The 57,671-nt window shown below is 64.5% G+C and carries 45 protein-coding genes, 1 rRNA gene and 2 pseudogenes (2 of these 48 cut by a window edge); 19 read left to right on the forward strand and 29 right to left on the reverse strand.

The window, feature by feature from the left end:
• Both K5H97_RS25475 and K5H97_RS25480 read right to left on the reverse strand, forming a co-directional pair.
• Window positions 1–771: ribosomal RNA gene (locus K5H97_RS25475) — 16S ribosomal RNA — on the reverse strand (it extends 766 nt beyond the left edge of the window).
• A 489-nt stretch (window positions 772–1,260) separates the two neighbouring features.
• Complete coding sequence (locus K5H97_RS25480; protein WP_028692040.1) at window positions 1,261–2,817, reverse strand: MFS transporter; 1,557 nt, start codon at window positions 2,815–2,817, stop codon at window positions 1,261–1,263.
• A 149-nt stretch (window positions 2,818–2,966) separates the two neighbouring features.
• Between K5H97_RS25480 and K5H97_RS25485 the strand changes: the two genes are divergently transcribed.
• Genes K5H97_RS25485 through cysC form a run of 3 tightly spaced genes read left to right on the forward strand, consistent with a single transcriptional unit; the run spans window position 2,967 to window position 5,477 of the window.
• Window positions 2,967–3,839: a LysR family transcriptional regulator gene (locus K5H97_RS25485; RefSeq protein ID WP_028692041.1), complete on the forward strand. Its 873-nt coding sequence runs from the start codon at window positions 2,967–2,969 to the stop codon at window positions 3,837–3,839.
• Window positions 3,829–4,845: a hypothetical protein gene (locus K5H97_RS25490; RefSeq protein ID WP_069016248.1), complete on the forward strand. Its 1,017-nt coding sequence runs from the start codon at window positions 3,829–3,831 to the stop codon at window positions 4,843–4,845. The genes K5H97_RS25485 and K5H97_RS25490 overlap by 11 nt, the downstream gene beginning before the upstream one ends.
• Before the next feature lie 56 nt (window positions 4,846–4,901).
• Window positions 4,902–5,477 carry an adenylyl-sulfate kinase gene (gene cysC / locus K5H97_RS25495; protein ID WP_028692043.1) on the forward strand — a complete coding sequence of 192 codons (576 nt, stop codon included), beginning with the start codon at window positions 4,902–4,904 and terminating at the stop codon, window positions 5,475–5,477.
• A gap of 32 nt (window positions 5,478–5,509) precedes the next feature.
• On the opposite strand, the gene K5H97_RS25500 is transcribed toward cysC, so the two are convergent.
• The 13 genes from K5H97_RS25500 to K5H97_RS25560 form a co-directional block, all read right to left on the reverse strand.
• Window positions 5,510–7,006 carry a TolC family protein gene (locus K5H97_RS25500; protein ID WP_028692044.1) on the reverse strand — a complete coding sequence of 499 codons (1,497 nt, stop codon included), beginning with the start codon at window positions 7,004–7,006 and terminating at the stop codon, window positions 5,510–5,512.
• 62 nt (window positions 7,007–7,068) lie between these two features.
• Entirely contained in the window at window positions 7,069–14,457 is a 7,389-nt protein-coding gene (locus K5H97_RS25505; protein WP_248691161.1) for an Ig-like domain-containing protein, read from the reverse strand.
• A gap of 138 nt (window positions 14,458–14,595) precedes the next feature.
• Complete coding sequence (locus K5H97_RS25510; protein ID WP_028692046.1) at window positions 14,596–15,186, reverse strand: phage tail protein; 591 nt, start codon at window positions 15,184–15,186, stop codon at window positions 14,596–14,598.
• A gap of 75 nt (window positions 15,187–15,261) precedes the next feature.
• Complete coding sequence (locus K5H97_RS25515) at window positions 15,262–15,570, reverse strand: DUF6916 family protein (RefSeq protein ID WP_028692047.1); 309 nt, start codon at window positions 15,568–15,570, stop codon at window positions 15,262–15,264.
• A gap of 12 nt (window positions 15,571–15,582) precedes the next feature.
• On the reverse strand, window positions 15,583–16,077 hold the full coding sequence (locus K5H97_RS25520; RefSeq protein WP_023631507.1) for a GNAT family N-acetyltransferase: 495 nt from the start codon (window positions 16,075–16,077) through the stop codon (window positions 15,583–15,585).
• 175 nt (window positions 16,078–16,252) lie between these two features.
• Complete coding sequence (locus K5H97_RS25525; RefSeq protein ID WP_028692048.1) at window positions 16,253–17,236, reverse strand: sulfotransferase; 984 nt, start codon at window positions 17,234–17,236, stop codon at window positions 16,253–16,255.
• Window positions 17,224–18,024 (reverse strand): aspartyl/asparaginyl beta-hydroxylase domain-containing protein, encoded by an 801-nt coding sequence (locus K5H97_RS25530; RefSeq protein ID WP_028692049.1) that lies wholly within the window; start codon window positions 18,022–18,024, stop codon window positions 17,224–17,226. Before K5H97_RS25530 ends, K5H97_RS25525 begins: the two co-directional genes overlap by 13 nt.
• Window positions 18,025–18,049: 25 nt before the next feature.
• Entirely contained in the window at window positions 18,050–20,146 is a 2,097-nt protein-coding gene (locus tag K5H97_RS25535; protein ID WP_028692050.1) for an HlyD family efflux transporter periplasmic adaptor subunit, read from the reverse strand.
• Window positions 20,143–21,462 carry an efflux RND transporter periplasmic adaptor subunit gene (locus K5H97_RS25540; RefSeq protein WP_028692051.1) on the reverse strand — a complete coding sequence of 440 codons (1,320 nt, stop codon included), beginning with the start codon at window positions 21,460–21,462 and terminating at the stop codon, window positions 20,143–20,145. The genes K5H97_RS25535 and K5H97_RS25540 overlap by 4 nt, the downstream gene beginning before the upstream one ends.
• On the reverse strand, window positions 21,459–22,235 hold the full coding sequence (locus K5H97_RS25545) for an efflux RND transporter periplasmic adaptor subunit (RefSeq protein ID WP_051555734.1): 777 nt from the start codon (window positions 22,233–22,235) through the stop codon (window positions 21,459–21,461). Before K5H97_RS25545 ends, K5H97_RS25540 begins: the two co-directional genes overlap by 4 nt.
• A 141-nt stretch (window positions 22,236–22,376) precedes the next feature.
• Window positions 22,377–23,771, reverse strand: coding sequence for a GABA permease (gene gabP / locus K5H97_RS25550; RefSeq protein ID WP_028692053.1), 1,395 nt, complete (start codon window positions 23,769–23,771; stop codon window positions 22,377–22,379).
• Window positions 23,772–24,123: 352 nt separating this feature from the next.
• Complete coding sequence (locus tag K5H97_RS25555) at window positions 24,124–25,140, reverse strand: magnesium transporter CorA family protein (protein ID WP_028692054.1); 1,017 nt, start codon at window positions 25,138–25,140, stop codon at window positions 24,124–24,126.
• A gap of 12 nt (window positions 25,141–25,152) precedes the next feature.
• Window positions 25,153–26,739, reverse strand: coding sequence for a RimK family protein (locus K5H97_RS25560; protein ID WP_028692055.1), 1,587 nt, complete (start codon window positions 26,737–26,739; stop codon window positions 25,153–25,155).
• 92 nt (window positions 26,740–26,831) lie between these two features.
• On the opposite strand from K5H97_RS25560, the gene rimI reads away from it, so the two are divergent.
• Window positions 26,832–27,938 carry a ribosomal protein S18-alanine N-acetyltransferase gene (gene rimI / locus K5H97_RS25565; protein ID WP_028692056.1) on the forward strand — a complete coding sequence of 369 codons (1,107 nt, stop codon included), beginning with the start codon at window positions 26,832–26,834 and terminating at the stop codon, window positions 27,936–27,938.
• Window positions 27,939–28,078: 140 nt separating this feature from the next.
• A complete protein-coding gene (locus tag K5H97_RS25570) occupies window positions 28,079–28,972 on the forward strand; it encodes a GNAT family N-acetyltransferase (protein ID WP_028692057.1) in 894 nt (297 codons plus the stop codon).
• 89 nt (window positions 28,973–29,061) lie between these two features.
• On the opposite strand, the gene K5H97_RS25575 is transcribed toward K5H97_RS25570, so the two are convergent.
• The 4 genes from K5H97_RS25575 to K5H97_RS25590 form a co-directional block, all read right to left on the reverse strand.
• Window positions 29,062–30,072, reverse strand: coding sequence for a zinc-dependent alcohol dehydrogenase family protein (locus K5H97_RS25575; protein ID WP_028692058.1), 1,011 nt, complete (start codon window positions 30,070–30,072; stop codon window positions 29,062–29,064).
• Window positions 30,073–30,166: 94 nt separating this feature from the next.
• Window positions 30,167–30,757, reverse strand: coding sequence for an HAD family hydrolase (locus K5H97_RS25580; RefSeq protein WP_028692059.1), 591 nt, complete (start codon window positions 30,755–30,757; stop codon window positions 30,167–30,169).
• Window positions 30,754–31,623 (reverse strand): acyl-CoA thioesterase II, encoded by an 870-nt coding sequence (gene tesB / locus K5H97_RS25585; protein ID WP_028692060.1) that lies wholly within the window; start codon window positions 31,621–31,623, stop codon window positions 30,754–30,756. The genes K5H97_RS25580 and tesB overlap by 4 nt, the downstream gene beginning before the upstream one ends.
• Window positions 31,624–31,714: 91 nt before the next feature.
• Window positions 31,715–32,284, reverse strand: coding sequence for a GNAT family N-acetyltransferase (locus tag K5H97_RS25590; RefSeq protein WP_028692061.1), 570 nt, complete (start codon window positions 32,282–32,284; stop codon window positions 31,715–31,717).
• A 167-nt stretch (window positions 32,285–32,451) separates the two neighbouring features.
• Between K5H97_RS25590 and pmrG the strand changes: the two genes are divergently transcribed.
• From pmrG to K5H97_RS25605, 3 genes are all read left to right on the forward strand, one after another.
• Window positions 32,452–33,138, forward strand: coding sequence for a lipopolysaccharide core heptose(II)-phosphate phosphatase PmrG (gene pmrG, locus K5H97_RS25595; RefSeq protein WP_028692062.1), 687 nt, complete (start codon window positions 32,452–32,454; stop codon window positions 33,136–33,138).
• An 82-nt stretch (window positions 33,139–33,220) separates the two neighbouring features.
• On the forward strand, window positions 33,221–34,135 hold the full coding sequence (locus tag K5H97_RS25600) for a histone deacetylase family protein (protein WP_028692063.1): 915 nt from the start codon (window positions 33,221–33,223) through the stop codon (window positions 34,133–34,135).
• A 149-nt stretch (window positions 34,136–34,284) separates the two neighbouring features.
• Window positions 34,285–35,526 (forward strand): TIGR03862 family flavoprotein, encoded by a 1,242-nt coding sequence (locus K5H97_RS25605; RefSeq protein WP_028692064.1) that lies wholly within the window; start codon window positions 34,285–34,287, stop codon window positions 35,524–35,526.
• A gap of 34 nt (window positions 35,527–35,560) precedes the next feature.
• Here K5H97_RS25605 and K5H97_RS25610 read toward each other — a convergent pair whose 3' ends face one another.
• Together K5H97_RS25610 and yedA are read right to left on the reverse strand one after the other, a co-directional pair.
• On the reverse strand, window positions 35,561–36,892 hold the full coding sequence (locus K5H97_RS25610) for a DEAD/DEAH box helicase (protein WP_028692065.1): 1,332 nt from the start codon (window positions 36,890–36,892) through the stop codon (window positions 35,561–35,563).
• 64 nt (window positions 36,893–36,956) lie between these two features.
• On the reverse strand, window positions 36,957–37,877 hold the full coding sequence (gene yedA, locus K5H97_RS25615; RefSeq protein ID WP_028692066.1) for a drug/metabolite exporter YedA: 921 nt from the start codon (window positions 37,875–37,877) through the stop codon (window positions 36,957–36,959).
• A gap of 153 nt (window positions 37,878–38,030) precedes the next feature.
• On the opposite strand from yedA, the gene K5H97_RS25620 reads away from it, so the two are divergent.
• Window positions 38,031–38,489, forward strand: a complete 459-nt coding sequence (locus tag K5H97_RS25620; RefSeq protein ID WP_028692067.1) for an Lrp/AsnC family transcriptional regulator — start codon at window positions 38,031–38,033, stop codon at window positions 38,487–38,489.
• Window positions 38,490–38,530: 41 nt separating this feature from the next.
• Here the strand turns inward: K5H97_RS25620 and K5H97_RS25625 are convergent, their stop codons facing one another.
• Both K5H97_RS25625 and K5H97_RS25630 read right to left on the reverse strand, forming a co-directional pair.
• A complete protein-coding gene (locus K5H97_RS25625) occupies window positions 38,531–39,010 on the reverse strand; it encodes an NYN domain-containing protein (protein ID WP_028692068.1) in 480 nt (159 codons plus the stop codon).
• Between the two features lie 108 nt (window positions 39,011–39,118).
• Window positions 39,119–39,844 (reverse strand): DUF2076 domain-containing protein, encoded by a 726-nt coding sequence (locus K5H97_RS25630; RefSeq protein WP_028692069.1) that lies wholly within the window; start codon window positions 39,842–39,844, stop codon window positions 39,119–39,121.
• Between the two features lie 157 nt (window positions 39,845–40,001).
• Here K5H97_RS25630 and K5H97_RS25635 point away from each other — a divergent pair, with 157 nt between their 5' ends.
• Window positions 40,002–40,658, forward strand: coding sequence for a YciC family protein (locus K5H97_RS25635; RefSeq protein WP_028692070.1), 657 nt, complete (start codon window positions 40,002–40,004; stop codon window positions 40,656–40,658).
• A gap of 19 nt (window positions 40,659–40,677) precedes the next feature.
• Here K5H97_RS25635 and hrpB (K5H97_RS25640) read toward each other — a convergent pair.
• A pseudogene (hrpB, locus tag K5H97_RS25640) lies at window positions 40,678–42,375 on the reverse strand (ATP-dependent helicase HrpB); the annotation flags it as partial.
• Between the two features lie 538 nt (window positions 42,376–42,913).
• Between hrpB (K5H97_RS25640) and K5H97_RS25645 the strand changes: the two are divergent.
• The 5 genes and pseudogenes from K5H97_RS25645 to K5H97_RS25665 all read left to right on the forward strand — a co-directional run bounded on the left by K5H97_RS25645 (window position 42,914) and on the right by K5H97_RS25665 (window position 48,341).
• Window positions 42,914–44,284, forward strand: coding sequence for an AAA family ATPase (locus tag K5H97_RS25645; RefSeq protein WP_081791628.1), 1,371 nt, complete (start codon window positions 42,914–42,916; stop codon window positions 44,282–44,284).
• A 3-nt stretch (window positions 44,285–44,287) separates the two neighbouring features.
• Complete coding sequence (locus tag K5H97_RS25650) at window positions 44,288–45,043, forward strand: HNH endonuclease family protein (protein WP_155952719.1); 756 nt, start codon at window positions 44,288–44,290, stop codon at window positions 45,041–45,043.
• A 529-nt stretch (window positions 45,044–45,572) separates the two neighbouring features.
• Window positions 45,573–45,932 (forward strand): IS66 family insertion sequence element accessory protein TnpB, encoded by a 360-nt coding sequence (gene tnpB / locus K5H97_RS25655; protein ID WP_028692300.1) that lies wholly within the window; start codon window positions 45,573–45,575, stop codon window positions 45,930–45,932.
• A gap of 18 nt (window positions 45,933–45,950) precedes the next feature.
• A pseudogene (gene tnpC, locus K5H97_RS25660) lies at window positions 45,951–47,468 on the forward strand (IS66 family transposase).
• Window positions 47,469–47,615: 147 nt separating this feature from the next.
• Window positions 47,616–48,341 carry a hypothetical protein gene (locus tag K5H97_RS25665; RefSeq protein WP_028692301.1) on the forward strand — a complete coding sequence of 242 codons (726 nt, stop codon included), beginning with the start codon at window positions 47,616–47,618 and terminating at the stop codon, window positions 48,339–48,341.
• 182 nt (window positions 48,342–48,523) lie between these two features.
• Here the strand turns inward: K5H97_RS25665 and hrpB (K5H97_RS25670) are convergent, their stop codons facing one another.
• Window positions 48,524–51,052: an ATP-dependent helicase HrpB gene (gene hrpB / locus K5H97_RS25670; protein ID WP_222577999.1), complete on the reverse strand. Its 2,529-nt coding sequence runs from the start codon at window positions 51,050–51,052 to the stop codon at window positions 48,524–48,526.
• 119 nt (window positions 51,053–51,171) lie between these two features.
• Between hrpB (K5H97_RS25670) and K5H97_RS25675 the strand changes: the two genes are divergently transcribed.
• Together K5H97_RS25675 and K5H97_RS25680 are read left to right on the forward strand one after the other, a co-directional pair.
• Window positions 51,172–51,591 (forward strand): hypothetical protein, encoded by a 420-nt coding sequence (locus K5H97_RS25675; protein ID WP_028690416.1) that lies wholly within the window; start codon window positions 51,172–51,174, stop codon window positions 51,589–51,591.
• 24 nt (window positions 51,592–51,615) lie between these two features.
• Window positions 51,616–52,485 (forward strand): cation diffusion facilitator family transporter, encoded by an 870-nt coding sequence (locus tag K5H97_RS25680; protein ID WP_028690415.1) that lies wholly within the window; start codon window positions 51,616–51,618, stop codon window positions 52,483–52,485.
• Window positions 52,486–52,506: 21 nt separating this feature from the next.
• On the opposite strand, the gene K5H97_RS25685 is transcribed toward K5H97_RS25680, so the two are convergent.
• A complete protein-coding gene (locus K5H97_RS25685; protein ID WP_028690414.1) occupies window positions 52,507–53,343 on the reverse strand; it encodes a DUF6515 family protein in 837 nt (278 codons plus the stop codon).
• Between the two features lie 471 nt (window positions 53,344–53,814).
• Here K5H97_RS25685 and K5H97_RS25690 point away from each other — a divergent pair, with 471 nt between their 5' ends.
• Both K5H97_RS25690 and K5H97_RS25695 read left to right on the forward strand, forming a co-directional pair.
• On the forward strand, window positions 53,815–54,291 hold the full coding sequence (locus K5H97_RS25690) for an Lrp/AsnC family transcriptional regulator (RefSeq protein WP_011535815.1): 477 nt from the start codon (window positions 53,815–53,817) through the stop codon (window positions 54,289–54,291).
• A gap of 53 nt (window positions 54,292–54,344) precedes the next feature.
• Window positions 54,345–54,548: a DUF2788 domain-containing protein gene (locus K5H97_RS25695; RefSeq protein ID WP_028690413.1), complete on the forward strand. Its 204-nt coding sequence runs from the start codon at window positions 54,345–54,347 to the stop codon at window positions 54,546–54,548.
• 59 nt (window positions 54,549–54,607) lie between these two features.
• Here the strand turns inward: K5H97_RS25695 and K5H97_RS25700 are convergent, their stop codons facing one another.
• The 3 genes from K5H97_RS25700 to K5H97_RS25710 all read right to left on the reverse strand — a co-directional run.
• Entirely contained in the window at window positions 54,608–55,237 is a 630-nt protein-coding gene (locus tag K5H97_RS25700; RefSeq protein WP_028690412.1) for a pseudouridine synthase, read from the reverse strand.
• A 6-nt stretch (window positions 55,238–55,243) separates the two neighbouring features.
• Window positions 55,244–56,707 carry an AMP nucleosidase gene (gene amn / locus K5H97_RS25705; RefSeq protein WP_028690411.1) on the reverse strand — a complete coding sequence of 488 codons (1,464 nt, stop codon included), beginning with the start codon at window positions 56,705–56,707 and terminating at the stop codon, window positions 55,244–55,246.
• Window positions 56,708–56,784: 77 nt separating this feature from the next.
• Window positions 56,785–57,671 carry the 3' portion of an acyl-CoA dehydrogenase family protein gene (locus K5H97_RS25710; RefSeq protein ID WP_028690410.1) on the reverse strand. Its footprint extends 766 nt past the window's final position, so 887 of the gene's 1,653 nt are visible here — the last part of the coding sequence; the start codon falls outside the window, past its right edge — the gene reads right to left on this strand; its stop codon occupies window positions 56,785–56,787.

The following is a 57,671-nucleotide window of genomic DNA, read 5'->3' on the forward strand; positions in this document are numbered from 1 at the left end:
TCCCCACGCTTTCGCACCTCAGCGTCAGTATCAGTCCAGGAGGTCGCCTTCGCCACTGGTGTTCCTTCCTATATCTACGCATTTCACCGCTACACAGGAAATTCCACCCCCCTCTACCATACTCTAGCTCGCCAGTTTCGGATGCAGTTCCCAGGTTGAGCCCGGGGCTTTCACATCCGACTTAACGAACCGCCTACGCGCGCTTTACGCCCAGTAATTCCGATTAACGCTCGCACCCTCCGTATTACCGCGGCTGCTGGCACGGAGTTAGCCGGTGCTTATTCTGTCGGTAACGTCAAAACAGCAAGGTATTAACTTACTGCCCTTCCTCCCCACTGAAAGTGCTTTACAATCCGAAGACCTTCTTCACACACGCGGCATGGCTGGATCAGGCTTTCGCCCATTGTCCAATATTCCCCACTGCTGCCTCCCGTAGGAGTCTGGACCGTGTCTCAGTTCCAGTGTGACTGATCATCCTCTCAGACCAGTTACGGATCGTCGCCTAGGTGAGCCATTACCTCACCTACTAGCTAATCCGACCTAGGCTCATCTGATAGCGCAAGGCCCGAAGGTCCCCTGCTTTCTCCCGTAGGACGTATGCGGTATTAGCGTTCCTTTCGAAACGTTGTCCCCCACTACCAGGCAGATTCCTAGGCATTACTCACCCGTCCGCCGCTGAATCAAGGAGCAAGCTCCCGTCATCCGCTCGACTTGCATGTGTTAGGCCTGCCGCCAGCGTTCAATCTGAGCCATGATCAAACTCTTCAGTTCAATACTGCTTGGGTTTTTAAGAAACCCTAAACTTGGCTCAGCAATCTCAAATGACTATGTGATTTCTCGCATGGCCACTTGTGATGCTGATAATCTTGGCGACGATCAGTCCGTACTCACAAGCACCCACACGAATTGCTTGATTCAATTTGTTAAAGAGCGTTTGGCTAAGAGCGTTTCGTCTCAACCGAGGCGCGCATTCTACGCTTTCCTCATTTGCTGTCAAGCGTTTATTTTGAGGCTTTTAACGAAGAACTCGTTTCACTTCAAACACTTGACTCGCTGCGATCTCTCGTAGCGGGAGGCGAATCATACAGCGTTACAACCTGCTGTCAACTGCCTTTCTCACCGCTGCCGATCGTTAGACCGAAGCACCTCCGCCACCCTCTTCAACAATCAACTCATTGATATTCAAGGAGTTTTTCGTTCCAATGTCGCTGGAAGTGGGGCGCATTATAAGGGGATCTGAAAGCCCGTCAACCGTTTATTTCATATATTTGCAATGTCCGGCGCTGTCTGATGAGGAGCCTCCCCGATCGGCAAGGGCTTGTTCAGCAATACCCCCACCAGCACCGCAAAGATCAGCGCCGCGACACCAGCGCTGCACAGCACCGCCTCGAAGCCGCCGATGAACGCCTGACGCGCCAGTGGTGCCGCCACCTCTCTCAGCCTTGGGTCGAGCAACGCCAACGCGGCATGCAGATCCCCCGCTGCCACCCGCGTAGCCATCTCCCCCGCCACACCCAACGCCTCGGGTGCCTGGAGCGTCAGGGCATCGCGCAGCAGTTGCCCACTGCGCGCCGCAAGGATGCCGCCGAGAATGCCTATGGCAAGGACGATGGCCCCGAAGCGCGTGGTGGTGCTCAGCCCCGAAGCCATACCGGTGCGCTCACGCGGCACGCAGGCCATGATGTTCTTCTGCGTATCGCCATTGAGCAGCCCGGCTCCGGCGCCCAGCACGACACTGGCCAGGGCGAACGCGGCATAGCCACTCTGGCCGGTGGCCCAGGCGCAGGCCAGGTTGCCCACCCCGACCAGGACCAACCCCAATGCGAACACCTGGGCCGGCGACAGGCGCGCAGCCATGCGCATGCCCAGCCGAGGCGTGAGCAGCATGGCCACGGCGAACGGCAGCATGCCCGCGCCCGCGGCCAGGGCCGAGAGCTGCAAGCCGCTCTGCAGGTACAGCGGCAGCAAGGTCATCATCACCTGCGCACAGGCGGCATAGGCGAGCATCCCCAGCAAGGCCCCGATGAAACGCCCGCTGCGCATCAGGCCGAGGTCGACCATCGGCCGCGCCTGGCTGCGCTCGACCATCACGAACAAGCCAAGCAGGAACACGCCGATCAGCAGACGCTCCAACGTGGGGGCGCTATCCCAACCAACCCGATTGGCGTCGATCAAGGCCCAGGTCAGGTAGCCCAGGCCACCGGCGAAAGTCAGGCTGCCCAGTGGATCGAACCGCGCCGCCGAACCGTCGCGGGACTCCTCGATACTGCTTGCAACCATGAACGCCAGCACGATCACCAGCGGCAGGTTGATATAGAAGATCCAGCGCCAGCCCAAGGTACTGGCGATCAGCCCACCGAGCAGCGGTGCGAAGGTGATGGTCGCGCCCATGCAGGCGCCCCAGAAGGCCCAGGCCCGCATGCGTTCCTGCGGTGCGTGGAAACGGTGGCCGATGGCGGCCAGCGCGGCAGTCAGCAACAACGCGGCACCGATGCCCTTGGCTGCGCGGGCCAGATCAAGGAACAACAGGCTGGGCGCGGCGCCGCACGCCAGCGAGGCAGCGCCGAACAGCGCCAGGCCGAGCAGCAGCATGCGCCGCCTGCCGAAGCGGTCGGCCAGGCTGCCAGCGGGTAGCAGACAGGCAGCGAACGCCAGCAAATACGCACTGACCACCCATTCGATGTCGCTGAACGAGCCGGACAGATCACGGGCAATGCTGGGCAGGCTAACCGCGACGATGTTGGTGTCGAGGATGATCAAGGCGCACACCGCCGAGGCGGTGAACAGGGTGAAGCGTGGTGAGGCGGCGGCAGGCATGACGGCTCCGTTACAAAGAGCAGGCGGGTCGTCGCCGCTTTACCGCCACGACGCCAGCCTTGTAGTGTTGCCTTCACCATAACGCCGCCGGGCACCTGGCTTGTTAGCCAGCACGTCCCGCGTCATTAGCGCCTGGCTAACGAGGCCCCATGGAGATACGTCACTTCCGCTACTTCCTTGCCGTCGCCCGTCACGGCCACTTCACCCGCGCCGCCGAGCAACTGGGCATCGCCCCGCCGACCCTGAGCCGGCAGATCCAGGACATGGAGCGTGAGCTGGGAGTGCGGCTGTTCGAACGCAGCCAACGCGAGGTAAGCCTCACCGCCGCCGGCCATGCCTTGCTTACCGAGGCCGAACAGGCGGTGCAGCAGTTCGACGCAGCACAGTTGGGTGCGCAGCGTGCAGGTCGCGGCGACAGTGGGAGGATCGAACTCGGCTACGTTGCCTCGGCAGCTTACTCCGGTACCCTGCAGCAACAGGTCAGTCGGTTTGTCCAGGCCTATCCCGACGTACAGCTGAACATTCGCGAAGTGCCCATGCTCGAGCTCCCCTCTCTTGTCGACGAGGGGCAACTCGACCTCGCCTACTTGCGTTCACCGATGGAGCTGCCGCAGCCCCTGAAAGCCGTCGCCTTGCATCAGGAAGGTTTCGTCCTGGCGCTACCGGCCAGCTCGCGCCTCAACGAACTGAAGACCATCCCGGCCTCACGCCTGGCCGACGAAACCTTCATCTTGCCCGAGCAGATCTCCGGCACACTGGCAATTGCCACCCAGGGCAACTTCACCCCGCGCCTGGGGCCGCAACCGGGCAGCCTGGTGGCGGTACTCACCCTGGTGTCACTGGGCCAGGGCGTGGCCGTGGTACCGGCGTCGGTGGTCCAGCGTATCAGTTTGCCCCAGGTCAACTACCGGCCCATCGCCGACGCCCAGGCAAGTTCATGGCTGAGCCTGGTGCACCGCCGCTTCGAAAAGTCGCCCGCAGTGCTGCGCTATATAGAAGGAGTGCGCCAAGGTGCCAAATGATCAACTACGTACCGGTTATCGAGTGCTGCTGGCGTTGCTCGCCTGCCTGGCCTGGCCCGCGTGGGCCGGCGACGCCATGCAGACGATGGCGCTGGGCAAGCCTGCGCCCTACCCTTTCTTCACCTATGCCAATGTCAGGCTCGACATCCGCCTGCCGGTCCAACACGCAGTGATCGTGCTCCATGGCGTGCACCGTGATGCCGACCACTACTATCGCAACGGCCTGATCCTGCTCGGCAATGCGGGACTCACCCAGGACGACACGCTGCTGCTGGCCCCCCGCTTCTTCAGCGAAGACGATCCCCAGACAACGCCCACTGCGCCCTTGTGGGTAAAAAACCAATGGCTGCAGGGCCACGAGTCCGTGGCCGGACGCACCGGCATCTCAGCATTCGCGGTGCTCGACGACCTTCTCGCCTACCTTGGCGATCGTCATCGATTTCCACACCTTGAAGACATCACGTTGATCGGTCATTCCGCCGGCGGCCAACTGTTACAGCGCTACACGCTGCTCGGCACGGGCGACCAGGCGCTGCGAGCCCTTGGGATCCACGTGCGCTACATTGTCGCCAGCCCCTCCACCTACCTGTACCTGGATGCCAACCGCCCCCTTGGCGAAGGCTTCGCCCCTTTAGCTGCCGCGCAGTGCCCCGACTACGACCGTTACCGCTATGGCCTGCCGGGCGCACCGGACTACTTCGCCACGCAGCATCTCGATGCCCGCCAGGTGCTCAGCCGCTACGCCGCACGCGACGTAACCTACCTGGTCGGCGAGCGCGACCGTCACCCGCACAGCCGGATCATGGACCGCAGCTGTGCAGCCCAGGCCCAGGGCCGTGACCGGGTCGAGCGGCAACTCAACTACCTGCGCTACGAGGCTTTACTTTCCCAGCGCTGGTCGATAGCGCTCGCGCATCGCCAGTACGTACTGCCGGGCATTGGCCATGACCCCGCCCACCTGCTGACCGATCCAAGCGTTGCCCAACTGCTGTTTTCCGGCCACTGACATACCACCACGCCGCGCAGTACACTGGGCCCCTCCCCCTTTCGGAGACGCCCAAGGTGCATCACGCAGGAAGCGATGAACATCCACCGGCACGTGCCCGATCTGGCGCGGTCATCTGGCTTACCGGACTCTCAGGCGCGGGAAAGTCGACACTGGCCCAGGCCCTGGCCCGAGAGCTCCATGAGCTGGGACATGGCTGCTACGTGCTCGACGGTGATGTATTACGCACAGGGCTAAATGCCGACTTGGGTTTCTCACCCGAGGATCGCCATGAAAACATCCGCCGCACAGCCGAGGTGGCGGCGCTGTTCGCCGATGCCGGGCTGATATGCATCGCCGCGTTGATCTCACCTTATCGCGCGGGGCGCGCCGCCGCACGCCAGGCCTGCAAGGCGGGCTTTCATGAGGTGCACGTCAACGCTGATCTGGCCACCTGCGAGGCCCGCGATCCCAAAGGCCTGTATCGCCGCGCCCGAGCGGGAGAGCTGGCGGCCTTTACCGGGATCGATGCGCCCTACGAAGTGCCGGAGCGGCCGGAGCTGGTGGTGGAGACGGCACACGTGCCGCTGTCGATAGCAACGGCGCAACTGCTGGCGTACGTACAGCAGCGGGTACTGTACCAACCGCAGTAGGCGCGGGCTGGCCCCGCGCCTGCTGGTTGCGCTCAGCTGCCCGGGGCGATATCGCCGCGCTGCCAGCGCGCCTCATTGTTGCTCAAGGCCTGGGCAATATCGGCCAGCTCATTGGACGGCAGGCTCTGCGGCAACGGGTCGAGGCCGGCGCTGGCGAACAGCTGGCCATAACTGTTGCGCAGCTCGGCATAAGCCAAATCGCGACGCAGGTCGGCCTGCAGCGCGTTCAGCTCGCCCTGGATCAGCTCGAGCTCGCCGATCCCTTGTGCCTGGTGGCGGTTACGCAGTTGCTCGACGATCTGCTGGTCGAGGCTCACCAGTTGCTGGCTGGTGGTGAACTGGCGACGGGCTTCATTGTAGTTGGCGTTGGCCACGTACAACTGTGCCAGGATAGCCATGGACATGGCCTGGCGCCGTGCCTCGACCACCTGCTCGCCGGCCTTGGCCACATCTATGGAGGCTGGCCCCGACAGCACGTTGAACAGGTTCCAGGTGACCTTCACGCCATAATCGGCCCAATGCTGGTTGATCAGGAAGCTGTTGCTGTCGTAGTGACCGCCGGCCGAAAACTCCAACCCCGGCAACATGCGCAGCATCGACTTGCGCACCTCGGCGGCACTGATACGTGCCTGATAGTCCTGCTCACGCAGCTCGGGACGGGTCGCCAAGGCCTGCTGCTCCAGCGCTTCGAGGCCCACCTTGAGCTCCGGCACGCTGTAGTCATCGGTTGCGGCGAGGGTCAGCTCGGTGCCGGGCGGCAGGTTGATCAACGCGCCCAGCTCGGTCTTGGCCAGCGACAAGGCCCGACGTTGCTCTTCCAACTGGCGGGTGGCCTCGATCAGCGCGCGCTGGTAGCCAAGCGCCTGGATCGGATCGCCGATGCGTTGCTCGCCCAGACGCTGGCTGTTGTCCCTGGCTTGGTCGACGCGCACCATCAGCGCATCGATCTGCTTGAGCAGGCGTTCGGCAGCCACGGCCCGCCAATAGGCCGAGCGCACGTCCTGGATGATGGTCTGCACCACCTTGCGCCGACGCTCCTGCACGATCAGGCGCTGGTCGCCCTGCTGCTTGGCGCTGACGTAGCTGACGCCGAAGTCGAGAACGTTCCAGACCATGGTCAGGTCGGCCACGTCGCGGTCACGGTCCTGGGAGGTCGACGGCTCCAGGGACTGGGTGTTGGTCAGCACGCTACGGCTGCTCGACGCGCTGACGTTACTGCGCCCGGCATAACCGGCCGACAGGGCCATGCGTGGCAGCATGTCGAAGCTGGCCAGGTCAACCTGGCGCTGGGCCAGGGCCTCCTCCATGACTTTCAGGCGGGCTTCCAGGTTGTACTTGACCGCCCTGGCCATGGCCTGGTGCAACGTCAGCGGCCCGTGCAGCGCCTCCTGGCCTTTGAACATACTGGCCAGGTCGGCCTTTGCCCGCTGCTCGCTGACGCTGCGGTCAATGGGCTGGGTCTTGACCGCGCACCCCGTCACCGCCAACGCCAGCACGCTTACCGCAAAAATCCTCGATGCTCTGCTCATCCCTGTCCGCCCCCTTGGTACGGCACTGCTGTTCTTCTAATGGATAGCTTGCGTCCGCTGGCTCATGCCTGCGGCGCGGGTACCTCTACCTGCCCCAACGCCTGCGCCAGTTGCCTGGCCTGACGTTGCTCCCCCTCCCGGAAGGCCTGGAGTTGCTGCCCCAGGGTTGGAGCCCCGGTCAAACCCTTCTCTGCCTCCGCTCCCTGGCGGAACGGCTTGCCGCCGCTGAGCTCGAACTGGCCACCGTCATCCGGCAGCGTCTTGTCGAAGATGTTGGCCAGGCTGCTGGCCCCGAAGACATTGGCGTCCCCACCGCCAAAGCCGAGGAAGCCGGCCCCAGAACCATTGCCGATGGCACTGTCACCCTGGTGACCGGCGAATACCTGGGCCAGATAGCTCGGCGCCAGCGCGCCGTTGTGGATGAACAGGTTGCCCAAGGTTGGCAGCCCGCCACCCGATGTCGGAACCTCGAACAACGGTTGTGGCAACAGCGGTGACTGGTATGGCGCGGTCACCGGTAGGGGCGAGACCGACACAGGCATGCCCGGGCTGACCTGCACCGGCTGCGCGGGCGGATAGGCCCGGAACTCCGGATCACCATCGTTCGACTGCAGGGCCACGCCTTGCCCGATAAAGCCGCCGACCAGCGCGTTGCCCGCAGCATCGGTAATGCCGGTACCACTGGATCTGAGCGCCAGGGCCAGGCTGCCGGCGCCGGCCACACCGCCAACGTTGATTTGCCAGGTGCGACCGTCGAGACGCACCAGCGATTGCAGGGTGCCGCTGGCGTTGCCATTGCCCACCAGCTCGAAGTCTGCCAGGTCGACACCGCTGACATCCTCACTGAAGGTCACGGTAAACGACTGGCCACCTGGTGTCGGCGAGGGGTTGGCCACGATCGACACCACGGTGGGTGGCGTACCATCGACGACCACACCATGGGTGTCACCGACATTTTCAAGAGCCGGTGTCAGCGCGTTGCCGGCGGCGTCCCTCAGGCTCGCCCCGTTGGCCGACAGCCCCAGCACCTGGATGCCGTCGGCATCGTTGTCACCGGCCTGGACTTGATATTGGAACACCAGTGTCGGCGTGCCCGAGCCGGCCACGAAGTCGGCGTACACCGTGCGCCCGCCCACATCCAAGGCAAGACGGGGTACCCCGTCGACCACCACCGCTTCGCTGGTGTTGACCACGAAGGTGAGCACATCGCCGGTGTTGTAGAGGACGCCGACCGGCACACTGACACTGCCCACCGTGGGGGCATCGCGGTCGATGCTGTACACGGCACCGGTGAGCCCCCCGACCAACGCGTTGCCAGCCACGTCGGTGATGCCGGTCGCACTGCCATTGAGGTTCAGGCCCAAGGTACCGGTCCCGCTCACACCGCTGACGGTGATCACATAGACACCGCCGCCCAGCGCTTGCAGGCCACTGAGCGTGCCGGATGCCGAGCCACTGCCGACCAGCGTGAAATCGGCCAGGTCGACACCGCTGACTTGTTCACTGAAAGTCACCGTGAAACGCACACTCTGTGCATTGCTCGGCGACGGATCGAGGGTGACGATACCGACCGCTGTCGGCGCCTGGGTGTCGACCAGCACCTGATGGGTGTCGGACACACCATTGAGGGTCAGGTTCATGGCGTTGCCCGCGGCGTCGGTCAGGGTCGCGCCATTGGCGGTGAGACCGGTGACGGTGACACCATCGCTGTCGTTGTCGCCGGGCTGGATGGTGTACTGGAACACCAGGGTCGTGGTGCCTGCCCCAGCCACCAGGTCGGCGAACACCGTGTGGCCGCCGATGTCCAGGGCCAGGCGCGGCGAACCCGCCACCTGCACAGCTTCGCTGACGTTGACCACGAACACCAGGGCATCGCCTGCATTGTAGGAAACCCCGGCCGGGCCTCCGACGCTGGTCACGCTGGGGGCGCGGGTGTCGATGGCATAGTTGTTGGAGTCGGTGCTGCCTATACCGGCGTTGCCGGAGCTCGCACCCACGACGCCGGTATTGTCCAGGGTGATCAGGTTGCTGGTGTCTTCGACATTGCTGGTTGGGGTCAGGGTCGCGGTCCAGGTGATGCCGCCATCGCTGCTGCTCAACCCGCTCAAGGTACCGTTGGCCACGCTCAGGTCGGCCAGGGTAAAACCGCTGACCGCTTCGCTGAAGGTGATGGTCACCAGTGATGTCTCGCCAACGCGCAGGGCCGTGTCGGCGACCACGACGGTGGCCGTGGGGACGACGGTGTCGACTGTGTAGTTGGCCGACGAGGTAGTGCCGACACCGGCGTTGCCGGCCAGGTCGCTGACACCGGTATTGTTCAGGGTGATCACATTGCTGAGGTCCCTCACCCCATTGCTCGGGGTGAAGGTGGCAGTCCAGGTGATACCGCCGTCGCTGCTGCTCACGGCGCTCAGGGTGCCATTGGCCACCGAGAGGTCGGCGTTGGTGAAACCGGTCACCGCTTCGCTGAAGGTGAAGGTTACCGTGGTGGTCTCCCCCGCTGTCAGATTGGGGTCGGCGATCACGATAGTGGCTGTCGGGCGCTGGCTGTCGATGGCGTAGTTGTTCGAATCGGTGCTGCCGGTGCCGGCGTTGCCCGCGATATCCGTCACACCTGTGTTGTCCAGGGTGATCAGGTTGCTGGTGTCGGTGATACCGGCGGCCGGGGTCAGGGTCGCGGTCCAGGTCACGCCGCCGTCGCTGCTGCTCACCGCGCTCAGGGTGCCGTTGGCGATCGTCAGGTCGGCATTGGTGAAGCCGGTCACCGCCTCGCTGAAGGTGATGGTCACCAGTGACGTCTGGCCGATGGCCAGGTTGCTGTCGGCCACCACGATGGTGGCGGTCGGGCGCTGGGTGTCGATGGCGTAGTTGTTCGAGCTGGTGGTGCCGGAGCCAGCGTTGCCGCTGCTCGCACCGACCACGCCGCTGTTGTCGAGGACGATCAGGTTGGTGCTGTCGGTGATGTTGCCGGTCGGGGTGAAGGTGGCGGTCCACGTGATGCCGCCGTCGCTGCTGGACACCGCGCTCAAGGTGCCGTTGGCCACCGTCAGGTCGGCATTGGTGAAACCGGTCACCGCCTCGCTGAAGGTGAAGGTCACCTGGCTGGTGTCGCCCACGCGCAGGGCCGGGTTGCTCACCACCACCGTCGCCGTGGGCTGCAGGGTACTGACTGTGTAGTTGGCGGAGCTGGTGGTACCGGCACCGGTATTGCCGGCCAAGTCGGCCACCCCGGTGTTGTTCAAGGTGATGACGTTGGTGGTGTCCTGCACGTTGACCGTCGGGGTAAAGGTGGCCGTCCAGGTGATGCCGCCGTCGCTGCTGGACAGCCCGCTCAAGGTGCCGTTGGGCGCCGTCAGGTCGGCCAGGGTGAAGCCGCTCACCGCTTCGCTGAAGGTGATGGTCACCGTGGTGGTCTCACCCACGGTCAGGTTGCTGTCGGCCATCACGATGGTCGCGGTCGGGCGCTGGGTGTCGATGGCGTAGTTGTTCGAGTCGGTGGTCCCGGCGCCAGCGTTGCCGGCGGCATCGGTCACCCCAGTGTTGTCCAGGGTGATGACGTTGGTCGCGTCGGTGATGGCGCTGGTCGGGGTAAAGGTCGCCGTCCAGGTGATGCCACCATCGCTACTGGACACCGCGCTCAGGGTGCCGTTGGCCACGCTCAGGTCGGCATTGGTGAAGCCGGTCACCGCTTCGCTGAAGGTGATGGTTACCAGCGACGTCTGGCCGATGGCCAGGTTGCTGTCGGCCACCGCGATGGTCGCGGTCGGGCGCTGGGTGTCGATGGCGAAGTTGTTCGAGTCGGTGGTACCGGCCCCAGCGTTGCCGGCGGCATCGGTCACCCCAGTGTTGTCCAGGGTGATGACGTTGGTCGCGTCGGTGATGGCGCTGGTCGGGGTAAACGTCGCCGTCCAGGTGATGCCGCCATCACTGCTGGACACCGCGCTCAAGGTACCGTTGGCCACGGTCAGGTCGGCATTGGTGAAGCCGGTCACCGCTTCGCTGAAGGTGATGGTCACCAGCGAGGTTTCACCGATCCTCAGGCTGCTGTCGGCCACCACGATGGTCGCGGTCGGGCGCACGGTATCGATGGCGTAGTTGTTCGAGTTGGTGGTGCCGCTGCCGGCGTTACCCGCCAGGTCGGTCACGCCGGTGTTGTCCAGGGTGATGAGGTTGGTCGCGTCGGTGATGGCGCTGGTCGGGGTAAACGTCGCCGTCCAGGTGATGCCGCCATCACTGCTGGACACCGCGCTCAAGGTGCCGTTGGCCACGTTCAGGTCGGCATTGGTGAAGCCGGTCACCGCCTCGCTGAAGGTGATGGTCACCAGCGAAGTTTCACCGATGGTCAGGTTGCTGTCGCTGACCACGATGGTCGCGGTCGGGCGCACGGTATCGATGCTGTAGTTGGCCGAGCTGGTGGTGCCGGCGCCAGCATTGCCGGCCAGATCGGTGACGCCCGCGTTGTTCAGGGTAATGACGTTGCTGGCATTGGTGAGGTTGTTGGTCGGGGTGAAGGTGGCGGTCCAGGTCTTGCCGCCATCGCTGCTGGACACCGCGCTCAAGGTGCCGTTGGCCACCGTCAGGTCGGCATTGGTGAAGCCGGTCACCACCTCGCTGAAGGTGATCGTCACCGTCGCGGTCTCGCCCACTTTAAGGGCCGTGTCGCTGAGTGTGATGGTGGCGGTGGGCGGGACGGTCTCGTGGATGGCCACCGACACCGATGCCGCGCTCGAAGTGCCACCGTCGCCATCGTTGACCGTGACCGACAAGGTACGGGTGGCCTGGCCGATGCTGTTGGCGGCATTGCTGTTGTCGTAGGTGAGGTTGCGCACCACCGCCTGGACCGCCGCCGCCGTGGCATTGCCGTTGAATGTCAGCACCAGGTTTGCGCCCCCCGTGCCTCCGGTATAGGTGCCGATGGCCACGCCGCCGTAGCTGACCGTGTTGCCGCTGACGCCGATCTGCCCGACGCCATTGCCCTGGTTGCGAATGCCCAGCACATCTTCGCCGGCTACGCCGTTGGCGCTCACCGCCACGGTCAGGTTGCCGCCGGCGAAGTCGGCCGAGTCGCTGTCGGTGACGGTGGCATTGCCGCCGCTGTCGAGCAGCACCGAGCCTGCGCCTTGGGTGAAGGTCTGACTGTCGCCGTTGAGGTTGGCGATCACCGGGGCGGCATTGGGCGGCTGGACCACCACCGAAGCGGTGCGGGTTGTGCTGCCCATGTCGTCATTGACGCTGACCGTCACGCTGCGCGTGCCGCTGGTGTATGCCCCGGTGCTGTTGCCGTAGGCGACCACGGCGAGGATCGAGCGGTACTGGGCCAGGGTGGCCACACCGCTGAGCGACAGCACCGTGGTGCCGGAGCCGCTGATGGTGATGCCGTAGCTGGCCGCGGTGGCGATCTGCCCGGCGCTGAGCGACAAGGTTTCGTTGCCGCCGTCGAGCACGCCACCGAGGGTCAAGGTCGCACCGCTGACCTGGGTGTCGCCGTCGGTCTGGGTGAGGCTGATGTTCGGCACGATGGCCACCGGGCTGCCGGTGAAGTTGACCGTGCTGTCGTTGCCCCCGGTGCCGGTGTCCAGGTCGACCACCGGCGGCGCCGAATACAGCACCTCGTAGGCGCCGATATCAACGCCACCGCCACGGGGCCGGTCGAAGCCGCGCAGGTCGGTGAGCGGTGCGCCGACGAGGGTGCCCTGGTCGATGGCGTTGCTGGCGGTGCTGGCCAACCGGTAGTCACCGCTGGCGGTGTTGACGAAGTTGACCGCGGTACCGATCAAGTTGGTGGTGCTGGTGTAGCCGCCGCCAACACCACCATTGGTGGCCGCATCGAGCTGGGTGCCGTTCACGGTATTGCCGGTGAAAATGCTGTTCTGCACCGTCACCGTGCCGGCCTGGCCGCTGACCCAGCCGAGGCCGCCCGAGGCGATGCTACCGGTACTGGTGTTGAGGAACACGTTGTTGGCGATGGTGCTGTTGGTGATGCGCACCGTGCCCCCGCTGTTGCTCAGCACGATGATCGAGCCGGCCGCCACCGTGCCGGTGGCGCTGTAGGTGCCGGTGTTGTTGTAGATGGCGACGTTTTCCAGCACGTGGTTGTTGGCGCCGCCCAGGCGCACGAGCGTCGACATGGCGGTGCCGCCGACAATGCTGGCGCTGTTGTCGTGGATCGTCGTGTTGCGCACCACCACGGTGGATCCTGCGGTGGTCGCCGAGTTGATCACCGTGCCGGCGTTGCTCTCGAAGTTGGAGTCCTCGACGGTGATCGAGCCGCCGTTGGCGCGGATCGCGCCGCCAGCGATGTTGCTGGAGAAATGACGGAAATCCAGGTTGCGCACGGTCAGCACGCCCCCGCCGTTGCTTTGCAGGCCCGAGGCTTCGAGGGTATCGCGGGTACCGTTGTTGTTGACGTCACCGCTCAAGATGATGTCGCCCTTGCCGTCGCCGTCGACATCACCGTTGATGGTGATGTTGCTGGTCACCGCCAGTGCCGTGGCCGAGGACCAGCGGATGGTCTGCCCTTTCAGGTTCTGGTGGAACACGATGATGTCGCTGCCGCTGCCTGCGGCCGAGCCGTCCACCGAGGTGTCGGTGTTCGCGGCCTGGATGGCCTCGGCCAGGGACACCTGGCCATCGTTGGTGATGGCCGACGCATCGGTGGTGGTGACGGTGATGGTCGCAAGCGAAGTGTTGAAAGCCGACAGGTTGCCACGCTGCACGCCGACGTCCGTTGCAACCACCCCGGAGACGGTCTCCAGCGCCCAGTCCTCGCCGGCGCGGTTACCGGTGGCGTCGGACGAAGCGCCTACATCCGCACCGCTGAGCCGCGCCACTTCGTTGACGAACAGCTGGCCGTCGCTGCCGGCCCCGGTGTTGCAGGCAAAGAACCGGATGTCACCGCCCGGCGCCAGGCTGCTGCCAATACGCGCAAGGTCCGCGCCATGGCTGGCCAGCTGGTTGGCCCAGATGGCGTTGCCGGCCAGGTAGACATAGCCCTTGTCACCGTGGCTGATGATATCGATCGAGGTCACGTCGTTGCGGCCATCGAGGTAATCGGCGATCTGCTTGAAACCATCCTTGCCGTTCTCCAGCACCACCACTTCGACCCCGGCGGGCAGGCCGGCAATGAGCTTCTGGTAGTCGCTGACGGCGGAGTCGACGAACACGACTTCGTGGTTGCCCGAAGCTGCCGTGACCGGCGCGGTGGCGGGCGCCGCCTCGTGGACGGGCTCGTGGGTGGCGCTGTCGCGGGTGCTGGCCGCATCGCTCGCGGCGCTGGTGTCCTTGGCCACGCTGGCGGCTGCGACTGCTTCGACCGCCTGGGCGCCCTGGTCGGCGACCACGCCCACCGAGGCGTCGAACATCATGCGCGGCTCCAGGGCCTGGATGAGGCTCGGGCGGCTCGTGGAAACGTTGGGTGTGTGGGTGTCCTTGCCGCGTTTCCAGAATGCCATGATGCCCTCGCTCAGCCCTGGGGCTGGTTGTGCGTGCCGCCCTTGCGGGTGAGGACGGCCTGTCCTTGTTGGAAAATCCTGAACGGACGACGGGGCGCCGATGTGCGCCCCGCAGCCCTGCTTGTTGCCTACCCGGCCTCAGTTGCGGGACGGGAACAGCCCTTCCACTGCAATGATGAAGTTGATACCCAGGTAGGGGTTTCGGATCGAGAAGGGCTGGCTTTGCCCCGTGGTCGCACCGGTGCTGGCCGGAATGGTGAGGTTGAACGGTTTGAGCGTCGTGTCGCTGGCGGTCGAGGCATAGATGTCGATCGCAGCACCGGAGCCCGTGGTGTCCTTGGGCTTGGCCAGCACGCCACTGGTCGAAGGTGCGGGCAGGTCAGCATCGCCTTCCGCTGCGGGGATGGCGACCGACACCGTGCTGGCCGGGATGATCACGGGTTGCGAGGCCATGTTCAGTGACGTCAGGCTGGCCGTTGGGGCACCTGCCACCTCCCCTAGCACGACATTCGGCAACCCCGGCCCCGTCCCTTGCTGGATAGGCGCCCGGCCACGCAGGTCAGGCAGTGCGAAAGTGGTCTGGCCATTGCCACCGTAGGTCGTCCCGAGAATCGAGAACAACGCGGTGTTCTGGGCGATGCTCAGAAGCTGACCTTGGCAGAAGGCCCAGCCCCGAGGGGCGAAGTTGCCTGCGAACAAGGTGATCTGACCGAGGAACGGCTCACTCATTTGCTGCTCTCCTATGACAACACTGCGAAGACGGGCCCCATGGCCCGCCGGACATGACGCGTGTGGCGGACGCCCTCAGAGCGGCCGGTCTACGTGAAAAATCGCTTCCAGCACCGGGCGCCCATCGTCATCGGGGCTCACCGGCGTCATCAACAGCAGCCAACCTTGCTCGCCTGGCGGCGACAGGCGGAACACCGCCTGCGGCAGCTCGGTGCCGGCCGGCAGGGCGAATTCCGCCGCATAACGCTGGTGACGCGGCGACATGGCCTGGCCCTCGGTCACGGCCAGCAGCTGCGCCTCGAGCGCCTGCTCGTCGCTGACCCACAGCTGGAAGTGGCTGCCGGTGGCCTGTTGCAGTGCGTCGAACGTGGGCATGGCATGCATGGATCTGGTCCTTCAGGCACGAATGGCAGTGGTGAGCGCCGCTCGGCGCATCTTCAGGGACAGGCCGGTCTCACCGACCACCTCGAACCCGCAGCGCTGGTAAAGCCGCAAGGCCGGGTTATGAGGGGTGACATGCAGGCCGGCGCTGAGGCCGTCGGCATCGGCGTGTGCCAGCCACTGCCCGAGTAACCGGCTGCCGATGCCGCGCCCGCACCAGGCGGGCAGCAGGGCCATGTCGATGAACTGCACGTGGCTGTCGGTCCAGTGCAGGTAGACGCGGCCAATGGGCTCGCCCGCCACTTCGATGATGAAGAAGTCGGCGTCGGCGAACTGGGCTTGGTAATAGTCGTGCTGGGCTTGGAACTGCTGGTCGAGGAACACATCGATGGCGGCCTGGGGCCACGGCAGCAGGGCCATTTCGGCGGCACGGGTGGTGCCGTAGAGGGTGCGCAGGAACGCCCGGTCGACGTCCACGATGGGACGGAGGCTCACCTCGGAAATGGACATCGGGTATGGCTTCCCTGCATAAGGTTACCCCATGGTGAGGGGCGCACATCCAAGTGAATTGTCCTACACAATCTGCAGCAGCGTAGCCGAAGAGCAAGGCAAATAGCCACTACCCAAACAGGGTCTTTTCAACTTTTTTCTCAAACACCCGTTCGAGGTCGTTTGACGCCATTTCCTAGACGTTTCGCAACCGTATGGATTCCAACGCGTTGTAAGGCGCCTGGGCCCAACGGATGACCGCAGCCCGTATTTCGTCGTCGGCCTCCTCGCGCTTGCGCTGGCTGTCGGCGCTGAAGTTCATGGCCGGCTGCTTGGCGTCGAAGGCCGCGACGGCGCGCAGGTCAGCCACATCGCCTGGCTGGATGCCGAACAGTGGCCCGAGGCGTCCCCAGACGGCGTCGGGCAATTCGCTGTAGTTCACGGCGATGGCGCCGTGGCGTTCGCACAACGTTAGGCCAGCCGCGAGAATTTCGCCAATCATCCGGCAGGTGTATTCCACCGTGCCCATGGCTTGGGGGGCTGGCAGCAGGCTGTCGAGGCCCGAAGCACCAAGCAGCCCCGGCACCCGATGCATGCCCGCCTGGCGCAGTTGCGAGACAACGATTTCCAGTGGGTCGCGGTAGAGGAATACCCGGGCCGCATCGGGATACAGCGCCGTCAGCAGCGGTGCGTCGAAGATGTTCCAGGCATCGAGCTTGATCAGCAGTTGCTGCTCGTCACCCTGGCGGCGCTGGCCATAGGCCGAGCACAGTGCGCGCAGGGCCTCGGCTTGCCAGCTTGCAGCGGCTGGATCCTGGCGCGCGGCGCGCAGCAGGTTGTCCAGCGGCGCAGGTTCGGACAGCACGATGTTACGGGGCTGGCTGGCCAGCAACTGAGCGACCAGGGTCGAACCACAACGTGAAGCGTGGAACAGCAGGGCCGTGGGGCTCAGGCCCGGACTGCGTGCATACCCGTCGAGCAGCGCCTGGACATCGGTTTCACGGCGCATCGCCTGGTTGAACGGCAGGCGCAGCGCCAGGTCGACATCGTCGCGGAAGAATGGCCGGGTCAGGCGCCGCTCGCCAAACCAGCACCAGTCCACCCGCCAGCCGGCGTCGCCTTGCCAGAGGCGAATGGGCAGCCAGCCCTGGAAGTCCAGCGGAGTATTCATACGCGCCATTGATCGCTCCATGCCTGCTTGCCCCGGCGCATGGCGGCCAAGACCTCTGCGTCGGAAAAAAACTGCCCATGCTCGGCGCCCAATCGCACGGCCTCGGCGACGAATGCTCGAGGGTCCTCAAGTGCCTGCAGGCGTGCGGCCAACGCCGCAGACTCGGCCACCTGCTGACGGAACCGTTCGAATGCCTGCCCCGCCCTGCCCACCTGCAACGTTGGCGTGCGCGCCAGCCCCTCCTCGATCAGTGCCAGCAGCCAAGGGGCTGGCGTGCAGTCGAGCACCAGGTGGATGCGTTCGCCGGGCCCGGGGTTGTTGACTCGGTGAGGTCGCGACAGGTCGATGAACCAGCATTCGCCGGGGCACATCGGCACCTGCAGGTCGTCCACCAGAAATTCAACGCCGGGCGGGCTGATCAAAGGAATGTGCAGGCGCAGGCAGCCGCCGGGGCGCCCCAGGTCGGGGTCGCGGTGCTCGTGGATCCTGGCACCCTCCCCCAGGCGCAGCAGACGGGCGGCGCGCAGCGAGGACTGGAACGGCGCCAGCACTGCTTGCCAGGCTGCTTCGCCCTGCCACCAGATCAGGTCTTTGGGAGCGCCCAGGCCAGGAGCCAGTGGCACCGAGGCATCCTCGGCGGTGACCAAGGCCACACCACTCCAGTCCCCCTCGTGATACCCCCTGTTGAAATGCGCCTGCCAGGCCTCGGCCCGTACCCGGGCCAATGCCTGCAGCAATGCCGGCAAGTCCGTGGCCAAAGCCAGTCGGGAACAACGCGGCAACGTGACCTCACTCATGCAGCGCCCTCGCAGTGAATGCTTACTAGAAACCGCTCTCGCGCACGCCCAATGCCGCCAGCCGACGCCAGGCGCTGCCCAGCAGCGACTCCCGGGCCCCATCGAGCACCACCACCCCGCGCAGTGGCTGGTTCACGTCGGGCATCTCGGCCAGCGGGCTCAGGCGTACGCCGTATTGTGCCTGCACCGGCTCTGCGCGCTGCTGGGCATCGCGACGCACGGCCACCGGCCCATGGCGATCGGACGCCAGCGCCTCGAGCTCCAGCACCGCCACGCCGGTGGCATCGACCTGCTCGACGCGCACCGGCAACGCCGGCCGCCCCGGGTCATCGGCGATGAAGCGTCCCTCGCTGCCAACCGCCACGCGCCACAGGTCGGCCTCGGCCAGATAGCCCCGCAGGCGCAGGCCTGGCTCGACCAAACGGCCGAGTGTCTGTGCCGGGCTGACCCATTGTCCTGGGGCCAGATCGGCCGGCAGGTCACGCAGTACCCCCGCACGCGGCGCCCGCAGTTGCAGGCGTTCACGCTGGGCCGCCAGCCCCCGATATTCGGCCACGGCCTCGGCCAGCTGCTGCTCGAGCACACCGGTATCGCCCGCCGTCTCGCTGCGGCCGGCCTGACGCCGCAAGAGCAACTGCAGGATGTCGATCTCGCGACGCACAATGGACTGGCGCGAAGCCAGGTCGGGTGACTCCAGCTCCAGTAGTAACTCCCCCTGGGCGACCACCTGCCCTTCACGCACCGGCAGACGCTTCACCCGAGCCGCCACGGGCGCGTGCAAGGCGCTGACCCGGGACGCCTCGAGCATCGCCGGCACGTCCACCGCGCCGCGCCAGGGCACCACCAGCACGGCCAGCAGCAGCGCCAGCACGGCTGCGCCCCGCAATGCCTTGCCCGGCGCCGCCTGACCACGGCGCAGCCACCACTGCTGCAGCTCCTTCCACACTGGCAGGCCGATGAACCACACCAGTTCCACCAGCATCAGGAAGATGCCCAACACCTTGAAGAACAGGTGATACACCGCCAGGGCGATACCGAAGAACAAGACCGCGCGCCATAGCCAGGCGCCATACCCCCAGACCAGCAATCGCCGGCGCATCACCGGCGGCCAGGCTTCTGGAGCCGGCTCGCCATAGCCGAACAGGGCCTCGCGCAGACGCCAGCGACACAGGGCGAAGGCGCGCTGCTGCAGGTTCTCGACACCCCACAGGTCACTCACCAGGAAGTAGCCATCGAAGCGCATGAACGGGTTGAGGTTGACCAGCAAGGTGGTGATCCAGGTGGCACTGGCCAGCATGAATGCCGCCGTGCGCGCCGGGCCATCGGGCAACAGCGACCAGGCCAGCAGCGCCAAAACCGCCAGCACCAGCTCGGCGAACACCCCGCCGGCGTCGATCAGCAGCCGCGAACGGCGGTCACGCACCCGCCAGGCATCGCTGACATCGGTATAGAACATCGGCAGCAGCACCATGAACGCCAGCCCCATGCTCTGCACCCGGCAGCCGGCACGCTTGGCCATGAACGCATGGCCGAACTCGTGGCAGAGCTTGGCGAACCCCAGCGCCACGCCGAAGGCGAGGATGCCGCCCAGGCTGAACAGGTGCGGGAAGGTGGCGATGAAGCGCGACCAGTCGCGCGCCACCAGGAACACGCCCAACGCCAGCAGCAGCGGCAGGGCCACGCGCACCATCCAGCCGCCATGACGTTCCAGTACCGGCCAGGCACGATTGAGGAAAGCGTCCGGACGCCACAACGGAATCCGGAAGAACAGGTACTGGTGCAGCACGCGCGTCCACAGGCTCTGACGGCTCGCGGCGGCCTTGGTCGCATAGCTGTCGCGCTGGCGGGCGTCCTCGGCGCTGATCAGATCGTGCTGGCCGAGGAACAGCAACAGTTCTTCCAGCGCCTGCTGGTCGACGGCCAGGCCGGGTTCGGCATTGGCCGCCGCCAGCACATGCTGCGGGTCGCCCAGGCGCCAGTGTTGCAGCAAGCGCACGGCAATGGCACCGAGTTTGAAGTAGCGCCCGCGCAACGGGTCGGCGAGGGTCCACTGGGGCGCGCCATCGTGGCCAGGCGCCGCCGCGGACAGTTGCAGGTCGGCCCGCAGCGGCGGCAGGTTCATAGCCCTAGCCCCTGGCGCAATGCCGCCAGTGGTCGACGCAGCAGGTAGTAGACCAGCGGCGCGCGCTCGCCATACAGCTTGGCGGTCCCGCGCAGGCCGATCCGCGGCGGCGCCTCCTCGAAACCGGCATCAAGCCGGTAGGCGAGCTGCCCGGCGGCAGTCGCCTGGGCCTCGTAGGCGGCGCGCTGCAGACGAGCACCATGGCGATGCAGCGGATCGCTGTCGAGAAACAGCGCCACCTCGGCGCCAGGCTGCAAGGCGATGGCATCGCCCACCGGCAGTTCCAGGCGCAGCTCGGCCTGCTGCGGATCAGCCAGTTGCATCAGCCGCTCGCCGGTCTGCACCGGCTTGCCGGTCCAGCGCTCGGCATCGGCGAACACCGCGATCCCCGCGCGCTCGGCGCGGATCTCGCTGCGGCCGAGGAGCTGGCGGGCGTAATCCAGCTCGGCACGCTTCTGCTCCACACGAGCAGCCAGCAGATCAAGGCGTGCGTTGGACTCGGCGTCGCTGAAGGCGCGCTGGGTGCTGGCCTTGAGCTCAGCCTCGGCCACGCCAAGGGCGCGCCCGGCGACGTCGGCCTGGGCCTTGAGCGTGGTGGCATCGAAGCGCACCAGCACGTCGCCAACGGCGACCGTCTGGTTGGGCTTGACCAGAAATTCGGCGATCACCCCGTCCAGCGGCGCGGCGACCACCCGTCCCGCCCGTGGCACGACCTCGGCCGGTGCCAGCACCGACTGGCGCACCGGCACCAGCAATACCAGCAACAGTGCTGCGGCCACCGTCAGCAGACGCCGCCGTGGCCAGCGCAGGCGCCAGGGGCGGACCGGGTGCAGGGCCAGCCAGGCATGGGCGTAGGTATCGCCCAACTGGTTGAGCAGGGCCTGCTCGGCGGGGGTGAAGGCTTGATCACGGGCCAGCCACAGGCCACCGAACACGTCGCCGTTGCGGTCGAGCAGCGGCAACCAATAGGCATGAGCGGCCGACAATGATTGCCAGTCGGCCAGTGCCTGGTCATCCAGCCTGGCCGGGTCTACCACGGCGGCCTGAGCAGCCAATCCAGCCCTTTGCAAACGGTGAGCGGCGCGCTCGACGAACGCCACGAACGGCGCATGGGGCTCCACCACGCTGATGCCGGTCAGCGCCCGAACCTTGCCAGCGATCAGCAGCGCGGCATGACGAAAGCCGAACAACGCCTGGCCGTCATTGACCATGCTGTAAGCCAACTGCTCGGTGCTGGCGGCCTGGCGCGCCTGGCGCTGCAAACCGAGAAAGTGGGCGAAGGCATGCTCGGCCACACCTGCGGCAGCGGCGGTCATGGCTGTTGCGCGAAGTGGGCGGTACCGCTCATGCCGGCCAGCAGCCCTTGGCTGTCGCTGGGCAGTTCACCGATCAGTTGCAGGGTCTGGCTGCCTTCGTCGATCCGCGCGCCGACACGCTTGACCTGCGCCTGCAGCGGCCTGCCGGTTTCATCCGGAACGAATTCGAACGGCTGACCGGGCTTGAGCCGCCCCAACCAGCGTGAGGGTACCAGCAGGTGGATTTCCAGCGAGCGATTGTCCACCACCTCGATCAACGGCGCACCGCTGGGCACGCTTTCATGGGGCTGAGCTCGGCGCTGCACCACCCGCCCGTCGAACGGCGCGCTGACCACGCAGCGTTTGATCTGCACCTGGTACACCTGAGCTTCGGCCTGGGCCTGGGCCTGCTTGGCCTCGGCCAGCGACACTTCGAACTGGCCGACTGACTTCAGGGCAGCCAACTGGCGGTTGTGCCTGAGTTCCTCACTGGCGGCACGCACGGCGGCCTGGGCGGCGTTGAGCTGGGCTTGATAGGCGCTGCAATCGAAGCGGGCCAGGGTGCTGCCCTTTTTGAAGTCCTGGCCATCGGCGAAAGGCATTTCGACGATGCGCCCGGCCAGTTCACTGGACAACACGGCCTGGTCACGGGCCCGCAGCACGCCACGGGGATTCTGTTCGGCGCTGCTGCTGGAGGCGGTGTCGAGCAAGGGGTCGGCAGGCGACTCGTCGGCATGCGCCAGCGGCAGGTGCAACACACACAGGGTCAAAGCCAGACGGATACCGTGAAGCATGTTGCGCACTCCCTTGCGAGCTGGTTGCCGGGAGTGTAAGGCAAAAAATGATGGCACGGATACATCACCTGGATGAAGAATCGGGCGACTCGAAGGATCCGGCAAATCCTCCGAGTGGCGGTCAACGCCGTCGCAATGACCTCAACCCAGCGAACGCGCTCCCACGGCCCTGCGGGAATGTCCACGGGTGGTGACGATCCCCAGGAACGAGATCACGATCGCCAGGCTCAAGGTGGCGGTCACCTCGGCGCGGTGCTCCTCGGTGAACATCATCACGGCCAGGGCACCGCTGATGAACAGGATCACCGCCCAGGTCAGCCAGGGGAACAGCCACATGCGGAACTTGAGGTTGGCGTTCTCGCGCTCCAGCCGACCACGCATGCGCAGTTGTGAAATGGCGATCACCAGGTACACCAGCAGCGCGATGGCGCCGGAGCTGGCGAGCAGGAACTCGAACACGCCTTTGGGTGCAAAGTAGTTGAGGATGGCGATGGCTGCGCCGATCAGGGTGCTGCCGAATACCGCGGCGCGCGGTACACCCACCTTGGACGTGTGCTTCAGCAAGGCAGGGGCATCGCCACGCTTGGCCAGCGAGTACATCATCCGCGAAGCGATATAGATCGATGAGTTCATGCAGCTGGTCACCGCGATCAATACCACGATGTCGACCATCAGCGCCGCGTTCGGGATGTTCATGATTTCCAGCGCACGCTGGTAGGAACCCACTACCGCCAGTTGCGGGTCATTCCACGGCACCACCGAGATGATCACGAAGATCGACAATATATAGAACGTACTGATACGCCAGATCACCGAACGGGTGGCCTTGGCGATGTTGCGTGCCGGGTCGCTGGACTCGGAGGCGGCGATGGTCACCGCCTCGGTGCCGATGAAGCTGAACATCACGGTGATGAATGCACCGACCACCGCGGACCAGCCCTTGGGCGCGAAACCGCCGTGCTCGTCCATCAGCGTGCTCAGCCCACTGACCTCGCGCTCAGGCAACCAACCCAGCAGCGCGGCGAAGCCCAGGCCGATGAAGCCGAGAATGGCGGTGACCTTGAGAATGGCGAACCAGAACTCGAACTCACCGTACTTGGCCACGCTGAACAGGTTGGTGCAGGCCAGCAGCAGCACCGAGGCCAGGGCGAAGATCCAGCTGTCCACCTGGGGGAACCAGGCGTTGAGCACATGCCCGGCGGCCAGCGCCTCGATGGGGATCACCAGTACCCAGAACCACCAGTACAGCCAGCCGATGGTGTAGCCGGCCCAACGACCGATGGCCTGGTCGGCGTAGGTGGAAAACGAGCCGGTGTCGGGGTGGGCCACGGCCATTTCGCCGAGCATGCGCATGACCAGCACCACCAGGGTGCCGGCCACGAAATAGGAGAGGATGGTGGCCGGGCCGGCCGCCGCGATGGCGTGCCCGGAGCCGACGAAGAGCCCCGCGCCGATGATGCCGGCGATGGACAGCATCGTTACGTGACGTGGCTTGAAACCTTGAGCAAGGTTGCCATCAGTTCCCACGGTGTTCATTGGTCTTGTTCTCTTTTTGCTGACACAAGGAAGGGACGGGCAGGGGCAGGCGAAACGGTCTCCTCGGCAAAGGGCGGAGTACGTTGCGCACGCTCTGTTACGGCCTTCTCACGCGCCCGGGCAACGCACCGTGGGGATGCGGGCTTCACTTTAAGCCGGGCGCGGCGCGAGCAAAATGCTCGAAAACGTCAGACAACTGTTCGATCACGACACCGCGTGCCCACGCACGTCAGTCAAGCCCCCGGACGTGCCTGTTTGCGTCAGTCGCGGTCACGCCGGTAGTGCCAGTAGAAGTTCACCACCGCGAACACCACGATCACCGTGACGATCATCAGGCCGATCTGCAGATTGCTCATGGTGTTCTCCAACTGGCGATTCCAGGGAATGAAGGGGTGGGCCGCACAGCAGGGCGCTCGGTTTGCGCAGGGGACGCGACAGGGCGACGCCCCCGGGCCAGACGCTTGAGCGCCAGCACCATGAGCACGCCCAGCAGCACCATCGCCAGCACCAGCAAGGCATAGGCCAGCCACCAGGGCACGCCCGCGGTCATCATGCTGAACTCGGACATGCCGCCAATGCTGGCGATCAGGTTCAGCGGCAGGAACACCACGTTGATCAGGGTGAGCTTGCGCAGAGTCTCGTTCATCGCGTTGTTGGCCAGGTTGCCCCGGGCGTCCATCAAGCCCGCGAACACCGTCGAGTAGATCTCGGCCTGCTTGTGGCACTGGTCGTTCTCGATGACCAGGTCGTCGATCAGCGCCAGCACCTCAGGGTTGAAATGGCGCTTCTCGCCATGGGCGCGCAGGCGCGAGAGCACCGCGCCATTGCTGTGGATGGCGTTGATGTAGTGAATCAGGCTCTCGCTGAGGTTGAACATCTGCATCAGGTGGTGGTTCTCCAGCGACTGCTCGAAGCGTTGCTGCAGCTCGCGGGCGACCATCTTGATCACCTTCAGGTGCCCCAGGTAGTGATGCAGGTTGTCCAGCAGGATGGCCAGCAGCACATCCATCGGATCGTGCAGCGCATGGCGCTGCCCGAGGCCATCGAGCAGGGAGGCATCCGGGGCGATCAGCACCAGGTGGCCGTCGACCATCAGCATGCCGAACGAGGACACCTGGAAGGCGAAGCTGTCGCCACCGGTGTAGCTCTGCGGACGCTTCCAGATCAGGAACAGGCCATCGCGATGCAATTCGATGCGCGACACCTCGTCCGGATCCAGCGCCGAAGCCAGGGCATGGGCATCCAGGTGGAACCAGGCCTGCAGCAGCTCACGCTCGGCACTGTCCGGTTCGACGAACAGCAGCACCTCGCGATCGAGCCCCTCGCGCTTGCGCAACTGACCATGGGCCAGGCTGTAGCTTTCGATCATGCCAGCACCTCGTTACCAGGCTTGCCCCCGGCGCTTCTGCTCCAGGCGGCGGATGAATTCCTCCAGCACCAGGGTGTAGAGGTCGTCGTGCAGGTAGGCGTCCTCGATGCCGGCGTCGAGGTTGGGGTTGTCGTTGACCTCGATCACCACCACCCGGTCACCCACCTGCTTGAGGTCGACGCCGTACAGGCCATCGCCGATCAGATTGGCGGCCTTCACCGCCAGATCCACCACCGCGCGTGGCGCTTCGTGCACAGCCAGAGTGCGGCATTCGCCGTTGACCTCGTCGCGCTGGGCCTGATGGTTGAAGATCTGCCAGTGGCCCTTGGACATGAAGTACTGGCAGGCGAAGATCGGCTTGCGGTTGAGCACGCCGATGCGCCAGTCGTATTCGGTGTAGAGGTATTCCTGGGCCAGTAGCAGCACCGAGTGCTCGAACAGTTCGGCGGTGGCGGCCTGGAGTTCGGCGGCGTCCTTGACCTTGATCACGCCCCGCGAGAAACAGCCGTCAGGGATCTTCAGCACCAGTGGAAAGCCCAGCCGCTCGCCAATACCTTCCAGCGCCTGGGGGTTGTCGCGGTAGAGGATTTCGCTGGCCGGCATGGCCAGGCGATGACTGCGCAACAGGTCGGTCAGGTAGACCTTGTTGGTGCAGCGCAGGATCGACGCCGGGTCGTCCATCACCACCAGCCCTTCGCTCTCGGCCTTCTTGGCAAAGCGATAGGTGTGGTTGTCGACGCTGGTGGTCTCGCGGATCAGCAGCGCGTCGTATTCGGCCAGGCGGGCGTAGTCCTTCTTGCCGATCAGCTCGACGTCGACCCCGAGCTGGCGACCGGCGCGAATGAAGTGCTCCAGCGCCTTGGGGTTCGACGGCGGCAGCGCCTCATCAGGGTCGTGGAGGATCGCCAGGTCGTAGCGCGCCACCCGCCGCGAGCGCGGTTGACGCCAGATCCGCCGGCTGAAGCCATCGAGGGCATTGGCGAAGGGGTCCTGCTGGTCTTCACGCAACTTGTGCAGCGCGCCGACCTTGACCCCGGCGATATGCCAGGTGCTGGTCTTGCGGAACTCCACCAGCAGGATCGGGCACGGGAAGCTTTCGAACAGCTGGCGGGCAATGTCTTGCAGCGGTTCCAGATCGGTACGGCCGAAATACAGGGTCAGGGTGAACCCTTCGGTTTCGCCGTAGGGGTGATTGGCCAGGGCACTTTCCAAGCTGCGCGCCATGTCGTCCAGGGCCAATCCATATAACGACTTGCGGGTCAATTCACTGATACTTCTGACCGAAGGAATGACTTTATGTCCGCGCGCCTCGGCCAACAACGAACAATAATAACCGTGGCCTAGATACTTATAATTACGGCATAGATTTATCACCTGGACACGCTTGCCGTTATCGGCTTCGCGTGGCGCCTCCAGGTATTCCTGGGCCGTCACGACATCCTCGCTGGGCAGGTACGAAGCCCAGTCCTCACGCCGCTCCACGATGATAACCAGCTGACTTGACTTGTTATCCAGGGTCAGTGGATAAATAACACCAGCCGTACGTGAGTGTGAACTTTCCCCGGGCCAGCCAGGTAAGGGTTCCTGAAACGATGACATATTTGAAGCCCTGTGTTGGGTAGACACGGTTTCTATTAAGCACGAAGTTTTTCGAATGTCCCGTTTCATTACGCAACTTTTACGGCGGCCCTATGCACATCGAATTTCGCCTGGCAACTGTTGACGACCTGCCGGCCCTGCTGGCGCTGGAGAACCAGTGCTTCGCGCTCGACCGGCTGACCCCGCGCAGCTTTCGCTGGATGCTGTCCCACGCCAACGCCAGCCTGCTGGTGGCGCAACGCGACGGCCAGTTGATGGGTTATGCGCTGTTACTCTTCCACCGTGGCACCTCGCTGGCCCGGCTGTATTCCATCGCCATTGCCGAACAGGCGCGTGGCCATGGCCTTGGTGCCAGGCTGCTGGAACAGGCCGAGCGCTGCGCCCTGGAGCATGACCGTGCCTACCTGCGTCTTGAGGTACGCACCGACAACCCCAAGGCCATCGCCCTGTATGAACGCCATGGCTATCGCCGCTTTGCCCTGGTCGATGACTACTACGAGGACCACACCAGCGCCCTGCGTTACGAGAAGCGCATCCTCCCACACCCGGCGGGCGAGACGCGCTTGGTCCCCTACTACGCCCAGACCACCGACTTCACCTGCGGCCCGGCCTGCCTGCTGATGGCCATGGCCGCCCTGCAACCGCTGCGCCCGCCAAGCCGGCGCGAGGAACTGCGCCTGTGGCGCGAGGCGACCACCGTGTTCATGACCTCCGGTCACGGCGGTTGCAGCCCCCATGGCCTGGCCCTGGCCGCCTGGCGCCGGGGCTTTCGCGTACGGCTGCTGCTCAATACCGAAGGGCCGCTGTTTCTCGACGGTGTGCGCCAGCCCGGCAAGAAGGAGGTCATGCGCCTGGTCCATGAGGACTTCTGCGCCGAGTTGCAGGACAGCGACGTGGTCATCGCGCGGCAGGCGCCCAACCTGCCTCGGGTGCTGGCCGAAGGCGGCCTGGCGCTGGTGCTGATCAGTAACTACCGGCTGACCGGCAGCAAGGCACCGCACTGGGTGCTGGTCACCGCCTGCGACGACGACTTCGTCTACCTGCACGATCCCGACACCGACCACGCTCGTCACCGCCAGGCCCTGGACTGCCAGCACCTGCCGGTCAGCCACCAGGCGTTCCAGCGCATGAGCCTGTTCGGCGGGCGCAAGTTGCGGGCGGCGGTGGTGGTGTATGCAGGGGGTGAAACTGCGGTGTAAACAGAGACCAACCCCTTGACCTCGGTGCGGGCGGCCACCTTTCTGCGCCTGCCCCCGACCGCGATAGCACAAACCCTTACAACTTTTCATCCGCGCAACGGTTAACGTTCACCCTCAAATTACAGACAGGTATGGACGCCATGGCACTCCTCGCCGACGACCCCTCCCTCGCGCAAGTCGAGCACTATCGCGACGACCCGCACCTGCGCGCCGAACTCAATGCCCTCGCCCGTCAGACCTACGGCTTCGACTTCGAAGATTGGTACCAGGCTGGCTTCTGGCAAGAAGACAACCAGCCGTGCTCACTGGTTCGCAGCGGTAAAATGCTGGCCAACGCCTCGGCCAACCTGCTCGACTTCACCCTCGATGGCCAGCCTCTGCGTTGTGTCCAGATCGGCACGGTGATGACAGCGCCTGCGGCACAAGGCCGTGGCTACAGCCGCTACCTGATGGAAGTGCTTGTAGAGCGTTGGGCAGGTAAATGTGACCTGTTGTACCTGTTCGCCAATAGCACCGTGCTGGATCTCTATCCCCGGTTCGGCTTCCGCCGGGTGATCGAACACGAATATTTCCAAGCCAGGTCGACGCCCCCTGAAGTCAGCACGTTCCATCCTGTGGATCTTGGCGACAGCACACAACGTGAACACTTCATGGCAGCGGTAATGAAGAGTTGCCCACAGGCACGGTTGAGCCTCGTGCCGAATGTACCGTTGACAATGTTCTACTGTGACGGCCCCTACCGAGAAGCCTTGTTCCATTCCTCAAGACACGAGGCATACGTGGTGGTGGAGCACGACGGCGAGCGGTTGGTGCTGGTGGATGTATTCTGCGAGCGCGAACTGGTGCTGGCCGATGTGGTGGCCGAACTGGTCAGGGCAACGACCCGGGAGGTGCTGCTGGGGTTTGCGCCGCTGAGCAGCGAGGGCTTCGCGGCGCGGGTTGTGGATAACGATGATGCACTGTTCGTCTGGGGTGCATCGAAAACCTATGTCGATGGACAGGTGCTGATGTTTCCGCTGCTGTCCCACACCTGAAAGGGTATTGGGGCTGCGTGGGAGCATCGACGCGCCCCCGCCCCACACCAAACCAGGCGCTTGCTCACTCCAACACCTTGGGGAGAGCGTCACCAGGTCAGGCAGATCTTGCCGAAATGCCTGTTGCTCTCCTGGTACTTGAAGGCCTCGACCATCTGCTCCAGCTCGAAATGCTTGTCCACCACCGGCCGCAGGCCATTGGCGTCGATAGCGCGAACCATCGCCTGCTGCTGAGCGCGGCTGCCTACCAGCACGCCCTGCAGGCGAATCTGCCGCACCAGCGCCTGCACCAGCGGCAACTGCCCGGCCACGCCGGTGAGGATGCCGATCAGCGACACATGTCCGCCGATCCGGGCGGCAACCATCGACTGCTCCAGCGTGGCCGGGCCGCCGACTTCGATCACATGGTCCACACCGCGTCCGCCGGTCAGCGCACGAACCTTCTCGCCCCAGGCGGGCGTGGTCTTGTAGTTGATCAGGTGATCCGCGCCCAGCGCCTTGAGACGCTCCAGCTTGGCATCGCTGGACGAGGTGGCGATCACCATGGCGCCGGCCAGCTTGGCGAATTGCAGGGCGAAGATCGACACGCCGCCGGTACCCTGCACCAGCACGCTGTCGCCGGGCTTGAGGTGGTCATCGCCCATCAGGGCGCGCCAGGCGGTGAGGCCGGCGGTGGTCAGGGTCGCCGACTCGGCATGGCTGTAGCCCCTGGGCGCCAGGGTGAAGGAGCTGGCCCGGGCGGTCACCTGTTCACGGGCATAGCCGTCGATGCCGTCGCCCGGCACGCTGGCAAAACCCTCGACCAGTGCCTGACCATCGAGCCAGTCGGGGAAGAAGGTGCTGACCACCGCATCGCCGACCTGGAACTCGCTGACCCCGGCGCCCACCGCGACCACTTCGCCGGCACCGTCAGCCATGGGGATGCGCCGCTCGCTCGGCCCCCACATGCCGCTGACCACGGCGAAATCGTGATAGTTGAGGGAGCTGGCATGCAGGCGCACGGTGATCTCGCCGGCCTTGGGCGCGGCGGTTTCGCAAGTGCCGACCTGGACCTTGTCGTAGCCGCCGCCGGGCAGGACATAAAGGGCCTTGGTGTTCATGGGTGAGGTCTCCATCGTGGCAAAAGGTGCAGTGCAGCTTAGCCCTTTCGCGGCACAAGGCCGTTCAGAGGGAGCGCGCAGGGCATGAGGGATGTCAGCCGAGCAACGCCCTCAGCGCCCGGCAATCGGCCGCATGCCAGTCGGCCAACTGCGGCCATGGGTTGTCCGGCAGGTTGACCAATACGGTGCGGGTGCCTGCGGCCCGGCCGCAGTCCAGGTCGAAGCGGTAGTCACCGACCATCACCATCTCAGCGGGGCTCACGCCCCAGGCCCGGGCGATCTGCAGCAGCCCGTCAGGGCTGGGCTTGGGCGCCGCCTCGTCGCGCCCCAGAATATGCTCGACCGGGAAGCAGTCAGCCAGGCCGATGGCCTCGAGGGTGACATGGGCCAGTTCGCGGGCATTGCGGGTGAGGATGGCCAGCCGGCAGTCACGCCCGGCCAGCTCACGCACCAACTCCACCGCGCCGTGCGCGGCCTTGGAGGCGATCGCCAGGTCGCGTTCGTGCTCCAGCAGCCAGGCATGCTTGGCCGCCGCCTCCTCCGCCGGCAAGGCGGCCAGGTGGGTGAGGATGTCGTGGTCGGACGGAATGTCGAGCGCCTCGCGGATGGCCGCGAAGTCATGCACGGCGACCGTCAGGGTGCCATCCATGTCGAATACCCAGTGGCGAATATCCCGGAGGCTCATGCCCAGTCCTTGCGATGGCGGATCAGGCCTTCCTGGGTGGACGAGGCCACCAGTTGCCCGGCGCGGTTGAAGATGCTGCCACGGCAGAAGCCACGGGCATTGCCGGCCCAAGGGCTGTCGGTGGCGTACAGCAGCCACTCTTCGGCGCGCAGGTTGCGGTGGAACCACAGCGAATGGTCGAGGCTGGCGATCTGCATGTCCTTGCGCCACACCGACTTGCCATGGGGCAGCAGGGAGGTGGTCAGCAGGCCGAAGTCCGAGGCATAGGCCAGCAGGTACTTGTGCAGCGCCGGGATGTCCGGGAGGTTGCCGTCGGCACGGAACCAGGCGTACTTGATCGGCTCGCCGGGCTTGGGATCGAACGGATCGCGCTCGGTGACCGGGCGGATCTCGATGGGCTTGGCGCACAGCACCTTTTCGCGGATGCGCTCGGGCAGCTTGTCGGCCATGGCGCTGGCCAGCTCGACTTCGCTGGGCAGGTTTTCCGGGCCGACAACGTCCGGCATCTGCGCCTGATGCTCGAAACCCTCCTCGTCGTACTGGAACGACGCGCTGCAGGTGAAGATCGGCTGGCCCTTCTGGATCGCCGTGACCCGCCGGGTGCTGAAGCTGCCGCCGTCGCGCACACGGTCCACCGAATAGACCACCGGCATGCTGGCATCGCCCGGGCGCAGGAAGTAACCGTGCAGCGAATGCACATGGCGGGCGTCCTCGACCGTCTGGCTGGCCGCCGACAGCGACTGGCCGAGCACCTGGCCACCGTACAGCTGGCGGAAGCCCAGGTCCTGGCTGCGTCCGCGGAACAGGTTCTCCTCGATGGACTCGAGGCTCAGCAAGTCGACCAGATCGTCGAGTACATGGCTCATGGGGTTCTCCTGGCAAGGCAATACGGCGCGGTTATACCGGCGAATGATACAGGGTTTTGCCGTTCGTCCCGTCGTACGAATGGCGACCTATTCAGCCGCGCAGGTTCTGTTGCCAGCGATCACGGTCGATGCGGTACAACACATGGGGGCGCAGTGGATCGCCGACGGGCAGGCGCGGATGCTCGAAGCTGCCCGCCAGGTCCTGGACCATGCCAATGGCTTGCATCACCTTCTGCGACGGCAGATTGCCCTCGGTGGTGAACGACACCACCTCGTCCAGGTGCAACTGGGCGAAGGCACAGCGCAGGCAGGCCCAGGCCGCCTCGCTGGCGAAGCCCAGCCCCCAGTGGCGGCGGGCCAGGCGCCAGCCGATCTCGACCGCCGGGCCGAACGGGGCGTCGAAGTTGACGTGGAGCAGGCCGGTCATGCCGATGAAGGCGCCGCTGTCCTTGCGCTCCAGGGCCCACAGGCCAAAGCCGTACTCGTTGAAATGGCCACGGATCCGGCCAATCAGCGCCGCCGCCTCGACCCGGGTCATCGGCGCGGGGAAGTAGCGCATCACCTGCGGGTCGGCGCACAGGGCAGCGAACTCGCGCAGGTCGTCGTCCTGCCATTGGCGCAACACCAGGCGCGGACTTTCCAGTTCGAGAAGGGGGGTCATGGGCACGGCTCCGAAATCACGGTCTGGCAGTGTACAGCGTAGGCCGCGCGCATCAGTCAACCGATGCTTTTTTCACATCGGCTTCACCGCCCCCCGACATGCCGCTTCGCACAATGCCGGCACATACCGCGGCCTTCGTCGACGCCGCACTGCCATCGGAGTGACGCATGCACCCCAGCAACACCCTGCACAATCCGGCCCTGCTGGCCCCCCGCAAACGCCGCCGCTCGCGCACCGCGGTCGGCGCCGCCATCGGCCTGCTCCTGGCAATGGCCGGGGCCAGCACCTGGCTAGCGACGAGGACGCACATCGTGAACCTTGGCAACGAGCAACAGTTGAGCGACAGCGGCCTGCTGCAGGATTGGAAGGAAGGTGCGGTGATCGTGATGATCCGCCACGCCGAACGCTGCGACAGTGCCCCTGGGCCGTGCCTGGACGATCCGACCGGCATCACCGTGTCCGGCAGCCAGGCGGCGCAACGGGTCGGCCAGGGCCTGCAGCAACTGGGGTTGGCCGGCGCCGACCTGCTTAGCAGCCCGAAGCTGCGCACCCGCCAGACCGCGCACTTCATCCTCGGCCAGGCCGTGACCAGCGAAGACTGGCTGGAGCGCTGCGAGCACCCGTTCCCGGCCGAGGCCATGGCCCGCAAACGGCCCGGGCACAACCTGGTGCTGGTGACTCACAACGGTTGCATCGATCACTTCGCCCGCCAGCAGCATGTACCGGGCGGCGAACGGGAGAGCGGCTACGTCAGTGCGCTGTTCGTGTCGGTGGATGGCAACGGCAAGGCGCGGATCCTCGGGCGGATGAACGAGCCGGACTGGCAGAGGGTGCTGGCATCGGCAGGTCAATGAGCGAATAGCAGCCCCAGATTCGGTTGGCATCGGAGCCACCAAAGCTGGCAAGATCGGTGCTCGCCCCCATCGCGTCGACACCATGCCCCTGCCGCTGATCTACCACGACGACTACAGCCCGGAGTTCCCGCCGGACCATCGCTTCCCGATGGACAAGTTCCGCCTGTTGCGCGACCACTTGGTGGACAGCGGCCTGACCACCGACGCCGCCTTGCTGCGCCCGGAGATCTGCCCCAACGACATCCTCGCCCTGGCCCATGACCGCGACTACATCGAGCGCTACATGAACGGCGAATTGTCCCGCGAGGACCAGCGCCGCCTCGGCCTGCCCTGGAGCGAAGCCCTGGCCCGGCGCACCGTGCGCGCCGTGGGCGGTTCGCTGTTGACCGCCGAGCAGGCGCTGCAACACGGCATCGCCTGCCACCTGGCCGGCGGCACCCATCACGCCCACTATGACCACCCGGCCGGTTTCTGCATCTTCAACGACCTGGCGGTGATCAGCCGTTATTTGCTGGAGGCCGGTCGCGTGCACCGGGTGCTGATCTTCGACTGCGACGTGCACCAGGGCGACGGTACCGCGCGCATGCTCCAGGACACCCCGGAAGCGATCACCGTGTCGCTGCACTGCGAGCAGAACTTCCCGGCACGCAAGGCCCAGAGCGACTGGGACATCCCCCTGCCCCGCGGCATGCACGACAGCGCCTACCTCAAGGTGGTCGAGGACGCGCTGAACTACCTGCTGCCGCTGTACCAGCCCGACCTGGTGCTGTACGACGCCGGCGTCGATGTGCACAAGGACGACGCCCTGGGCTATCTGAACCTGACCGACGCAGGCCTGGCCGCCCGCGACGAACACGTGTTGCGCCAGTGCCTGGGCCGCGACATCCCGGTGGTGGGCGTGATCGGCGGCGGCTACAGCAAGGACCGCGAAGCCCTCGCCCGGCGCCACGGTATCCTCCACCACAGCGCGGCGCGGGTGCTCGGTTGTTCACAATGACTGTGGAACCGCTTGTGGATAACCTGCGGGAAAGCCGCTACAGCCCTCTAGCTTCCTGAGCTGCAGAGATTTGATCGTTTTTTGAGCTGTGTCGTGGCAGGCCCCGCTGAGGTAGAATGCGCGGCCTTTTCCACAGCCTGTCGCCCGCCATGAACGATCCCCGCCCCGCTTCCAGCCCCCTTGTCGCCGTGATCGGCGGCGGCCCTGCCGGCCTGATGGCCGCCGAGACCCTGGCCCGGCGCGGGATGGCGGTGCAAGTGTTCGACGCCATGCCCTCGGTGGGCCGCAAGTTCCTGCTGGCCGGCGTCGGTGGCATGAACATCACCCATTCCGAGCCCTACCCCGCCTTCGTCGGCCGCTACGGCGCGCGCCAGGGCGAGATCGACACCCTCCTGCGCGACTTCGATGGCCAGGCCCTGCGCCAGTGGATTCACGGCCTGGGCATCGAAACCTTCGTCGGCACCTCGGGCCGCGTGTTCCCTCGCGACATGAAGGCCGCGCCACTGCTGCGCGCCTGGCTCAAGCGCCTGCGCGAGTCCGGCGTGGTTATCCACACCCGGCACCGCTGGCTGGGCTGGACAGCCGAAGGCGCCCTGCGGATGAGTTATCCACAAGGCGAGCTGCAGGTACGGGCCGATGCCGTGATACTGGCCCTGGGTGGCGGCAGCTGGGCGCGCCTGGGCTCGGACGGCGCCTGGGTGCCGCTGCTGGCTGAGCGGGGTGTGGATATCTCTGCGCTGCGGGCGAGCAACTGCGGTTTCGAGGTCGAGGGTTGGAGCGATCTGCTCAAGGACAAGTTCGCCGGCGCCCCGCTGAAGAACATCGCCCTCGGCATGCCCGGCACCGCCTCGCGCAAGGGCGAATTCATCCTCACCGCCCAAGGGGTGGAGGGCAGCCTGGTGTATGCCTGGTCGGCGGCGCTGCGCGAAGCGATCGAACGCGACGGGCGGGCGACGCTGCTGCTCGACCTGCTGCCAGACCGGCCTGTGGACAAGATTGCACAGGCCCTGGCCAAGCCCAGGGGATCGCGCTCGATGGCCAAGCACCTGCACGGCCAGCTGGGGATCGACGGGGTGAAGGCGGCCTTGTTGCGCGAGCTGACCGACCAGGCGACCTTTGCCGACCCCGAGCGCCTGGCGGCGGCGATCAAGGCGTTGCCGATCATGCTGGTGCGGACCCGGCCATTGGACGAGGCGATCAGCAGTGCCGGTGGCGTGCGCTTCGAAGGGTTGGATGAAGGGCTGATGGTGCGCAACCTGCCTGGGGTCTTCTGCGCGGGCGAGATGCTGGATTGGGAAGCGCCGACGGGTGGCTACCTGCTGACGGCGTGTTTCGCCAGTGGTTTGCGGGCGGGAAATGCGGCGGCGGATTGGCTGGCGCGCCTGGCCTGAGCAATGCCGGGGCTGCTACGCAGCCCCGGTGACTTCAAGGTTTGCGCTTGCCAGGCTTGCCGCCAAAGCTCGGCACCTTGCGCACCGCCTTGACCGCCGGTGCCGAAGCCCCCGCCTCCTCGCTGTCCATCCAACGCCCCAGGCCGCGCTTGGCACTGTTCTCTTTCGGCTTCTTGGGTTTCTTCGGTTTCTTCAGCACCTGGCCACTGGCGTCGGTCACCGGCACCCGGTGATCGGGGATGAAGTCCGGCTCCTCATGGCGCGGCAGCACCTGGCGGATCAGGGTCTCTATCGACGCCAGCAGTTGCACCTCGTCGGCGCACACCAGCGAGATCGCCTCGCCCTTGTTGCCCGCGCGGCCGGTGCGACCGATACGGTGCACATAGTCCTCTGCGACAATCGGCAGGTCGAGGTTGACCACCAGCGGCAAGTCATCGATGTCCAGACCGCGGGCGGCCACGTCGGTGGCCACCAGCACCTGGACCTCACGGGCCTTGAAGCTGTCCAGGGCGCGCTGGCGGGTAGCCTGCGGGCGATCGCCGTGGATGCCGTCGGCGTTCACGCCTTCGGCTAGCAGGCGCTCGACCAGTTGGTCCACGCCATTGCGGGTCTTGGCGAACACCAGCACCTGCTTCCAGCGCTGCTTGCGCAGCAGGTGGCAGAACAAGTCGGCCTTGCGCTTCTTGTCCACCGGCACCAGCCATTGCTTGACCGTGTTGGCAGCGGCATTTCGCGGGCTGACTTCGATGCTCAGCGGGTCGTTCAGCGCCAGGCCCGCGAGCAGGCGGATCTGGTCGGAGAAAGTGGCGGAGAACAGCAGCGTCTGGCGCTTGCGCGGCAACGCCGCATACACCGCCTGCAGCTCCTCGGCGAAGCCCAGGTCGAGCATGCGGTCGGCTTCGTCGAGCACCAGGGTCCGCACCTGGCCGAACTTGATGGCGTTCTGGCGGAACAGGTCGAGCAGACGGCCCGGGGTGGCCACCAGCAGGTCGACGCCGCGGCGCAGGCGCATCATCTGCGGGTTGATGCTGACGCCGCCGTACACCGCGTAGGTGGACAGTGGCAGGTTCTCGGCGTACTCACGCACGTTGGCGTGGACCTGCTCGGCCAGTTCGCGGGTCGGCACCAGCACCAGCGCACGCACCGAGTTGCTGGCGACCTTCTCCCCTTCCAGCGCCAGGCGCTGCAGCACCGGCAGGGCGAAGCCGGCGGTCTTGCCGGTGCCGGTCTGGGCGGCGGCCATCAGGTCGCGGCCGGCGAGCACGGCGGGGATGGCCTTGGCCTGGACCGGGGTGGGCGTGGTGTAGTCCAGCGTCTGCAGGGTGCGCAGCAGCGGTTCAATCAGGCCGAGTTGGGCGAAATTCATGGCAATACCGTCAGGGGGTTCAGCGAAGGCGGCAAGTTTACCCCAGTGCCACGGTGGCCGGTATTTACTTGCACACCCCTTCTTTAAGCGGCACGGGCGACTCCGGCGCCTTGCGCCACTGCGGCAGGCCGATCAGCACTACCGCGCCGATGATCACCGCCATCGCCACGCATTCCTCGGCGCCGATCTGCTCGCCTGCGAAGACGATCCCCAGCAACACCGCCACCGCAGGGTTGACGTAGGCATAGCTGGTGGCCGCCGCCGGACGCACGTGCTTGAGCAGGTACATGTAGGAACTGAACGCCAGGATCGAGCCAAAGAACACCAGGTAGGCCAGCGCGCCCCAGCCAGCGGCGGTGGGCATCTGGGTCAGGCGCTCGCCGCTGACGGCGCTGCCGATCAGCAGCGCGGCACCGCCCACCAGCATTTCAGCGGCACTGGCCATCGGGCCCTGGGGCAGTGGCAGGCTCTTGCTCCACACCGAACCGAAGGCCCAGGCCGCCGCGGCGAACAGGATCAGCGCCGCGCCCATGGGGCTGGCCTGCAGGTTCGAACCCATGTTGAGCATGCCGATGCCGACCAGCCCAAGAGCGATCCCCGCCCACTCCAGGCGCGAGTTGCGATGGCCGAAGAACAGGCCGAACACCAGGGTGAACAGCGGCACCGTGGCCACCGCCAGTGCCGCCACGCCCGAGGCGACCCCGGCGTGCTCGGCCAGGGTCACCCCGCCGTTGCCGCAACTGAGCAGCAGGAAACCGATCGCTCCGGCCGCACGCCACTGAGGCCAGGTCGGCGCAGGCGCGCCGCGCCAGCGCAGAAAGCCATACAACAGGCTGCCGGCAATTAGGAAACGCACCCCGGCCATCAGCATTGGCGGCCAGGACTCCACGCCGATGCGGATAAACAGATAGGTCGAGCCCCAGACCAGGTACAGGGCGAGAAAGGCGCCGACAAGCAACAACGGGAAGCGACGGGAGGAGGACATGGCAAGGGCTCGAAATCCGTTTACGGGTGGATTAGTTTAGAAAGGCCCAGGCGCAAACTTAAGTTACAAAACACGTTTAAAATACCGAAACACTTTGTAATGCATGGTTATGTGGCGCCTTTCCAATCGATTACAAAGTCAGCAGGAGTCCCCATGGACAAGTACGACCGCATGCTCCTCGCCGCCCTGCTGGAAAACGGGCGGGCCACATACGCGCAGTTGGCGCGCCAGGTCAATCTCTCGGCCCCGGCAGTGGCCGAGCGGGTGGCCAAGCTTGAGGCCTGCGGCGTGATCAGCGGCTACACGGCCAAGGTCGACCTGGAGAAGATCGGCCTGCCGATCCAGTGCGTGATGGAACTGCGCCTGGCCAGCCATGGCAATCAGCAGGCCTACGAGGCCCTGGAGAAAATCCCCGAACTCACCGAATGCCATCGGGTGACCGGCGACCCGTGCGTGATCATGCAGGCAGCCGTCACCTCGATGGGCGAGCTGGAGGCGCTGATCAACCGCGTATCTCAGTTGGGCTTCACAAAGACGTCGATCATCCTGTCGAGCGCGGTGGCGCGACGGGTGCCGCTGGGGCATCTGGACAGCAACGGCAAGAAAGGCTGAAGCCCACTCCCTTGTACGTGCGCGGCTCGCAGCATCACAGATCAGTGGCGCAGCAGTAGCCGGCCTTCGATAGGCACGTAACGGTTTGCGGCGCGGATCACCGACAACGCGGTCAAGCCCGGCACACCGTATACGACGGTTTCCACGCCATGGCGTTGCATCGCTCGCTCCAGCAACAAGTCAAAATCACCGTCGCCCGAGGCCAGCACCACTTGGTCGACCCGCGCCGCCGCCTCGATGACATCGAGGGTGATGCCCACGTCCCAATCGCCCTTGGCCGAGCCATCGGCGCGTTGGATGAAGGGTTTCAGGCGCACCTCGAACCCCAGGTTGCGCAGGATCTGCTGGAACTGCTGCTGCTTGCTGTCGCCACGGTCGATGGCATAGGCCACGGCTTCGACGATCTGCCCTTCGCGGCTGACCTCGGCCCACAGCGCGGCGTAGTTGAAGTGGCAGCCATGACCTTGGCGAACCGTGTAGTAGAGGTTCTGCACATCGGCGAACAGCGCGATTTTCTTCACCTGGAGCCTCTCACTGGCAGTGGTAAACGCTCGCGGGGCAAGCCCGCTCCCACGCCATGGTGGGAGCGGGCTTGCCCCGCGATAGGAAGCAGCAGTATGCCAGAGCCCTCAGACGTAATCGTCGTCCGAGAAGAAGCCGCCATCGTCACCGCTGTAATCGGCATCGGCATAACCACCCTGGTCATTGCCCCAGCCACCGTTGTCCGCCACCTGACGCTGGCTGTCCTGGTCGTTCCAGCCGCCAGCGTCGCTGGCTGGCGCCGGCTCCTCCTTGATCACCTCGACGATTTCTTCAGGCTGCGAGTGATGGTTGAACAGGCTGCTGATGCCCTGGGCCAGCAACACGCCACCGGCCACGCCCGCGGCGGTCTGCATGGCGCCACCGAGGAAGCTGCTGGCGCCGCTGCGCGCCGGCGCGGGTGGCGCACCGAAACCCTGCTGCTGCGGTGGCGGGGCATACGCCTGGGGCGCCGGTTCACGCCAGCCTCCCGAGGAAGTAGGCGGCGCGGCCGGGCGCTGCGGCTCTGGATTGCGGGCTCCCGCGCCGAAGATACTGGAGAGGAAACCACCGCCACTGCTGGGGCGGCTCGCATCCACTTGCGCACGCGCCTGGCGCAGCTCGGCCTCGAGCTGCTTGTTCTGCTCGTCCAGGCGCTTGATCGCCGCCTCCTGGACCAGGATCGCCTGGGCCATGTAGTAAGGCGCCGCCGGCTGCTGGCGCAGGTGCTCCTCGATGCGCGCCTGGGCCTGGGCATCGCGCGGCTGGGCCGGGTCCTCGGCTTGCTTGAGACGGCCGAACAGGCCGTCGATCAGGGTTTGTTCTTCAGTGTTCATCGGGGCAACCTCGTGCGCTGAACAGGACATCGGACAGCGTCAAAGATGGAGGCCCGGATGTCGCGATTCAATTGTCCGGGCCATGAAACTTTTTTCAGCAAGCGGGCCGACTGGGCTAAAGTTACGCCCTGCTTTTTCTGCCATGCGATGTTGACCGATGAATCCGCTGAGCGTTCTGCGCGACTCCCTGTACTTCTTCCGCCGTCACCTGACGAGCATCCTGCAACTGTGCCTGCCGTTGGTCGTGCTTGAGGCCCTCGGCACCCAATTGCTCTACAGCCAGCTGGGCGAGCAGGCCTCGCCGGTCTACGGCATGCTTGTCAGCCTGCTGTTCTACCCGCTGTATAGCGCGGCACTGATCCTTTACCTCGACACCCGCAGCAACGGCCAGGACACCGCCAAGCGCGACCTGTTCGCCCGCGCGCTGCAGCTTTGGCCGATGCTGGCCCTGCTGATCGTGATCAGCTCGCTGCTGATCATGGCGGGCCTGGCGCTGCTGATCTTCCCCGGCGTGTGGATCATGGTGAACCTGGTGTTCGCCGAGTACCTGCTGGTGCTGCGCGGCCTGCCGGTGATCGAGTCGATGCGCACCAGTGCGCGCATGACCACTGGGCATTTCCTGCGCATCATGGTCTGCATGCTTTCGGTGCTGGCGCCATTGTGGTTGATCGACGGTCTGCTGCTGCAGTTGTTCCCCGAGCCGCAGCCTGGCGTGCAACTGGCCCTGGACAGTCTCAGCGGCTTCCTGCAGCTGTTCAGCACCGTGGTGCTGTACCGCCTGTTCATGCTGCTCGAAGGTGAAGCCGGCGCTTGAGACCGGCATTCACCAAGCGTCAGGCTTTCCTTGGCTTGGCCCTGGCCGTGGCTTCCGCCACCAGCGGATCGTCCGGCCAGTAGTGCTTGGGATAGCGCCCTTTCAGGTCCTTCTTCACTTCGGCATAGGTGGTGCGCCAGAAGTTGGCCAGGTCCTGGGTCACCTGCACCGGCCGGCGCGCCGGTGACAGCAGGTGCAGTTTGACCTGCTGGCGGCCATTGGCAATGCGCGGGGTGTCGGCCAGGCCGAACAGCTCCTGCAGGCGCACGGCAAGGATCGGTGGCTGCTCGCTGTAATCCAGGCGAATGCTGGAGCCCGAGGGCACGGCCAGGTGCGATGGCGCCATCTCGTCCAGACGCTGGGGCAGCGGCCAGGGCAGCAGGTTGCGCAGCATCGAGGGCAGGTCCAGGTTGGCGAAGTGGCTCAGCCGCGACACCTTGCCCAGATAAGGTTGCAACCAGTCTTCCAGGCTGGCGAGCAAGGCTTCGTCGCCCAGATCGGGCCACTCGCTGCGACCGTCCTTTTCCAGATCCAGCTGACGCAGCAGCGCGACGCGGGCCTGCCACTGGCGCAGTTCCGGGGTCCAGGTCAGCAGGTTCAGGCCCTTGCGCCGCACCAGCCCCAGCAATGCCCTGGCCCGTGCGTCGTCATCCAGCCCCGGCAACGGTTCACGGCTGAGCACCAGCTCACCGACCTTGCGCTGGCGCTCGGCGCGCAGCACCTGTTCACGTTCGTCCCAGTCGAGCAGGTCGAGTTGCTCCACCTGCTCGGCCAGCACACCGTCGAACAGCGCCGGATCGAATTCGGCGGCCAGGTAGATGCGTTCCTCACGCTGTCCCTGGCGGCTGCCCAGGTCGGCAATCACCAACCACGGGCTTTTCATCAGCGCATCGGCTTCGGCGAACAACGCCGCCCGGCCATTGGCCAGACGGTACTCGGCGCCGCCTTCGCGACGCTGCTGCGCCACCCGGTCGGGGTAGGCCAGCGCCAGCACGGCGCCCAGCCAGCGGGGATGGTCGGGGTCGGCGACCGGGCTGCGCGGTTTGCCACGCAACTGGCCGCGGTACTGCCGAGCCAGTTGCCGGGCGCGCTGCACGCCGCCCTGCCCGCCACGGGAGGCGCGGCTTTCACCGCTGAGCAGCGCCAGCCGGCTGTGCAGGTCGGCACCGCCGCCGCGCAGGATGTCGCGCTCGCCCAGCAGCGCGGCGACATCGCAGGCCATGTCGGCCAATCCGAGATCCTGCCCGCGCAGCAGCAGGTGGGCGATGCGCGGATGCGCAGGCAGCTCGGCCATGGCCTGGCCATGTGAACTCAAGTTGTCGCGGCAACCGGGTTTGAAGGCACCGAGCCGGGCCAGCAGGTCCTGGGCCTGGCCGTAAGCAGCGGCCGGTGGCTGGTCGAGCCAGCTGAGCTGCTCCGGTGGCACACCCCAGCGCGCCAGCTGCAGGGCCAGCCCGGCCAAGTCGGCCTGGAGGATCTCGGCGCTGCCATGGGCCGCCAACTGATCGTGCTGCGCCTCAGACCACAGTCGATAGCACACGCCGGGCTCGAGGCGACCGGCACGCCCGGCACGCCCGGCACGCTGGGTGGCACTGGCGCGGGAAATGCGCTGGGTGTCCAGGCGGGTCATGCCGCTGCCGGGATCGAAGCGCGGCACCCGCGCCAGACCTGCGTCGATCACCACGCGCACACCGTCGATGGTCGGGCTGATACCCGCTCCACGCCCTAGCTAAGGGTAATGACGAAGTCACCAAGGCTATCAACGAAGACATCGCCAAGCTGCGCGAGACGAAAGCGATCGATGGTGCACTACAGGCATACGGTCTGAGTGCAGAGGGCAGAGGGCAGCAACGTGGGGACACCACGGGCTATCGAATAAGCTAAATGTAACAGGCCAGTGGCTTGGCTACCGGACTTCAACCTCATCCCTAATCCGTCCAACCACTTTCCCTCTCGAAGTGGGGCGCAGTCGGATACTGCCCCCACTACCTGGCTGACGTCTTCAATAAACATTGGAAATTTTTGCATTGTGGTGCAGCCGATACTCATCTGACTCTTGTGGCCGTTCTCTCGACTTGGCATTCTGCGTCTACATCCTGTGATGACACCATGCTTGGGTTGGAGCCTACAGGGCGAATATCCCAGCCTGCACCCAGGTGTGAGCTAACACTATTAGAAGTCACCGCTGTGGCTACTACAGCCCACGTGACACGCATAGAGCTTTAAAGAATTTCGCAAGGAATGAGAGTAGATAAATGGAAGTTTATAACGTTATAGCTAACAGCGCTCAGGTCACTTTCAAACCGTCCAATCGCATTTTTGGAAATAAGATTGATCTGATAACGGGAGTAAATGGCTCGGGGAAAACTGAAATACTGTCTATCATTGCCAATGTGCTAGGGCGCGAAGTTACGGATCAACCTAGTTTTTCGTTAGAAAGCACCGTCCAGGTATCTCGTTCCGCGCGACCCAGCCACGTAATCACACAGACATTCAGCCCTTTCTCACGTTTTCCGGCTCCCTCTGTTTTCTTTCACAATACCCCAATACCGATTCGTGACCCTGGCTATATAAGCAACCCTAAATATCTTTGCATAGGCTTCCACAGCGCTGGAACTTTCAGCACTAGGAATTTAGGGAAGTCAATCCTCGAACATGCAATTTATCGCATCAGCCGCGCTTCAGAAAGCATCAAAACAATTCTACGGACAATGCACAACCTAGGTTTCAGAGACAGCTTTGACATAAATTATATAATCAAAGATGGATTAAGACGCCTGCTAGATGTCTACAGCAGACAAATCCCTGGCAGCGTAGAGAGATGGCTACATACAAACTGGGGCTTGCGCCACTCTATGGTCCGCAACGAGTTGAATGCCGGAAGAACTGAGTTTGCCGAACTCCTAAAAACCGCCCTAGGATTATTAAGGCAAGAACTAGGCTACAATGATAAGGCGTTTTATTTAAAAATAAGCTCCCTTGAGCGAGGCCAATTTGATCTGGCATTACTACAGAGCCTAGCTTTACTGAGAAGGCTAGGTCTTTTGGAGTTAGACCAATTCCTCATTACAACACAAAGCGGAGCTAAAATTGAAGTTTCTGGTGCCAGTTCTGGTCAGCAGCAGATGCTTTGTTCGATAATAGGACTAGCTACAGCTTTAAGGGATGATTCTGTAGTCCTCATTGACGAGCCTGAGCTGAGCTTACATCCACAGTGGCAGCAAACATACCTCGATACTCTGATCTCCGCTCTGGAGCCCTTCAGGGGATGCCATGTCATTGTGGCCACTCACTCACCTTTAATTGTCCAACGAGGGCTCCAGCTAGGTGTCGGTGTCAGCGTGCTCAATCGTCCTGCTGATCGGTACACTGACACCTATGGAGTGACTTATCAATCGGTTGAGGAAACCTTGATTGATGTGTTCCATACCCCTGTCCCCGATAGTTTCTATCTAGCCAACGAAATTCTGACAGCCGTAGTAAATGCCGAATCAGGAACTGTATCGGAACGTAGGAAGGCGATTTCCGACTTGCTCCACTTTAAGGCAATTTACTCCAGTTCATCTGTTGACAATGCCTCAACACTTGAAATGATCGATAAAGCCTTGGCAGCGGTAGGTGAGTGAGACATGTATCGATCACGCACGGTAGCGACACGACTTTCCAACCTTTCAAGTTTAACCGGCGCCGAACATGATACGCTGCGAGACGCTGGAGCAGCTGATTGTACGATTTGGGGAGCTAAGCAAGGGCCTCATGCAGCCTTAATTCGCGGTTTTCGCCATGAGGTAAAATCCTACTATTGGCGTCAACAAAGCAGACGGTGCTGCTATTGCAGTAAGGAGCTTGATAGCCACCAAGGGTCTTACGATGCTGAACATATCATTCCGAAAAGCGCGTTTCCGCACTTAACGTTTGAGCTTGGCAAGCTTGCGGTAACATGCAAAACATGCAATACAAGAAAGAAAGACCAATCAGTTCTGGTTGAAGACGGCGAGTGTGCAGAACTACCAATGAGCTCTGATGCCTACGTGATCGTGCATCCACACATCGACGACTGGGATGAATTCATGGAGCATGATAGATTCGGCCGTATTTCTGCGAAGCCTGGGAGTCCAAAGGGATCAGTAACTATTCGAATGTGCGGAATTGAGTTCCTGAATGCCGCGAGACTCGCAGACAACTTTCACCCGATGAACAATCCCCTGATACAAAAGTCCCTCGAAATTCTATGCAGCGACGGCAATAGGCAAAAGAAAATCAAGCAACTGCAGTTCTTAGATTTATTGGTAAACGCACGAAAAATGCAGGCGGCTCGCCCGATACTTGCGCTTCTACGGACAGAGATAGAGAGCATGCCTGATGTCACTCCTCTGGGAGGCTGAGACTTAATCTGCGGATAGGCCTCTAAATTGAATATCGTTTTTAAGCATTTATGCTTAGATCAAATATGGAGATAATTAGCTGCTTCCGTAACATCCTCGCTCACAAAAAAAGCCCAGCATCACTGCTGGGCTTTCTTCATCTTCTAACGTTACTTGCCGCGATTGGCGAACTGCTTGCGAACGCCTGCGAACTCGTCAGCGTTACGATCCTTGAGGTTCTGGTAGTATGCAGGGCGGCTGCCCCTACCGGCAAGCGGCAAGCAGCTCGCTGTAAGCGCCTCGTTGACGATATACACATGAGCACCTAAGAAGCGGATCTTCGGGAAGCTCGTGGTATAGCAGAAGTGTTCATCCTAGGACTGGTTGAATGTGGCCATTTACGACCAGATGGCGAACGTGAGTACGTAATACTCAGCAGCATCCATCGCCGACAGGACTTCCTACGTAAGCGCTCCATGAACCCCACATTCAAAGCGCTTACCTGATCCCCGATGCTGTGCTCCCGATTTCTTTCTGGAGTTCGCCGACCATGATGCGACCCGACGCCAAAGTCGAAAAAGTGTACCTCTACCCCAAGCCCGTCGACTTCCGAAAGTCCATCGATAGCCTGGCTGCGCTGGTCGAACTCGATATCAAAGTGGCGGTGTTCGACCCGGTGCTATTCGTCTTCCTCAACAAGCCGCGCAACCGCGTGAAGATCTTGTACTGGGAACGCAACGGCTTCTACCTCTGGCTCAAACGCCTGGACTCCGAACGGCTCAAAACCTCACCCGATCCGACTGACGTGGCCATCGTACTGACCGTTCAGGAACTGAACTGGCTACTCGACGGCTTCAACCTCTGGCGCAACCGTCCGCATCAGGTTTTGACGCCTCGATACGTCGCCTGATTCGGTATAATTCGCGGCATGATTTCCATGCCCGAAGACCTCCCTGACGATCCTGTTCTGCTCAAGCAACTGCTTGAGCAGATGATCAACGAGCGCGCGTCCGACAGGGCAAGATCGTTCATCTCGAAGAGGAAGTTGCGCTGTTGCGCCAGCGACTGTTCGGGCCAAGACCGATCAGACAGGCGATGCGGCGACGCCACAGTTGCCGCTCTTCGACGAAGCGGAAAGCCTAGCAGAACCCTTGGATGAGGCCGGCGACGAAGAAGTCGTTGCACCGACCAAGCACCGTGGTAAACGCAAACCACTGCCGGCTGATTTACCGCGTATCGAGGTTGTCCACGAACTGCCCGAGCATGAGCTGACGTGTGCTTGTGGCTGCCGCAAACAGGCCATTGGTGAAGAGGTCAGCGAACAGCTTGAAATCGTCCCGATGCAGATTCGCGTCATCAAACATGTTCGCAAGGTGTATGACTGCCGCGACTGCGAGTCAGCGCCCGTAACGGCGGACAAGCCTGCCCAGGTGATTGAGAAAAGCATGGCTAGCCCGAGTGCGCTGGGCATGCTGCTCACCACCAAATACGTAGACGACCTACCGCTTCATCGCTTCGAAAAAGTGTTGGGGCGCCACGGTATCGATATCTCGCGCCAAACCCTGGCACACTGGGTGACTCAATGCAGCGAGCACTTCCAACCGCTGCTGAATCTGATGCGCGAAAGCCTGTTGAGCAGTCGGATCATCCACTGTGATGAAACACGTGTGCAGGTGTTGAAAGAGCCTGGCCGTGAGCCCAGTAGCCAATCCTGGATGTGGGTACAAACCGGCGGCCCACCTGATCGGCTAGTGATCCTTTTCGACTACGCCACCAGCCGAGCGCAGGAGGTGCCGACGCGCCTGCTGGATGGCTATCGCGGCTATGTCATGACCGACGACTACGCCGGCTACAACGCGCTGGCTGCACAGGACGGCGTGGAGCGGTTGGGCTGCTGGGCGCACGCACGCCGCAAGTTCGTCGAAGCGCAGAAAGTGCAGCCCAAGGGTAAAACCGGGCGCACAGACATCGCCCTGAACTTGATCAACAAGCTGTATGGCATCGAGCGCGACCTTAAGGACGGCAGCGATGAAGATCGTAGGGCTGCCCGCATGGAGCGCAGCCTGCCATTGCTGGCTCAGCTGAAAAGCTGGGTAGAGAAAACGCAACCTCAGGTCACGACGCAGAATGCCTTGGGCAAGGCCATCGGCTACTTGGCCAGCAACTGGAGCAAGTTGGAACGCTACGTCGAGCACGGCTGCTTACCGATCAACAACAACGCAGCCAAGCGTGCGATCCACCCGCTTGTCATCGGCAGAAAGAACTGGTTGTTCAGTGACACGCCCAAAGGTGCCACTGCCATCGCACAACTTTACAGCTTGGTAGAAACGGCCAAGAACCCTATGCGTGGCTGCGCCACGTACTGAAACGCCTGCCGCAGGCGTCCTCAATGGAAGACTACGAAGCGCTACTGCCGTGGAATTGCACACCTCAAATACACAGCTAGGTGCGCTGCCCATCCTTGGCTAGGTGGGGTTCATGGAGCGCTTACATAGCCATCCCCCCGCAGTATTCTTGGTACCCCTCTATGCAAAACGTTATATCCTTGATCGAATGAGCGAGGACATCTCTCCCGGCGCGCAAGGAGCAAACAATGGATTTTCACGCAACTACTAGCTGGTTGTGGGCCGGAATCAACCACGTGTTTTCAAGTTCGCTTGTGACCGCGTTGATCGGGGCATTCATCGGTGGGTACTTTACCATGAGGGCAACCCGTAGAACATTTGAGCGGTCAGAGGTTGCCGCGAAGAACGCGCGTGAGATTGCAGATCAGAAGGCTCACATTGATCGCCAAGTAATTGTCTACAACACCAGCCAGCTGATACTGGTTGAACTAACAACGGCATGGGATCTGTATTCGGAAGAATATGCGAGAGAACTCCTTGATCTCGAAGAGGGGTCGCCCTATGTGACCGTTTGGCCGATCGGTCAAAACCCCTTCCCCCTCTTTGACTCTGCACCGGAGTGTTTGGCAGAGCTGCCCCCAGACATCACAAAGCAAGCCATTCGCTTCTACATGCGAGCCAAAGGCATCATTTCCATGGTCGAAATGAATAATGCAGATTCTGAAAAAGCCCTCGACCACGCACGTACCGAAATGCTGCGCCGACAAGCTGAGTTTGCCAAGCAGTCTCGTTCGGCTGGAGAACTGACAGCCAAGCTCCAAGAGCTCTACGAGAGCGAAAGCATCCGGGTGGCTAAGCTGATAGGTATGGGATCGACAGCTGACGCCATGAAGCTAGTCACTGCCGAGGTTGACAGTTTAGTTGCCGACCTCAAGCTGCGGCTGAGCGGCCTTCCCCGTCCGCACTGGCGATAAGGACCGTCGCACCCACTTAAAAATAGGCGGAAACCATTGCCCTTAATGCTGGAGTGCGGGAGGTGGATTCGCCGGACGTTCCACATTACAGCTGAGCAACCTGCGGCAAGTCCTGCAAGAACTCGCGAACCTTAGCCCCGACGCTGCCGAGTCATTACCCTCATTTTGATCGCAGTTGAAAGTCACGTATCTCTTGGCTTCGCTCGCGCTGTAGCCTGAGCCACAAGGGGATCGTCGGGCCAAAAATGCTTGGGATAGCGCCCTTTCAGGTCCTTCTTCACCTCGGCATAGGTGGTGCGCCAGAAGTTGGCCAGGTCCTGGGTCACCTGCACCGGCCGGCGCGCCGGTGACAGCAGGTGCAGTTTGACCTGCTGGCGGCCATTGGCAATGCGCGGGGTGTCGGCCAGGCCGAACAGCTCCTGCAGGCGCACGGCAAGGATCGGTGGCTGCTCGCTGTAGTCCAGGCGAATACTGGACCCCGAGGGCACGGCCAGGTGCGATGGCGCCAGCTCGTCCAGGCGCTGGGGCAGCGGCCAGGGCAGCAGGTTGCGCAGCATCGAGGGCAGGTCCAGGTTGGCGAAGTGGCTCAGCCGCGACACCTTGCCCAGATAAGGTTGCAACCAGTCTTCCAGGCTGGCGAGCAAGGCGTCGTCGCCCAGATCCGGCCACTCGCTGTGGCCGTCCTTTTCCAGATCCAGCTGACGCAGCAGCGCGACGCGGGCCTGCCACTGGCGCAGTTCCGGGGTCCAGGTCAGCAGGTTCAGGCCCTTGCGCCGCACCAGCCCCAGCAATGCCCTGGCCCGTGCGTCGTCATCCAGCCCCGGCAACGGTTCACGGCTGAGCACCAGCTCACCGACCTTGCGCTGGCGCTCGGCGCGCAGCACCTGTTCACGTTCGTCCCAGTCGAGCAGGTCGAGTTGCTCCACCTGCTCGGCCAGCACACCGTCGAACAGCGCCGGATCGAATTCGGCGGCCAGGTAGATGCGTTCCTCACGCTGTCCCTGGCGGCTGCCCAGGTCGGCAATCACCAACCACGGGCTTTTCATTAGCGCATCGGCTTCGGCGAACAACGCCGCCCGGCCATTGGCCAGGCGGTACTCGGCGCCGCCTTCGCGACGCTGCTGCGCCACCCGGTCGGGGTAGGCCAGCGCCAGCACGGCGCCCAGCCAGCGGGGATGGTCGGGGTCGGCGACCGGGCTGCGCGGTTTGCCACGCAACTGGCCGCGGTACTGCCGAGCCAGTTGCCGGGCGCGCTGCACGCCGCCCTGCCCGCCACGGGAGGCGCGGCTTTCACCGCTGAGCAGCGCCAGCCGGCTGTGAAGGTCGGCACCGCCGCCGCGCAGGATGTCGCGCTCGCCCAGCAGCGCGGCGACATCGCAGGCCATGTCGGCCAATCCGAGGTCCTGCCCGCGCAGCAGCAGATGGGCGATGCGCGGATGCGCAGGCAGCTCGGCCATGGCCTGGCCATGTGAACTCAAGTTGTCGCGGCAACCGGGTTTGAAGGCACCGAGCCGGGCCAGCAGGTCCTGGGCCTGGCCGTAAGCAGCGGCCGGTGGCTGGTCGAGCCAGCTGAGCTGCTCCGGTGGCACACCCCAGCGCGCCAGCTGCAGGGCCAGCCCGGCCAAGTCGGCCTGGAGGATCTCGGCGCTGCCATGGGCCGCCAACTGATCGTGCTGCGCCTCGGACCACAGTCGATAGCACACGCCGGGCTCGAGGCGACCGGCACGCCCAGCACGCTGGGTGGCACTGGCGCGGGAAATGCGCTGGGTGTCCAGGCGGGTCATGCCGCTGCCGGGATCGAAGCGCGGCACCCGCGCCAGACCTGCGTCGATCACCACGCGCACACCGTCGATGGTCAGGCTGGTTTCCGCGATATTGGTGGCCAGCACCACCTTGCGTTGGCCCTTGGGCGCCGGCTCGATGGCGGCACGCTGGGCGCTCAGTTCAAGCTCGCCGTGCAGCGGACAGAGCAGGACGTCCGGACGCTCGCCCACGGCCTCCTGCAGGGCCTGGTGCACACGGCGGATCTCGGCCTGCCCGGGGAGGAACACCAGCAGGCTGCCGGACTCGTCGGCCAGGGCCTGGAGCACGCAGTCGACCACCCGCGGCTCGACGAACTCGCCAGGCTGCCAGGGCCGGCTCCAGCGGATCTCCACCGGATGCATGCGTCCCTGGCTGCTGATGATCGGCGCGTCGTCGAGCAGGCGCGAGAGCCGCTCGCCCTCCAGCGTCGCCGACATCAGCAGGACCTTCAGCGGCGGCTCGTCGCGCAGCAGCGCCCGGCCGTTGAGGCTCAGGGCCAGGGCCAGGTCGGCATCCAGGCTGCGTTCGTGGAACTCGTCGAAGATCAGCAGCCCCACCCCCTCCAGCGCAGGATCCGCCTGCAGGCGGCGGGTGAGGATGCCCTCGGTGACCACTTCGATGCGCGTGTTCGGGCCGACCTTGCTGTCCAGGCGGATGCGGTAGCCCACGGTTTCGCCGACCTTCTCGCCCAATTCGCTGGCCAGGCGCTCGGCAGCGGCGCGGGCGGCCAGGCGCCGGGGCTCGAGCATGAGGATGCTCTGTCCTTGCAGCCAGGGCTCATCAAGCAGGGCCAGGGGCACGCGGGTGGTCTTGCCGGCGCCGGGGGGCGCCTCGAGCACCGCTTCGTCACGTTGGGCCAGGGCCTGGCGCAGGTCGGACAGTACGGCATCGATCGGTAATGAAATCATGGTGGTCCTCGAACAATCGACCGAGTATAACGGCGAACCGAGGCTGCCCTATCATGGTCTTAACCTCAGGCGTGCACGATTGCCGCGCCCTTGTTTGTCGTTATCTTCCGGAGATTCACATGCGCATCCCTTCCCGCGTCATCGGTGGCGCCCTGATCGCCACCTTGCTGACCCAGCTGACGGCCTGCGGCACCCTGTTCTACCCTGACCGTCGCGGCCAGATCGAAGGCAAGATCGACCCCGTGGTCGCGGCCATGGACGCCATCGGTATCCTGTTCTACGTGATTCCCGGCCTGATCGCCTTCGGCATCGATTTTGCCACCGGCGCCATCTACTACCCTGGCGGCAAGAGCGCGCAGATCGACCCGGCCAAGCTCAAGCCGGCGATCAATGCCGACGGACAGGTCGACCGGACCAAGCTGCAGGCTATCCTTGAAAGCGAACTGGGCCAGCGCCTGCCGCTGAACGACCCGCGGCTGATCCAGCACCGCGGCAGCGTCGAGCAACTGGCCAGCTACGGCCTGGTACCCGCGGCCTGACCTGATCCGGACGATCTCCTGCGCATGACTGCCACCGCCGAACACCAACGCCTGCTGCGCCTGGCCACCCGCGCCTCGCTGAGCGTCGCCTGCATCCTGGTGCTGAGCAAGGCCGTGGCCTGGTGGCTGAGCGGCTCGGTCAGCCTGCTGGCCGGGCTGACCGACTCGGCGCTGGATGCCGCCGCCTCCTTCCTCAACCTGCTGGCGGTGCATTACGCGCTGCGCCCGGCCGATGACGACCACCGTTTCGGCCATGGCAAGGCCGAAGCCCTGGCCGGCATGGCCCAGGCGCTGTTCATCGGGGTCAGCGCGGTGCTGATCGGGGCGCAGGCGGTGGAGCGGCTGAAGTCGCCGGAGCCCCTGGGCGATACCGCGGTCGGCATCGCGGTGATGTTGCTTTCCCTGGCGCTGACCGTGGCGCTGCTGGCGCTCCAGCGCAAGGTCATCCGCCTGACCGGCTCCACCGCCGTGCGCGCGGACTCGCTGCACTACCGCTCCGACCTGCTGCTCAATGCCAGCATCCTGCTGGCGCTGCTCCTGGCCCGCTACGGCTGGCCTCAGCTCGACGCCCTGTTCGGCCTGGGGATCGCCCTGTACATCCTGTGGAGCGCGCTGCAGATCGCCCGCGAGAGCACGGCGATCCTGATGGACAAGGAACTGCCCGCCGATATCGGCGAGCGCATGCTCGAAGTGGTGCTGGCGATCCCCGGGGTAAGGGGCGTGCATGACCTGCGCACACGGGTCTCCGGCAGCCAGTGGTTCGTGCAACTGCATCTGGAGCTGCCCGGCGACATGCCGCTGCATGCCGCTCATGAACTGTGCGTGCAGGCCTCGCAGGTCATTCGCCAGCGCTATCCACGGGCCGATGTGATGGTCCACGCCGACCCGGTGTAGCCGGTTATCGCAAAAGCGCCATCAATTGATGCTGTAGCCACGCCCGCTCAGGCACGCCCCCAAGGCCCGTCGATAGTTGTCCGCCACATTGGCCGGCGGCGCATAGGTGGCGGTCGCCGGATCGAATCCCGACTGGCTCACCGCCCAGCGATGGCATTGATAGCGGTCCTGCTCCTGCTGCTCCGGCCCCTGGCCATACATCGGATAGGCGATCACATCGTAGCCGCCGCCCTGCTGCGGTATTGGCGCAGGCGCCACAGCGGGCGGGTTGACCACCACGTACTCGCGGCTGTCGGCCAGGTACTGGTAGTAGGTGTCGGCCACCAGGAAGAACAGCGCACCGCTCAGCCACACTTCACGGGCGTAGGGCGGCAGGTAGCCGACCCGCACGCCGTAGGGCGGTGTGACCACCACGTAGCCGCCGCCATGGGGGCGGTACCAGTAGCCGCCGGAGTAGAAGTAGTCCTGTCCGCGGTACGGCACCTTCCAATAGCGATCCGGAAAGCGGTCGACGGTATGCCCGGGATGGTACTGCGGCCCTGGCCCCCAGCCATTGCCATGACCGTCGGGCCGGCCTGACCAGTCGCCACCGGGGCGCTGACCCGGACCGCCCGCTTCCCAGTGACGGTTATCGCCGTAGCGACGGGGAATGTCCTGGTAATAGCCCTGGCGCGGCGGTTGCGTCTGACGCACTTCGTCACGCGAATTGAGCGGCGAGCCACGCCGTTCGCCACCGCCCTGCTCCTGCTGACCGCCATGACCGTCATGCCCTTCTCCAGGCCCTTCGGCCAGGGCGCCCAGGCTGATGCCCAGGCCCAGCAAACCAACACCTGCCAACCGCCAGATGCGCGAACTCATGTTGTTCCTCTCGATGCAAACACCCGCCATTATCGTCGGCAGTCTACTCGGCAGAACGCGACCGGCAGATTAAATTAGCCGACATTCTGGTGCGCCAATTGCTCAAAGGCCTGAATGGGATGCTCGCTGGCCTGGCAAGCGTAGCCTGCGGCGCAATAAAAAAGGGAGGCCTTGCGGCCTCCCTTCGGGAATTGTCGTCCGTGCTCGGCGCTTGTGACACCGGCTCACCTCGCGCCGTCTTCTGGACAGTGCGTAGCCCGGGGGCCTGGCGGATCCTGTTGGATGGCTGGCCGCGACCGCCCGCCTAGGGCGCGTCGCCGTGGACTGATGTCCGGGCAGTGACTCTGGTGATAAAGATAGGCCAGACGCCGGGGCAGAGGATTGCGAAGATTGCTCTGATAAATAGCGCTTGCGCAATTTTTCACTCAGGATCGATAATTCGCAGCAATCCGAACAGAAAAGGCCCTTTCCATGAGCAAGCTCGACCGCTACGACCTGAGCATCCTCGCCGAATTGCAGCGCGATGCGCGCATCTCCAACCAGGAACTGGCCGAACGCATCGGCCTGTCGCCTTCCCCGTGCTCACGTCGGGTCAAGCAGCTCGAGGACGACGGCTACATCTCGCGCCAGGTGGCCCTGCTGGACCGCAAGAAGCTCGGCCTGAGCCTGACCGCCTATGTGCTGATCGGCATGGACCGGCACACGCCCGAGCGCTTCGAGACCTTCGAGGCGGCGATTCGCAGCCTGCCTCAGGTACTCGAGTGCAGCCTGGTCACCGGGATGGACGCCGACTACCAGCTCAAGGTGGTGGTGCCGGACATGGACCACTACCAAAAGCTGCTGCTGGGCAGCCTGACCCGTATCGAAGGCGTGACCAGCGTACGCTCGAGCTTCGTGCTCAACCAGGTGTTGGCCAGCACCGAGCTGCCATTGACCCACCTGCGTTGAATCCTCGCGCGTGCGGCGTATGATCGGGGGCTCAACCTGCCTGGAGTGAACCGATGGATCCCGCAGTATTCGAAGAATGGATGATGATCGTCCTGGTCACCGTGCTGATCGGTTTCATGGGCTTCATCGTCTGGGACCTGGCGAAGAAGTCCAAGGCCGGGCGCTTTGGCACGCTGATCCTGTTCTTTGTGCTGGGCCTTGGCGTGCTGGCGTTCATCATCAAGAGCGTGGTGGTGGGGTTTATCGAAGGGGTGTAGCGGCGTTGAGGGGGCCTCGCGAAGCAAGCCTGCTCCCGCGACATGCCCCCCAATTGCAGTTACAGCTGCGCCGGCACCTCGCGCCAGCAGCCCTGCTCCAGTCCCTCGATCGTCCAGTCGCCAATCCGCACTCGCACCAGGCGCAAGGTGGGCAATCCCACCGCCGCCGTCATCCGCCGCACCTGGCGATTGCGTCCTTCACGAATCACCAGCTCCAGCCAGGCGGTCGGCACACTCTTGCGAAAACGCACCGGCGGATTGCGCGGCCACAGCTCGGGCTCCTCGAGCAGACGCGCCTGGGCCGGCAACGTGGGCCCGTCGTTGAGCTCGACGCCATCACGCAGGCGCTTTAGCTGCTCCTCGCTCGGCTCACCCTCAACCTGCACCCAGTAGGTCTTGGCCAGCTTGTGCTTCGGATCGGCGATGCGCGCCTGCAGGCGCCCGTCGTTGGTCAGCAGCAGCAGGCCTTCGCTGTCCCGGTCCAGGCGCCCGGCCGGATAGATGCCGGGGATGTCGATGAAGTCCTTGAGCGTGGCCCGCCCCTCGCCGTCGCTGAACTGGGTGAGCACATCGAACGGTTTGTTGAACAGGATCAAGCGCGGCTCGGCCGGCGGCGCCTTGGGCTGGCGACGCGGGCCGGTGGGCCGCGCCGCAGGGCGGCGCGGTGTGCTACGGGGTGGCAGGGACATGGATCCTCAGCGGAACGGCGGCTCATCGAAACTGCGCAGTTTACGCGAGTGCAGCGAGTTGAGCTCGGTACGCAGCAGATCAAGGGCGGCGATGCCGATCTTCAGGTGCTGGCTGACCGCGCGGTTGTAGAAGGCGTTGGCCGACCCCGGCAGCTTGATCTCGCTGTGCAGCGGCTTGTCGGAGACACACAGCAAGGTGCCGTACGGCACGCGCAGGCGGTAGCCCTGGGCCGCGATGGTGCCGCTTTCCATGTCCACCGCCACGGCGCGGGACAGGTTGATCAACGGACGTTCCTGGGCCCAGCGCAGTTCCCAGTTGCGGTCGTCATAGGTGAGCACGGTGCCGGTGCGCAGGCGCTTCTTGAGCTGCTCGCCACGCTCGCCGGTGACCTGCGCGGCCGCCTCCTGCAACGCCAGCTGCACCTCGGCCAGGGCCGGAATCGGGATGTTCGGCGGCACCACGCGGTCGAGGATGCCGTCGCGACGCATGTAGGCGTGGGCCAGCACGTAGTCGCCGATGGTCTGCGACTGGCGCAGGCCGCCGCAGTGGCCGATCATCAGCCAGCAGTGCGGGCGCAGTACCGCCAGGTGGTCGGTGATGTTCTTGGCGTTGGACGGGCCGACGCCGATGTTGACCAGGGTCACGCCATCGCCGTCGGCGGCGATCAGGTGGTAGGCCGGCATCTGGTAGCGGTGCCAGACCACGCTGGCGACCAGGGCCTGGGCCTCGCCGTTGTCCATGCCCTTCTCGATGACCACGTTGCCCGGCAGGACCATGCGCACGAAGCGTGGGTCCTCGCGCAACTGCTCAAGGCCATGGGCGATGAACTGGTCGACGTAGCGGTGGTAGTTGGTCAGCAGGATCCACGGCTGCATGTGCCGCCAGTCGCTGCCGGTGTAGTGCACCAGGCGGCGCAGGGAGAAGTCCACGCGGGCGGCGTCGAACAGCGCCAGCGGCAGGGTCTCGGCGCTTTCCCAGTCGTACAGGCCATCGGCGATGTTGTCGGTGGCCGCCGACAGGTCGGTGCTGGGGAACACCCGCGCCAGTTGCGCGGCGGTGATACCGCTGCCGGCCAGTTCGTCGCCCTGGTCGACCACGTAGGGGTAAGGGATGTTCTGCTCGCTGACGCCGACTTCCACGGTCACGGTGTAGTCGTGCATCAGCGGGCGCAGTTGCTCGAGCAGGTAGCCACGGAACGCCGCGGGCTGGGTGACGGTGACGCTGTAGGTGCCGTCCACCTGGACCTTTGCGTAGGCGCGGGTGGTGGCGGCGACTTCGCCCTGGCTGGAGTAGGTCAGGCGCAGTGCCGGGTAGCGGAACAACGCACGCTCCTCGTCGCCCGGCTCGGTGCGGTCCTTGAGGTAGCGCTTGAGGGCCTGGCTCAAGGCCCCGGTGGCCTGTTCATGCAGGGCCGCCAGACGGTCGACGGCCTGTTCGGGGGTATCAACGACTACAAACGCTTGGCTCACACTGGGCTTCCTGTCTTAGGGGATGCATGACAGCCATCTTGCCTGCGTTGCCGGGCAAATACACCCCCACGAGGGCGTTACCCGGCCCACGCAGGCGTGGCCCTGGCCACCAGCGCCTCGGCGTCCACGCCGCGTGGCAACGCGCCATACACCCGCCCGCCGCCGCCCAGGCGACTGCCGATGAACGCATCGCTCACCGTGGCATTGCCCGCCTCGAGCAGCAGCTTGGCCTGCAGCGCCACGGCGATGTCCTCGGTCAGTTGCCGGGCGCGGTACTGGATATCACCGGTATCGGCGAAGGCACCCTTGAGGTTGCCGATGAACGCCGCCAGCCGCGGATCGCCATGGCCGTCTCCCAACTCACAGAACAGCGCCTCGAGCACGCCCGGCTCCTTCGACAAGGCCCGCAGCACGTCCAGGCACTGCACGTTGCCCGAGCCCTCCCAGGTCGAGTTGACCGGCGCCTCGCGGTACAGCCGCGGCAGGATGCTGTCCTCGACATAGCCGGCGCCGCCCAGGCACTCGGCGGCCTCGTTGATCATCCCGGGGGCGCGCTTGCAGATCCAGTACTTGCCCACGGCCGTGACCAGGCGGGCAAAGTGCGCCTGCTGCGGGTCGTCGAGGCGGTCCAGGGCCTGGCCCATGCGCAGGCTCAGGGCCAGGGCGGCCTCGCTCTCCAGGGCCAGGTCGGCCAGCACGTTCTGCATCAGCGGCTGCTCGGCCAGCACGCGCCCGCCGACCTTACGGTGGGCGCAGTGGTGCGCGGCCTGGGTCAGGGCCTGGCGCATCAGGGCGCTGGAGCCGACCATGCAGTCGAAGCGGGTCATGGCCACCATCTCGATGATGGTCGGCACGCCGCGCCCCTCCTCGCCGATCATCCAGGCCAGGGCACCGCGGAACTCCACCTCGCTGGAGGCGTTGGAACAGTTGCCCAGCTTGTTCTTCAGGCGCTGGATGTAGAACT

The sequence above is a fragment of the Pseudomonas mosselii genome (assembly GCF_019823065.1).
Classification (GTDB): domain Bacteria; phylum Pseudomonadota; class Gammaproteobacteria; order Pseudomonadales; family Pseudomonadaceae; genus Aquipseudomonas; species Aquipseudomonas mosselii.

Bases quoted from the DNA above. Each gene is read 5' to 3' on its own strand.
- K5H97_RS25480 (WP_028692040.1), bottom strand. From the start codon at position 2,817: ATGCCTGCCGCCGCCTCACCACGCTTCACCCTGTTCACCGCCTCGGCG.
- K5H97_RS25485 (WP_028692041.1), top strand. From the start codon at position 2,967: ATGGAGATACGTCACTTCCGCTACTTCCTTGCCGTCGCCCGTCACGGC.
- K5H97_RS25500 (WP_028692044.1), bottom strand. From the start codon at position 7,006: ATGAGCAGAGCATCGAGGATTTTTGCGGTAAGCGTGCTGGCGTTGGCG.
- K5H97_RS25505 (WP_248691161.1), bottom strand. From the start codon at position 14,457: ATGGCATTCTGGAAACGCGGCAAGGACACCCACACACCCAACGTTTCC.
- K5H97_RS25510 (WP_028692046.1), bottom strand. From the start codon at position 15,186: ATGAGTGAGCCGTTCCTCGGTCAGATCACCTTGTTCGCAGGCAACTTC.
- K5H97_RS25515 (WP_028692047.1), bottom strand. From the start codon at position 15,570: ATGCATGCCATGCCCACGTTCGACGCACTGCAACAGGCCACCGGCAGC.
- K5H97_RS25520 (WP_023631507.1), bottom strand. From the start codon at position 16,077: ATGTCCATTTCCGAGGTGAGCCTCCGTCCCATCGTGGACGTCGACCGG.
- K5H97_RS25525 (WP_028692048.1), bottom strand. From the start codon at position 17,236: ATGGCGCGTATGAATACTCCGCTGGACTTCCAGGGCTGGCTGCCCATT.
- K5H97_RS25530 (WP_028692049.1), bottom strand. From the start codon at position 18,024: ATGAGTGAGGTCACGTTGCCGCGTTGTTCCCGACTGGCTTTGGCCACG.
- K5H97_RS25535 (WP_028692050.1), bottom strand. From the start codon at position 20,146: ATGAACCTGCCGCCGCTGCGGGCCGACCTGCAACTGTCCGCGGCGGCG.
- K5H97_RS25540 (WP_028692051.1), bottom strand. From the start codon at position 21,462: ATGACCGCCGCTGCCGCAGGTGTGGCCGAGCATGCCTTCGCCCACTTT.
- K5H97_RS25545 (WP_051555734.1), bottom strand. From the start codon at position 22,235: ATGCTTCACGGTATCCGTCTGGCTTTGACCCTGTGTGTGTTGCACCTG.
- gabP (WP_028692053.1), bottom strand. From the start codon at position 23,771: ATGAACACCGTGGGAACTGATGGCAACCTTGCTCAAGGTTTCAAGCCA.
- K5H97_RS25555 (WP_028692054.1), bottom strand. From the start codon at position 25,140: ATGATCGAAAGCTACAGCCTGGCCCATGGTCAGTTGCGCAAGCGCGAG.
- K5H97_RS25560 (WP_028692055.1), bottom strand. From the start codon at position 26,739: ATGTCATCGTTTCAGGAACCCTTACCTGGCTGGCCCGGGGAAAGTTCA.
- rimI (WP_028692056.1), top strand. From the start codon at position 26,832: ATGCACATCGAATTTCGCCTGGCAACTGTTGACGACCTGCCGGCCCTG.
- K5H97_RS25570 (WP_028692057.1), top strand. From the start codon at position 28,079: ATGGCACTCCTCGCCGACGACCCCTCCCTCGCGCAAGTCGAGCACTAT.
- K5H97_RS25575 (WP_028692058.1), bottom strand. From the start codon at position 30,072: ATGAACACCAAGGCCCTTTATGTCCTGCCCGGCGGCGGCTACGACAAG.
- K5H97_RS25580 (WP_028692059.1), bottom strand. From the start codon at position 30,757: ATGAGCCTCCGGGATATTCGCCACTGGGTATTCGACATGGATGGCACC.
- tesB (WP_028692060.1), bottom strand. From the start codon at position 31,623: ATGAGCCATGTACTCGACGATCTGGTCGACTTGCTGAGCCTCGAGTCC.
- K5H97_RS25590 (WP_028692061.1), bottom strand. From the start codon at position 32,284: ATGACCCCCCTTCTCGAACTGGAAAGTCCGCGCCTGGTGTTGCGCCAA.
- pmrG (WP_028692062.1), top strand. From the start codon at position 32,452: ATGCACCCCAGCAACACCCTGCACAATCCGGCCCTGCTGGCCCCCCGC.
- K5H97_RS25600 (WP_028692063.1), top strand. From the start codon at position 33,221: ATGCCCCTGCCGCTGATCTACCACGACGACTACAGCCCGGAGTTCCCG.
- K5H97_RS25605 (WP_028692064.1), top strand. From the start codon at position 34,285: ATGAACGATCCCCGCCCCGCTTCCAGCCCCCTTGTCGCCGTGATCGGC.
- K5H97_RS25610 (WP_028692065.1), bottom strand. From the start codon at position 36,892: ATGAATTTCGCCCAACTCGGCCTGATTGAACCGCTGCTGCGCACCCTG.
- yedA (WP_028692066.1), bottom strand. From the start codon at position 37,877: ATGTCCTCCTCCCGTCGCTTCCCGTTGTTGCTTGTCGGCGCCTTTCTC.
- K5H97_RS25620 (WP_028692067.1), top strand. From the start codon at position 38,031: ATGGACAAGTACGACCGCATGCTCCTCGCCGCCCTGCTGGAAAACGGG.
- K5H97_RS25630 (WP_028692069.1), bottom strand. From the start codon at position 39,844: ATGAACACTGAAGAACAAACCCTGATCGACGGCCTGTTCGGCCGTCTC.
- K5H97_RS25635 (WP_028692070.1), top strand. From the start codon at position 40,002: ATGAATCCGCTGAGCGTTCTGCGCGACTCCCTGTACTTCTTCCGCCGT.
- K5H97_RS25645 (WP_081791628.1), top strand. From the start codon at position 42,914: ATGGAAGTTTATAACGTTATAGCTAACAGCGCTCAGGTCACTTTCAAA.
- K5H97_RS25650 (WP_155952719.1), top strand. From the start codon at position 44,288: ATGTATCGATCACGCACGGTAGCGACACGACTTTCCAACCTTTCAAGT.
- tnpB (WP_028692300.1), top strand. From the start codon at position 45,573: ATGATGCGACCCGACGCCAAAGTCGAAAAAGTGTACCTCTACCCCAAG.
- K5H97_RS25665 (WP_028692301.1), top strand. From the start codon at position 47,616: ATGGATTTTCACGCAACTACTAGCTGGTTGTGGGCCGGAATCAACCAC.
- hrpB (WP_222577999.1), bottom strand. From the start codon at position 51,052: ATGATTTCATTACCGATCGATGCCGTACTGTCCGACCTGCGCCAGGCC.
- K5H97_RS25675 (WP_028690416.1), top strand. From the start codon at position 51,172: ATGCGCATCCCTTCCCGCGTCATCGGTGGCGCCCTGATCGCCACCTTG.
- K5H97_RS25680 (WP_028690415.1), top strand. From the start codon at position 51,616: ATGACTGCCACCGCCGAACACCAACGCCTGCTGCGCCTGGCCACCCGC.
- K5H97_RS25685 (WP_028690414.1), bottom strand. From the start codon at position 53,343: ATGAGTTCGCGCATCTGGCGGTTGGCAGGTGTTGGTTTGCTGGGCCTG.
- K5H97_RS25690 (WP_011535815.1), top strand. From the start codon at position 53,815: ATGAGCAAGCTCGACCGCTACGACCTGAGCATCCTCGCCGAATTGCAG.
- K5H97_RS25695 (WP_028690413.1), top strand. From the start codon at position 54,345: ATGGATCCCGCAGTATTCGAAGAATGGATGATGATCGTCCTGGTCACC.
- K5H97_RS25700 (WP_028690412.1), bottom strand. From the start codon at position 55,237: ATGTCCCTGCCACCCCGTAGCACACCGCGCCGCCCTGCGGCGCGGCCC.